Source organism: Mesorhizobium sp. CO1-1-11 (assembly GCF_020164995.1).
GTDB lineage: Bacteria > Pseudomonadota > Alphaproteobacteria > Rhizobiales > Rhizobiaceae > Mesorhizobium > Mesorhizobium australicum.
Genome location: NZ_JAIUHE010000007.1, coordinates 1 through 56,733 on the forward strand (window position 1 = coordinate 1; position 56,733 = coordinate 56,733).

Sequence of the window (56,733 nt, forward strand, 5' to 3'; positions counted from 1 at the left end):
AACGATCGAGCCTGAAGAATGCGGCAACTACTTCGCGAATGCTGGATACGCTGCCATCAAAACATGAAAGACTCTAGGCGGCCTTCTTCTTCGCCAGCCTCGCCTTGATGCTCGCCACGTCGGCGCGCGGTGTCGCGGCGAACAGCGTCCTGGTGTAGCTGTGCTTGGGGTCGGCGAAGACCTCGTCGCGCGGGCCGTATTCGACCGCCTCGCCGAAATACATCACCATCACGTCGTCGGCGATGTAGCGCACCACCGACAAATCGTGGCTGATGAAGACAAAGGTCAGCTGGAATTCGTCCTGCAGGTCGGCGAGCAGGTTGAGCACCTGCGCCTGCACCGAGAGATCGAGCGCCGAAACCGGCTCGTCGAGCACCAGCAGGCTTGGGTTGAGCATCAGCGCACGGGCAATGGCGATGCGCTGGCGCTGGCCGCCCGAGAACATGTGCGGGTAGCGGTTATAGTGCTCGTGACCGAGGCCGACCTTCTTCAGCATCTTCATGGCGAGGTCGCGCCGTTCGGCGGCCGGCTTGTCGGTGTTGATGAGCAGCGGCTCGCCCAGCACATCGCCGATCTTCTGGCGCGGATTGAGCGATCCGTAAGGGTTCTGGAAGACGATCTGCACCTTGCGGCGCATCTCCTTCGTCAATCCGCCTTTGGCGATATCGACCTTGTTGCCGTCGATGAACAGCTCGCCCGACGTCGCGGGATCGATCAAGGTGATGATGCGGGCGAGCGTGGACTTGCCGCAGCCGCTTTCGCCGACGATGGCCAGCGTCTTGCCCTTGTCCACCGTGAAGGAGACGCCCTTGACCGCATGCACGGTGCGCGGCCCAGTGAACAGGCCGCCGCCGATATGGTAGTCGCGAACGATGTTCTTGCCTTCGAGGACCGTGGTGCTCATGCCGAGGCTCCCGCTGCCGAAGGGGCAGGCTCGAACAGCATGTCGGACACAGTCGGCAGCCGGTCGCCGACGGCGTTTTCCGGCAGCGCCGACAGCAGCGCGCGCGTGTAATTGCTTTTCGGCGATTCAAACAGCGACAGCACGTCGGCCTCTTCCATCTTGCGGCCCTTGTACTGGACGATGACGCGATCGGCGGTCTCGGCCACCACGCCCATATTGTGGGTGATCATGATCAGGCCCATGCCGTATTTGGCCTGCAGCGAGACCAGGAGATCGAGGATCTGCTTCTGGATGGTGACGTCGAGCGCGGTGGTCGGCTCGTCGGCGATCAAGAGCTTCGGATTGCAGGCGATGGCGATCGCGATCATGACGCGCTGGCACTGGCCGCCCGACATCTGGTGCGGAAACGAGCTCAAGCGCTCCTCCGGGTCGGCGATGCCGACCAGCTTCATCAGTTCGATAGCGCGCGCGCGGCGCTGGGCGCGATCCATGCCCATGTGGAAGCGCAGCACTTCCTCGATCTGGAAGCCGACGGTGAAGCATGGGTTGAGGCTGGCGATCGGCTCCTGGAAGATCATCGAGATGTCCTTGCCGACGATCTTGCGGCGTTCGGATGGGCTGAGCTTCAACAGGTCGACGCCATCGAAAGCCATGCGGTCGGCCTTGACCGTCGCGGTGTTGGGCAACAGCCCCATCACCGCCAGCATCGAGACCGATTTGCCGGAGCCGGACTCGCCGACGATCGCCAGCACCTCGCGCGGCTCGACCGAAAGGTCGATGCCTTGCACGGCCATGAACGGTCCGGCGGCGGTGTCGAAGGAAACGGTGAGGTTCTTGATCTCGAGCAGGGACATGCTCACGACCTCTTCAACTTGGGGTCAAGCGCGTCGCGCAGGCCGTCGCCGATCAGGTTGATGGCAAAGACGGTAATCAGGATGGCGAGGCCGGGGAAGGTCACCACCCACCAGGCGCGCAGGATGAACTCGCGCGCTTCGGCAAGCATGGTGCCCCATTCCGGCGTCGGCGGCTGCGCCCCCATGCCGAGGAAGCCGAGGGCGGCCGCCTCGAGGATGGCGTTGGAGAAGGACAGCGTCGCCTGCACGATCAGCGGGGCGATGCAGTTGGGCAGGATGGTGACCAGCATCAGCCTGAGATGGCTGGCCCCGGCGACCTTGGCCGAGACTACATATTCGCGGGTCTTCTCCGCCATCACGGCGGCGCGGGTGAGCCGGGCGAAGTGCGGCTGCAGCACGAAGGCGATGGCGATCATGGCATTGACGAGGCCAGGGCCGAGCACCGCGACCAGCACCAAGGCCAGCAGCAGCGACGGGAAAGCCAGGATGATGTCCATGATGCGCATGATCAGCGTGTCGACCCAGCCACGGCAGTAGCCGGCGAGCAGGCCGAGGATGACGCCGGAGATCAGTGCCGTGGTGACGACGACGAAGCCGATGGCGAGCGAGAATCGCGAGCCGTAAATCAGGCGCGAAAGCATATCGCGGCCGACGGCGTCGGTGCCGAGCAGGAACTGTGCGTTGCCGCCCGCCTGCCAGGCCGGCGGCGTCAGGAAGAAGTCACGGAACTGGTCATCAGGCGAATGCGGGGCGAGCAACGGCGCGAAGATGGCGATCAGGATCAGCAGGGCGAAGACGAAGAGGCCGATCACCGCGCCCTTGTTGATCGAGAAATAGTGCCAGAATTCGGCGAACATCTGCAGCCGCGCATCCTGCGGCTTGACGACGGTTGCGGCTTCGATGGTGGCTGGGCCTTCATTGGTCATGTCAATTCGCCCGGATGCGCGGGTTGATGACGGCATAGAGCACGTCGACGATAAGGTTCACCGACATGACGATCAGCGCGATCAAAAGCAACCCGCCCTGCACGGTGAAATAGTCGCGCTTGGAAATGGCATCAATCATCCACTTGCCGATGCCCGGCCACGAAAAGATGCTCTCGGTCAGGATGGCGCCGGTCAACAGCGTGCCGACCTGCAGGCCGATCGTGGTGACGACCGGGATCAGCGCGTTGCGGAAGGCATGCAGGCCGATGACGCGCCGCGGCGCCAGGCCCTTGGCGCGCGCGGTGCGCACATAATCCTCTCCCAGCACTTCGAGCATGGCCGAGCGGGTCTGCCTGGCGATGACCGCCAGCGGAATGGTGCCGAGCACGATGGTGGGCAAGATGAGGTGCGACACCGCCGAGCGGAAGGCGCCCTTCTGGCCCGAGATGAGGGAATCGATGGTCATGAAGCCGGTCACCGGCTTGAAGAAATAGAGAAGGTCGATGCGGCCCGAGACCGGCGTCCAGTGCAGCGTGCCGGAAAACACGATGATCAGCAGCAGCCCCCACCAGAAGATTGGCATGGAATAGCCGGCGAGCGCGGTGCCCATGGTCAGCTGGTCGAACCAGGAGCCGCGGCGGATGGCGGCGAAAATGCCGAAGGCGACACCGAAGATGACGGCGAAGATCATGGCGAAGATGGCGAGTTCGACCGTGGCCGGGAACCGCACCAGGAAATCCTTGAGCACCGGCGTCTTGGTTGAAAACGAGGTGCCGAAATCGCCGCCGAGGATATTGGTCAGATAGGTCAGATACTGTTGCCAGATCGGCAGGTCGAACCCGAACTGGTGCATCAGCGCCGTATGACGTTCGGGCGACAGGCCACGTTCGCCCGCAAGCACCAGCACCGGATCACCGGGCAGGATGCGCACGAAGCCGAAAGCGAGGATGGTTATCCCGATGAAGGTCGGGATGATGAGGGCGAGCTTGCCGAGGATATAACGCAGCATGGCGGGCGAGGTGGGGGGGGGGGGGGGGGGGGGGGGGGGGGGGGGGGGGGGCGGCGCGTGGGGGCGCCGCCCCGTTTCGCGAACCTTATTCGGCGATATCGACGCCGTCAAAGCGATGGATACCGAGCGGATCCATCGCAAAGCCGGAGACGGTCTTCTGCATCGGCATGAACACCTTGGAGTGGGCGAGCGTCGCCCACGGTGCCTGCTCCTTGAAGATGACCTGTGCCTGTTCGTAGAGCTTGGTGCGCTCGGCCTGGTCGGAAACCGTCTTGGCCTTGTTGATGAGCGCATCGAAGTCCTTGTTGCACCATTCCGCGCGGTTGTTCGAACCGACGGAAGCGCAGCTCAGGAGCACGCCGAGGAAGTTGTCCGGATCGCCATTGTCGCCGGTCCAGCCGACGATGACGGCGCCGTCGTGATCGACCGCGGAAGCGCGCTTGAGGTATTCACCCCAATCGTAGCTGACGATGTTGACGGTGACGCCGACCTTTGCGAAGTCCGCCTGGATCAGCTCGGCGGTGCGGCGCGCGTTCGGCATGTACGGACGCGAGACGGGCATCGCCCAGACGTTCATCTTGAGGTCCTTGACGCCGGCCTCTTCAAGCATCTTCTTGGCCGCGTCCGGATCGTACGGATCGTCCTTCACGTCCTTGTTGTAGGACCACATGGTCGGCGGGATCGGGTTGATCGCCACCTGGCCGGCGCCCTGGAACACGGCGTCGATGATGGCCTTCTTGTTGATGGCCATGTTGAGCGCCTTGCGGACACGCACGTCGTCGAACGGCTTCTGCTGGGTGTTGTACATCAGCGCGCCGACGTTGAGGCCTTCCTGCTCCGCGACCGTCAGGTTCGCATCAGCCTGCAGGCCGGCAATGTCGGCCGGTGCCGGATAGGACATAATGTTGCATTCGCCGGCCTTCAGCTTCTGCGCGCGCACCGCCGGATCGGTGGTGATGGCGAAGACCAGATCGTCGATCTTCTGCTTGCCGCCCCAATAGTCCGGGTTGGCCTTGTAGCGGATGGCGGCATCGGTCTGGTAGTCGACGAAGATGAACGGCCCAGTGCCGATCGGCTTCTGGTTGAACAGTTCAGGCGTCTTGTCGGCCTGCAGCTTGTCGGCATATTCCTTCGAGACGATCGAGGCGAAATCCATGCCCAGCGTCGGAATGAAGGTGATCGCCGGTTCCTTGAGGGTGAACTTCACCGTCAGGTCGTCGACCTTCTCGACCTTGGTGATGTTGTCGCCGAACTGGTCATTGTAATACTGGTAGGCAATGCCCGGTATGTACTGGAACCAGGGGCCATTCTTGTCGACCTGGCGCTCGAACGAGAACACCACGTCGTCGGCGTTCAGGTCGCGGGTCGGGGTGAAGTAGTCGGTGGGCGCGAACTTGACGCCCTTGCGCAGCTTGAAAGTATATTCCTTGCCGTCGTCGGAAATGGTCCAGCTGTCCGCCAGGCCGGGCGAAACCGAGGTCTTGCCGTGATCGAATTCGACAAGGCGATTGAAGACGGTACGCGAGGACGCGTCGAATGTCTGGCCCGCGGTATACGGCGCCGGGTCGAAACCCTCCGGCGACGCTTCAGCGCAATAGACCAGAGTTTTCGCGTTGGCCACGCCGCCCAGGACGCTTGCAGCCAGCAACGCGGCTGCAAAAGTCAATTTCTTCTTCATTGAGCACTCCCTGATGTTCTTCCAAGCCCCTCTATCAGGCTCGCGAAGCGCGCATATAAGCACCGTTTTTCCGGGTTTGGAACACCCCGTTTGCTTACCCCGCGGGAAGCAGGAAAAAAATCCGCGATTTTGCTAAATGGCAGAAAAAATTAGCAGTTTTTTCTATTCACGATATTATTAACGACCGCATTTTTTTATTGATCAGGCGTCAGGCGACAAGGGTGCCGCGCCCAGTATTCATCCGCCGCCGGTGCGGAAAGATGCCGGTTCCGGCCGTGGCCGGCGGGAAAGATTTTCGGCGGCAAATCTTTCGGCATCTTGCCGCAAGGGCAAGACTTGCACCGCCGCCGATAGAGGCAATACATAGATAGACAACTGGCGGCAGCGGAGGGACGTCTCCATCAATCCGGAGGCGGCGCGGTATGGGCCAACGAGAACAGGCGACCAGGGTTGTCGAGGAGGAACGGGTGGCAAAAGCATCGAAGGAGCCGGTGAAAGCGTCGGCCAAGGCGGGGCCTAGGCCAGCCGCCGGCGGCGACGGGCAAGGCAAGGCCGCGGGCAAGGCCGCGACCGCGAAGGCGGCGGCCGGCAAGAAAGCACCCGCGGCAAAAACCGTGGCCACCGCCAGGACCGCCGCGAAGCCGGCGTCGAAGGCCGCGCCGACAAAGGCACCCGCGACCAAGCCCGGATCGGGCAAGGCCGGAACGGGCAAAACCGCGACGACGAAGAGTTCGCCACCGGCGAAGACTGCACCGGTCTCCAAGCCAGCGACAGCGGCCAGCCAACGGCTGCCGAAGGCGCTCACCGAACTCGCCGCCGGCCTGCCGCAAAAGCCATGGCTCAACAGCTATCCCAAGAACATGCCGGCCGAGATCGGCGCCCTTCCCTACGGTTCCATCGGCGACTTCCTCGTTGGCGCCTGCAAGCAGTTCGCGGGCCAGCCGGCTTTCACGTGCATGGGCAAGTCCATCACCTACGCGCAGCTCGAACAGTCTTCGGCGGCCTTCGGAGCCTACCTGCAGTCCACAGGATTGCAGAAGGGCGCGCGTGTGGCCCTGATGATGCCGAACGTGCTGCAATATCCCATAGCGATGATGGCGGTCGCCCGCGCCGGCTTCACGGTGGTGAACGTCAATCCGCTCTACACGCCACGCGAACTGGAGCATCAGCTCAAGGATTCCGGGGCGCAGGCCATCGTCATCCTCGAAAACTTCGCCAACACCCTGCAGGCGGTCGTCGCCAGGACCTCGGTCAAGCACGTCGTCGTCGCGGCAATGGGCGACCTGCTCGGCGGCCTGAAGGGCTCGATCGTCAATCTGGTCGTGCGCCGCGTCAAAAAGATGGTGCCGGCCTGGTCATTGCCTGGCCATGTCAAGTTCAATGCGGCCCTCAAGACTGGCCGCGGCATGACGTTTAAGCCGGCCACGGTGGCCGCCAGCGATGTCGCCTTCCTGCAATATACCGGCGGCACCACCGGAATCTCGAAAGGCGCGACCCTCTCGCACAGCAATGTGCTGGCCAATGTCGCGCAGAATGCGCTCTGGCTGCAGGACGCCTATACCGTCAAGCCAAAGCCGGCGCATCTCAACCTAGTCTGCGCACTGCCGCTCTACCATATCTTCGCGCTGACGGTGAATGCACTGATGGGCATGCAGATGGGCGGCCAGAACATACTGATCCCCAATCCGCGCGACATTCCCGGCTTCGTCAAGGAAATGGGCAAGTATCCGATCCATATCTTTCCGGGCCTCAACACGCTGTTCAACGCGCTGCTCAACAATGAGGACTTTCGCAAGCTCGACTTCAAGCCGCTGCTCTTGACGCTTGGCGGCGGCATGGCGGTACAGAAGGGTGTCGCCGAGCGCTGGAAGGCGCTGACCGGTTGCCCCATCAGCGAAGGCTACGGTCTTTCGGAGACCTCGCCGGTGGCGACGGCCAACAAGTTCAGCTCCGGCGAGTTCACCGGCACTATCGGCCTGCCGCTGCCCTCGACCGAAATCGCCATTCGCGACGACGACGGCAACAACGTACCGCTGGGCGAAGTCGGTGAGATCTGCATCAGGGGACCGCAGGTGATGGCCGGTTACTGGAACCGGCCGGACGAGACCGCCAGGGTGATGACCAAGGACGGCTTCTTCAAGTCCGGCGACATGGGCTTCATGGACGATCGCGGCTTCACCAAGATCGTCGACCGCAAGAAGGACATGATCCTCGTCTCCGGCTTCAACGTCTATCCGACCGAACTCGAGGAAGTCGTGGCGGCGCATCCCGGCGTGCTCGAAGTGGCGGCGATCGGCGTGCCGGACGAGCATTCGGGCGAAGTGCCGAAACTGTTCATCGTCAAGAAAGACCCGGCCCTGACCGCCGAGGCCATCACCGCCTTTTGCCGCGAGAACCTGACCGGCTACAAGCGGCCCAGATACATCGAGTTCAGGACCGAATTGCCGAAGACGCCGGTCGGCAAAATCCTGCGGCGGGCGCTGCGCGAATAGTGGGTCTCGCCAAGGACGATACGCCGGACCGGCGCCCGCGCCTCGACCCGGCGGAATTCATCAAGGCGAACATGCGCCTGACATCGGTGCCGGCGCTTCCCGAAATCTGGCTTTATACCGCCCACCCGAGCAGCGGGCTGAGGCGCCTTGTCGAAGGCCATGACGCCGATTCCCAGGAGCCGCAGCCGCCCTATTGGGCCTATGCTTGGGCAGGCGGCGCCGTGCTGGCGCGCTATGTGCTGGACCATCCGGAGATCGTGGCGGGCCGCCGCGTGCTCGACCTTGGAGCAGGCTCCGGCATTGTCGGCATTGCCGCGGGAAAGGCCGGCGCGTGTGAGGTGATAGCCGCCGAGGTCGATCGGAACGGTGTTGCCTCGCTGGCGCTGAATGCAGCGGCCAATGGCGTCACGATCACGATAATGGGGAACGACATCACCACCGGGCCACCGCCCGCCGTGGACCTGGTGCTCGCCGGCGACGTGTTCTACGGACAAGGTGTCGCCTTGGGGATGATGCCTTTCCTCGACCGCTGCCTCGCCGTCGGCATCGAGGTGCTGGTCGGCGATCCGGGCCGGGCCTATCTGCCGCGCTCGCGGCTGCGGCTGCTTGCCGAATACAAGGTGCCGGATTTCGGCGAGGCGGAAGACGCCGCGCTCAAGCCGAGCGCTGTCTTTCGCCTCCAGCCCGAACAGTACGCCGCCCTGCCGATCAGACCGTCTCCTTGACCCGCGTCGAAAGGAAATCCGGCAGATCGGCAACCGAATCCAGGATGACATCGGCGATCTCGGCCAGCGATTCGCGCGTGCCGGTGCCGGAGAGCACGCCCACCGCCAGGCCGCAGCCGCCGGCACGCGCCATTTCGAGATCGTGCCTGTTGTCGCCGACCATGGCGATCTCAGACGGCTTGAGCCCCGTAAGATCGCAAAAGGCCTGGATGGTGTCGGGAGCGGGCTTGGGGTTGGCCACCGCGTCATAGCCATAGGCGGCTTCGAACAGTTGCGCGACACCCAGCGTGACAAGCGTCTTTTCCGCGCCGCTGGTCGAATCGTTGGTGGCGACGCCAAGCCGGTAGGATCGCCTGTGCAGCAGAGCCAGCGTGTCGGCGATGCCTGGCAGCGCCACCGCCATCGTCGAGCCCTGCACCGAGGTGATCTCGTTGAAACGGGCAACGGCCAGCATCTGGTCTTCGTTGGACAGGCGCGGGAACCACAGTTCGACAACGTCGAGATTGGTGCCGGAGGCAAAGATGGAATCGGGCTTGAAGCGCCGGTTGGCGAAATCGAAGCCCGCGGCCGCGAGCAGCCTGTCGGCTTTCCAGCGGTCGCCGTCGGCCGCGTCCATGGCCATGAAGTCGGCGACGCCGAGCCAGGTCGCGTTGAAGTCGACAAGCGTTCCGTCCTTGTCGAACAATATCCCCTTGATGTCAGCCAAGCGCTTCACTCCGAACCACGCAATTGGTGGATGCGTTCCACAAGGCCCCTGGTCGAGGCGTCCCGGTTTGCGGCGCTTTCCTTGCCTTCCACGACAGGCAGGAGGCCGGTGGCCAATTCCTTGCCGAGTTCGACGCCCCACTGGTCGAAGGAGTTGATGTTGAACAGCGTGCCCTCGACGAAGACGCGGTGCTCGTAAAGCGCGATCAGCCGGCCGAAGGTGCGCGGGTCGAGCTTGCGGTAGAGAATGGTCACCGAGGGCCGGTTGCCGGAGAAGACACGATGCGGCGCGATACGGTCGACATCGGCCGGCTTCATGCCCTTGGCCAGCATCTGCGCGCGCGCCTCTTCCAGCGTACGGCCCTTCATCAGCGCTTCCGACTGCGCCAGGCAGTTGGCGAGCAGCAGGTCATGCTGATGCTTGAGATCAGGCTCGTGGCCGACGGCGGCGGCCAGGAACTCGACGGGGATCAAATCGGTGCCCTGGTGCAGCAGCTGGAAGAAGGCGTGCTGGCCGTTGGTGCCTGGCTCGCCCCAGACCAGCGGCCCGGTCGGCGTCGTCACCGGAGTACCGTCAAGGGTAACGCTCTTGCCGTTCGATTCCATGTCGAGTTGCTGCAGATAGGCCGGCAGCCTGGACAGGCGCTGATCGTAGGGGATGACCGCACGGGCCGGATAGCCGCAGACCACGCGGTGCCACCAGCCGACCAGCCCGAGGAGCGCCGGCAGGTTTTTCTGGAGCGGCGCGGTGCGGAAGTGTTCGTCCATTTCGTGCGCGCCGTCGAGGAAAGCGCGAAAGTTCCTTGGGCCGATGGCGATCATGACCGGCAGGCCGATCGCGCCCCACAGCGAATAGCGGCCGCCGACCCAGTCCCAGAAGCCGAAGACGCGATCCGGCTCGATGCCGAACTTGGCCACCAGGTCGAGCGCGGTAGAGACGGCGGCGAAATGCTTGCCCACGGCCTCCTTGCCGAGCGCCTTCTGCACCCAGTCGCGCGCCGTCTGCGCATTGGTCATCGTCTCGACCGTGGTGAAGGTCTTGGAGGCGATGATGAACAGCGTGGTTTCGGCGGACAGCCCCTTCAGCGTGTCGTGGATGTGAGCGCCGTCGATGTTGGAGACATAGTGGGCGCGCGGGCCGTCATGATAGGGGGCGAGCGCCAGTGTCGCCATCGCCGGACCCAGGTCGGAGCCGCCAATGCCGATGTTGACGATATCGGTGATCTTCTTGCCGGTGGCGCCTGTTGCCTTGCCGGAGCGAATGGCATCGGCGAAGGCGCCCATGGCGTCGAGCACGGATATGACATCCGCCTGGACGTCCTGGCCGTCAACCGTGACGCCCTTGCCGCTCAGGTTGCGCAGCGCCGTGTGCAGGACGGCGCGGTCTTCGGTGATGTTGATCTTCTTGCCGGCGAACATGGCGGCGCGACGGCCTTCGAGATCGGCGGCGGCGGCGAGCTTCTCAAGGATATCCATGGTTGCCGCGTCGACGGCGCATTTCGACCAGTCGAGCAGGAAGTCGCCGTCAGCGACGGAGAATGTCTTGAAGCGCTGCGGATCGGCGGCAAAAGCCTGGCGCATGTCGCCCGGGGCCGCGGCGCGATGGTCGCGCAGGGCGGCAAGCTGTTTCTGGAAGGCTGACTGATCCACTGGCGGGGACTCCTGGCTTTTTCGACGCACCATATCAGACCGGATGTTTCCGGCGCGTGTCGTCGCGCCCCAACTATTGAGCCGAAATCCATCCGGTCAATACGCGGCGATGACGCAGCACATCACGATGCGATGACACAATGTATCGAGCAAGGAGGTGGGTATCGAGGAGCGAGGTGGTGTCGAGAGCGAGGGGCCGCACCTTATTTCGAGCTTGAAGGATCACTGGCATAAATCCCAAAGATCAGAAAAATTGATTGGCGCAACCCCTTGTGCCACGGTTACGTTCGGCTGGTCCAGCCAAGCGAAAAAAGCTGGCCATCGAGGAACATCTTCCATGCCACAGAGAAACGACACGGCGATATGGTCCGGCCTGTTCCGGATTTCGGCTGAATCCGGCCAGACCCTGCAGGCGCAGATCCGCCAAGCCATCGTGGCCGCGATTCTCGACCGCCAGATCGCCGCTTCGATGCCGCTGCCTTCCTGCCGTATCCTGGCCGAGAAACTCGGCGTCGCACGCGGAACGGTGGTGCTGGCATTCCAGCAGCTCGTCGACCAGGGTTTCCTGGTGGCGCGCGAGCGGCGCGGCCATTTCGTCAATCCGGACGTGCTGGCGACACCCGCCAAACCGCACCAGAAAGCACCCGACCAGGCCAACGAGATCGACTGGAAGGCGCGCCGGCAGATCGCGGCAAGCGACATGCCGCCGCCCGCCAAGCACGAGAACTGGATCAAGTCCTCCTACCCCTTCGTGTACGGCCAGTTCGACCCGGCGCTGTTCCCGACCGCCGAGTGGCGCGAGTGCAACCGCATGGCGCTGGCCGTGCTGGAGATCCGCAACTGGGCGTCCGACATGGTCGACCGCGACGATCCGCTGCTGATCGAGCAAATCCAGGCACGGCTGCTGCCCCGGCGCGGCATCTTCGCCAATCCCGACGAGATCATCGTCACGCTGGGCGCCCAGAACGCGCTCTATATGCTGGCCTCGCTGCTGATGACCAAGGGCTCGAAAGTGGCGATGGAGGATCCAGGCTATCCCGACGCACGCTCGATCTTCCGGCTCGCGGGCGCCGACATCGAGCCGGTGCCAGTGGACCAGTCCGGTATCGTAACCTCTTCTATTCCCAATGATTCCGGCTTCGTCTTCGTCACCCCCAGTCATCATTGCCCGACCATGGTGCCGTTGTCGGCGGAGCGGCGGCAGGATCTTCTGGCGCGCGCCAACCGGCACAACCAGATCATCATCGAAGACGGCTATGACAGCCAGCTTCTCGACGAGGCGCCGCAGCAGGCATTGAAGAGCCTCGACCGTTCCGGCCGCGTCGTCTATGTCGGCTCGATGTCGAAGACGCTGGCCCCGGGGCTGCGGCTTGGCTACATCGTGGCTTCCGCTGGACTGATCGCCGAACTCAGGGCGCTGCGCCGCTTCATGCTGCGCCATCCGCCGGCCAACAATCAGCGCGCCGTGGCGCTCTTCCTGTCGCTCGGCCATCACGAAGCGCTGGTGCGGCGGCTGTCGAGCGCCTTCGACGAGCGGCGCAAGCGGCTGGTCCATGCGATTTCGGCCTTCCTGCCGGAATGGCGCTCGACCGACTCGGCCGGCGGCACGTCGCTGTGGCTGGAAGGGCCTCGCGGCACCGATTCCCGCGGTTTGGCCGAAGCAGCGGCCTCGCGCAGCGTCATCATCGAGCCCGGCGACCGCTTCTTCGACCGCACCGAGAAGCCTTCGCGTTTCATGCGGTTGGGCATTTCCTCTATCGCTCTGCAGCACATCGAGCCCGGCATCCGCGAGTTGGCCACCGCAGCCGGACGCAGGCCGGCCGCCGCCTGATCCATCAAGCCGATTTCGTGACCGGAGCCGCTTCTCAGCGGCTCCGGTTTGTTTTAGGTCTGGCACATGTAGCTGGGCCAGCTGGCTCATAGGATGGGCCAGTGCCGGCGGCATAGTCGGCGTCAGAGAAGAAGCAGGTTGATGGTGGACCAACCGCCACGAGCTCCTGCCGGTAGAGGTGGAGTGCTTCCATGCCAGTGGCTGTCGAAAAGCAGGACATGCCGGCGAACCGTCGTCCACAACGCTCCGGCGATCGCGAAACGGGACAGGCGGGCAAACCAGCCATTCCACCAAATGGGCCACTACACCAAGCCATGGAAGGTGGCAGTTACGGGCCATTGCGCGGAAACGACTGCGAGCGCATCCATGAGGGCGTGCTGACGCTTCTGGAAACGGTCGGCTTCGCCAACGCCATCCCGTCCTGCATAAAAGTCCTGACCAAGGCTGGCGCCACCCATGGCGACGATGGCCGCATCCGTTTCCCCCGTGCGCTCGTACTCGACACCATCAAGCGAGCCGCGCGGCATTTCACGCTGCATGGCCAGGACCCCAGGCACGACATGGTGATCCAGGGCAAGCGCGTCCATTACGGCACGGCGGGTATCGCCGTGCATCTGGTGGATCTCGAAAAACGCGAGTATCGCGAATCGAAGCTGCAGGACATCTATGACGCCGCCCGCATCGTCGATGGACTGAGCAACATCCATTTTTTCCAGCGGCCGATGGTGGCGCGCGACATCGCCGACCCGCTCGATATGGATTTCAACACGCTCTACGCCTGCGTGATGGGGACGTCGAAGCATGTCGGCACGTCCTTCACCGTGCGCGAGAATGTGAAGCCGGCGCTCGAAATGCTCTATGCCATCGCCGGTGGCGAGGAGAATTTCCGCGCCCGGCCATTCGTTTCCAACTCCAACTCCTTCGTCGTGCCACCGATGAAGTTCGCCGAGGATGCCTGCGGCGTGCTCGAGGCCTGTGTCGAAGGCGGCATCCCCATCCTGCTCCTCTCCACCGGCCAGTCCGGAACAACCGCTCCGGCGGCGATGGCCGGCGCGGTCGCGCAGGCAGTGGCCGAAGTGCTGGCTGGCCTGGTGTATGTCAACGCACTCAAGCCGGGACATCCGGCGATCTTCGGCGCCTGGCCGTTCATGTCGGACCTGCGCACCAACACCATGGCCGGGGGCTCGGCCGAACAGGCGGTGGTAACGGCGGCCTGCGCGCAGATGGCGCAATTCTACGACCTGCCCGGCGGCTCGGCCGCCGGCATGACAGACTCGAAACTGCCCGATATCCAGTCCGGCTACGAGAAAGGCATCACCAACGTGATGGCCGGCCTCTCGGGCCTCAACCTCGTCTACGAATCGGCCGGCATGCATGCCTCGCTGCTCGGCTTCTGCCTGGAAAGCCTGATCATCGACAATGACATGCTTGGCCATTGCTTGCGCTGCGCACGGGGCATCGAAGTGACGGACGAAGCGCTGTCGATCGACACCATCGCCGATGTCTGCCTCAAGGGTCCGGGCCATTATCTTGACAACGAGCAAACGCTCAAGTCGGCCCGGGCAGAGCGTTTTTATCCCGCCTTCGGCGACCGTTCCTCACCGAAGGAATGGAACGAAAAAGGCCGCCCTGATATATTGGCCCGGGCGATCGGCGAAAAGAAGCGCATCCTTGCGGAACGATTTCCGCGGCACGTGCCCAAGCTGGTCGACGACAGATTGCGCGCCCGCTTCGGCAACCTGATCCACCTGCCGCGCGCGAGCATGGGCGGCTAGCCAGAAGACCGACATACAGATAGCCACCGACAGAACCAACCATTGGGCAGAACGACAAATGAGCGTCTATCCTATCCAGCAAGCCGCAAATACCGAAGATGCCATCGATCGGCTGGTGGCCTCGCACCGGCCAGGCTACGGCCTGACGCGCCCATTCTACCACGACCAGGATATTTTCGAGCGGGACATGGAACGTCTGTTCCGCCGCCATTGGCACTGCCTGGCGCATGCCAGCGTCATTCCCAACCCCGGCGACTTCGAACTGTTCAAGCTCGGTGACGAGGCGGTCATCCTGTCGCGTGGCATGGATGGCACCGTGCATGCCATGCTCAATGTCTGCCGCCATCGCGGCGCCGAGGTCTGCACCAAAGAGAAGGGCAACGCGAAAGTGTTCGTCTGCCCGTACCATGCATGGACCTATTCCAATGACGGCTCGCTGCGCGCCGCCAGGCTGATGCCGAAGGATTTCGACCGCACCGCGCACGGGCTGAAGAAGCTCCATGTCCGCGTCGCGACCGGCCTTGTCTTCATCTCCTTCGCCGAGACGCCACTCGATTTCGATCCGATCGAGCAATCTTTGCGCACGAGTTGCGGACAATATGGTTGGGGCGATGCCAAGGTGGCCTATCGCCAAAGCTATCCGCTCGACGCGAACTGGAAGCTCGCCGTCGAAAATTACGTCGAATGCTACCATTGCGGACCGGCGCATCCCGAATATTCGCAGACGCACGCGCTGGAAAAGCCCGCGGAGATGATCGAGCAGCTCAATGCCGCGATGGAACAGCGGACCTGCGCTCTCGGCATCGAGATCGGCAGCGGCGATCGCTGGCAGAATTCGGCCGCCGGCCAGGAGGCGATCCACACCTTCCGCTATGCGCTCTATGACGGCGTTTCGAGCGGCAGCCGGGACGGCTCCCCCGTCGCGCCACTGATGGGCCGCTTCACCGACTATGACGGCGGCGTCACCTCCATCCATCTTGGCGGCACGACTTTCCTTGTCTGCTATCCCGACCACGGGATGATCTACCGATTCATCCCGAAAACGGCTCAGACCTGCGAGATGGAACTGATCTGGCTGGTGCGCGGCGACGCTGTCGAAGGCCAGGACTACGATCTGGAAAAACTGACCTGGCTGTGGAAGGTCACCACGGACGAGGACAAGAAGATCATCGAGCATACGGCGCGCGGCGTACGCTCGCACTATTTCGTGCCCGGACCGATCGCGCCGATGGAGTACAACGAGTTGCGCTATATCGGCTGGTATCTCCAGGAGATAAGCCGGGCTTAGAGCGGTTTCAGCGTTTCACGAAAGCGCTCAGTCGGCGCCCAGCCCGAAGCGCTCAACCACCTCGGCGTTGATCAGCTTGGCGTGCAGTGCCATCAGCACGATCTGCGCATCGAGATCGTCGCCGGTTTCGAGAGCGGCCCCGATCCGGCGCTCCGCGTCGAGCCGCTGCTGCGGACCTTGCGCACGCTCGAAGGTTTCCGGTCCGGCGATGCAGTAGCTGAACAGGTTCGCTACCCGCGGATAGGCCTGCGGCGGCGGCTCCTCGGGCCAGTGGTCCTTCATCAGATTGACGATGGTTAGTTTCACCCCTTCGGGCACAAGGGCGGGATGCAGGTCGGCGCCACGCAAGGCGGCATCGAGCTGCCGCAAATCACCCGAGCGGCCGAACATACCGAGAAAGCCGAGGGAAGAGCGTCGTCCCGCCATTGCTGGTCCAATCCGTTTTCCACCAGTTAGGTGGTTCGGAAGCGGAATACAAAGGCGCCGGATAATCTAAAGCGCGTCGCGTCGAAACGGATTCATGCGACGCGCCTTAGATCTTGTTTCGATGCATGTCGTTTTCCCGAACCGAAGACACTTCCGGGCGACATCCACTAGCCGCCCGCGGCGAGCAGCAACACGCCGGCAAGAGCGCATCCCGCAAGCGTCGGCAGCACACCGGTTTTCAACTTCAGGATGGCGACCATGGCGGCCACTGAAAGCAGCGCGGCTCGCCAGTCGATCGACGAAAGCACCGGCACATTCATGCCAAGGCCCGTCATGCGCACTTCGCGGAAGACGACGTGCAAGGCGAACCACAGAGCAAGGTTCATGACGACGCCGACCACGGCGGCGGTGATCGCGCCCAGCGCGGCCGACAGTGCCTTGTTGCCGCGCAGGGCCTCAATGTAGGGCGCGCCGAGGAATATCCAGAAGAAGCAGGGTGTGAACGTAACCCACAGCGTCAGCAGCGCTCCAAGCGATCCGCCAAGCAGCGGATCCAACGAGCCGGAGTGGCGAAACGCGGCGATGAAGCCGACGAATTGCAACACCAGAATGAGTGGACCCGGCGTGGTCTCGGCAAGGCCGAGGCCATCGACCATTTCACCAGGGGCGAGCCAGCCGAAGGACTGCACGGCTGCCTGCGCGACATAGGCAAGAACCGCGTAGGCGCCGCCAAAGGTGACAACCGCCATGAGGCTGAAGAAGCCGCCAATCTGCGTCCACACGCTGCTCGTCCCGGTGAGCGCCCACAGCAACAGAACTGGCCCGAGCCAAATTGGCAGCCAGATCGCGATGGTGCGCGGCGCGTGCCATCGTGTCGGCCTGGTATGGGCCAGTTCGCCGCGTTCGAACATCAGGTCGACCGCGCCCCTGATGTCGGGAGCGTCGTTCTTGCCGTGCGCCGCGCCGGAAAACAGGGCTGGCGCGACACGGTTTCCCACCCATCCCACCGATCCCGCAATCAGGACGATGAGCGGAAACGGGATGGCGAGCACATAGATGCCGAGAAAAGCGCAGAGCGCGATCGCCACCATCAACCGGTTCTTCAAGGCGCGGCGGCCGATGCGGATCACCGCCTCGACCACGACCGCGAGCACGGCGGCCTTGACCCCGAAAAACAGCGCCGTGACCAGCGGGACATCACCATAGAGCGCATATAGAATGCTCAGGGTGAGCATGACGAGTGCGCCGGGCACCACGAACAGGACACCGGCGACAAGGCCGCCGATCGTCCTGTGCAGCAGCCAGCCGATATAGATGGCGAGTTGCTGGGCCTCGGGACCGGGCAGCAGCATGCAGTAGTTCAGCGCATGCAGGAAACGCTGTTCGCCGATCCAGCGCCGGTCCTCGACTAATTCCTTGTGCATGAGCGCGATCTGCCCCGCCGGCCCGCCGAAGCTCAGCAATCCGATCTTCGCCCAGAGTTTCGTGGCTTCGCGGAAGCTCGGGACCGCCGGCGCCTCGACGAGGTCGGCATCATTGCCCGAAATGAGGCTGCTCATGACGGCTTTGCCCCGCCCGGCCAGTTGTGCGTCTCGTCAGTGGCGTCGCGACACCAGCGGAAGAACGCGTCATAGAGTATCGTGCCGGCCTCCAGCTGCTCCAGATCGTCGCGGAACATGCGTGACAGGCCAAGGGAGGCGGCCAGAAATCCGGCTGCCTGGGGAACGAGATCCAGGCGTGCGGTGTCGGCCGCGCGCACGATCGTGGCAAGCCGATCGAGTGCCTGGGATTCCAGCCCGAACTCCTCGATCATCGTGTCGAAGGTGCAGCGCTCGCCGCGATGACTCCAGAACACATTGTCGATGTCGAAAGGCACGGCCTGAAAGCGGTCTGCGACAGCCGGAACTTCAGCGGGTTCGACGAAGAGAAACGCCGCGTCGGGATCGATGAAACGCCGGATCAGCCATGGGCAAGCGATGCGATCGACCTTGGGGCGAGCCCGCGTCACCCAGACGGTGCGGCCCTTTTCATCGCGGGCCGGTATCTTGTCGGCGCGGACCAGAAGCCCGCCGGCATCGCGCCAGGCTTCGAAGCCGCCTTCGAGGGATTCGGCGGCAATGCCTTCATGCCGCAGCCACGCGGCCACCCCTTGCGAGAGCTTTTGCCCCTTCTGGCAAACGACGGCCACTTGGCTGCCGGCAAGGTCGTTTGCCCAGGCCGAGACCGTTTTGAAATTGCGCCGGTGAGAGGCCGGCAGCAGGCGCGGGTCGGCGTTGTAGTCTTCATCGATACGGACATCGACGATCACAGGTGCACCCGGCAGACCAATCAGACGGGATAGTTGCTGTACGGTGATAGCGGTTGTTGACGGCATGGCGTCCACCTCCTGAAGAAGCCTGGACGCGAACATTGGGCTGACGCCTCACGGGGTCGTCGCGATACACCCCTTGCGATGATGGTGGAATTGTTGGGCTGGCTTGTCAAGGACAGAGCGTTTCCCGGCCCGTGGCTGTGACACGGCGGCCTGATCGGAACGCCGCCGGTCGTCGTCATCCATCATCAGTGACCAGCCAGGAATAATCGATGACTATTCCCGGGAATAATCAATGATTGTCGCGAGGCACCCCCATCGTGTGGGCGACATCCTGATATTTCACCGCCGGTTTCAGCACCATGCCGGTCGAGAACTGGTCGACCATGCCGCGCTGGATCTCCTGCCAGGGCGTCTGGTGCTGGGGATAATGATAGCCGCCATCCTTCTGCAGCTCGGCGCGTCGCCGTGTGATCTCGTCATCGCTGACGAGGATGTTCGCCGTGCCCTTCCGCAGGTCGATGCGGACGCGGTCGCCGGTCTTGAGCAGCGCCAGGCCGCCGCCGACCGCGGCTTCCGGCGAGGCGTTCAGGATCGACGGTGAGCCCGACGTACCGGACTGGCGGCCATCGCCGATGCAGGCCAGCGCGTGGATACCCTTCTTGATCAGGTAGGCCGGCGGCTGCATGTTGACGACCTCGGCGCCGCCGGGATAGCCGACGGGACCGGCGCCGCGCATAAACAGGATGGTATGCTCGTCTATGCCTTGCGCCGGATCGTCAATGCGGGCGTGGTAATCCTCGGGCCCGTCGAAGACCATGGCGTTGCCTTCGAAGGCTTCCGGGTCGTTCGGGTTCGACAGATAGCGCTCGCGGAATTCCGGCGAAATGCCGCTCATCTTCATGATCGCCGAATCGAACAGGTTGCCCTTGAAGTTGATAAAGCCGGCATTGGCCTTCAGCGGCTCGGCCACCGTGCGGATGACGTCGGTATTCTCGTTGGCGACGCCCTCGCAGTTGGCGCCGATCGACTTGCCATTGACGGTCAAGGCATCGGGATGCGGCAGCATTCCGGCCTTCATCAGTTCGGCGACCACGGCAGGCACGCCACCGGCGTGGTGATAGTCTTCGCCCAGATATTCACCTGACGGCTGCAGGTTGACGATGAGCGGCACTTTGAGGCCGATGGTCTGCCAGTCGTCATTGTCGAGCGGCACGCCGAGATGGCGGGCGATGGCGTTGAGATGGATCGGCGCGTTGGTCGAGCCGCCGATCGCCGAATTGACGACGATGGCGTTTTCGAAAGCCGCGCGGGTCATGATATCGGACGGTTTCAGGTCTTCGTGCACCATGTCGACGATGCGCTTGCCGGTTTCGTAGGCGATCTGGCCGCGCTCGCGGTAGGGCGCCGGAATGGCGGCCGAACCCGGCAGTTGCATGCCGAGCGCCTCGGCCAGCGAATTCATCGTGGTGGCCGTGCCCATCGTGTTGCAGTAGCCGGTGGACGGCGCCGAGGACGCGACGATGTCCATGAACTCGTCATAGCCGATCTCGCCGGCCGATAGGCGCTGGCGCGATTCCCAGACGATGGTGCCCGAGCCGGTGCGCTTGCCCTTATGCCAGCCATTGAGCATCGGGCCGACCGACAGCGCGATGGCCGGGATGTTGACGGTCGCCGCCGCCATCAGCAAGGCAGGCGTGGTCTTGTCGCAGCCGATGGTGAGCACGACGCCGTCGAGCGGATAACCGTAGAGCACCTCGACAAGGCTGAGATAGGCGAGGTTGCGGTCGAGGGCCGCGGTCGGCCGCTTGCCGGTCTCCTGGATCGGGTGACAGGGGAATTCGAAAGGAATGCCGCCCATCGAGACGATGCCTTCGCGCACGCGCTTGGCGAGTTCGATATGGTGCCGGTTGCAAGGCGAAAGGTCAGAGCCCGTCTGCGCGATGCCGATCAGCGGTTTGCCCGACATCAGCTCGGCGCGAGTCAGCCCGTAATTCAGGTAGCGCTCGAGATAAAGCGCCGTCATTCCCGGATTGTCGGGATTGTCGAACCACTCCTGCGAGCGGAACTTTTTCTTTTTCGTGGGGGCGCCGGCCATCATGGTCTCCGTATTTGTATGACAAATCGATATGACAACGCGCGGATGCAGGCAAGGGGCACGCGTGATCTGAATCCGGACTTTGGTGCGATAGACAGCTATCGAGCCGCACGCTACGACCAATCCGACATAGGCGATGCGGGAGGTTTAGATGGCTTTGGTGATCGAGGGCGAGGAACGTATCGCCGCACCCGTGCAGAAAGTGTGGGAAGCGCTGAACGACCCAACCGTCCTGAGGGGCGCCATTCCGGGCTGCCAGAGCCTGGAAATGAAATCGGCGACCGAGATGGCGGCAACGGTGGTGCTGAAGATCGGGCCGATCAAGGCCACCTTCAACGGCGAAGTGACGCTCAGGAATCTCAAGCCGCCGCATGCCTACACCATCCAGGGCGAAGGCAAGGGCGGCATCGCCGGCTTCGCCAAGGGCGGCGCCGACGTCACGCTCACCGCCGACGGGCCGGACGCGACGGTCCTCAAATATGCGGCCAAGGCAGAAGTCGGCGGCAAGATCGCGCAACTCGGCAGCCGGCTGATCGAATCGACGTCGAAGAAACTGGCCGGACAGTTCTTTTCGGCTTTCGGCGAGAAAGTGGGCGGCTGACGCACTCCCCGTGAGGGTTCACTCAAAGACGATACTCGGCACGGTCGCTTCGGCCGCGCCGCGTTCCTCGTTGACCCTTTCCCAGACCTTGGAGGCGATATCGCGATAGATTTTCGCCTCGGCGCCATCCGGCTTCGAGACGACCACGGGCGTGCCGGCGTCGGAGCTCTCGCGGATGCCCATTTCAAGCGGCACCTCGCCGAGGAAGGTGACGCCGAGCCTCTCCGCCTCGCGGCGCGCGCCGCCATGGCCGAAGATGTCGTATCGCTTGCCGGTATCCGGGGCGATGAAGTAACTCATGTTCTCGACGATGCCGAGCAGCGGCACATCGACTTTCCTGAACATATTGAGGCCCTTGCGGGCATCGATCAGTGCCAGGTCCTGCGGCGTCGAGACGATGACGGCACCCGCCAACGGCACCTGCTGGGCCATGGTCAGTTGCGCATCGCCCGTGCCGGGCGGCATATCGACGACGAGCACGTCGAGCCGCCCCCATTCAACCTCGCGCAGCATCTGCGTCAGCGCCGACATCACCATCGGCCCGCGCCAGATCATCGGCGTCTCCTCATCGACGAGGAAACCCATCGACATCACCTTGAGGCCGTAATTCTCCATCGGTTTCAGGATCTTGCCGTCGACCGTCTGCGGCCGGCCATGGATGTTAAGCAGTCTGGGCATCGACGGGCCATAGATGTCGGCATCCAGCACACCGACCCGCAAGCCATTGGCGGCCAGGCCAAGCGCCAGGTTGACGGCCGTGGTCGACTTGCCGACGCCACCCTTGCCGGAAGCAACCGCTATGATCGCCTCGATGCCGGGCACGCCGCGCTTGCCCTGGCTCTGCGAAGCGGGAGCATGCGGAGCCGCCCGCGGGGCCGCAGCGACCGGAGCCGTCGGCGCCGGCCTGGGTGCGGGACGCGATGGAACCGACGCCTCCATGCCGCCGCCTTTCTTTTCAGCCGTCAGCGCGACGACCGCACCGGCGACGCCGGGAATGGCCTTCACCACCCGCTCGGCGGCGGCGCGCAACGGCTCCATCTCCTGGGCGCGCGCGGCGGGAACGGTGATCGAGAAGAACACTTTCGAATCGGCGATGAAAATCTCCGAAACCATGCCGAGGTCGACGATGTTGCCGGTAAAGTCCGGCCCGTTGACCGTCTTCAGCCGTTCGGTGACGATTTCCTTGGTGATGGACATGGCTGTTGTTCCCTGGCGTTCGGCTGCAGCTCACATAGTGCAGATCGCGGACCGCTCCAAGCGCCAGGCATGATGGCGGTCGTCAAGCGGCCTGGGCGACCTATTTCCATGACCAGAGGGAATGACAACCAGGGAAGGAGACGATCATGCTTGCAAACAGCAACGCATCGGCAAACCTCGCCGTGAAGGATCTGGCAAAGGCCAAGGCCTTCTATGAGAGAACACTCGGCCTGGAACAGGTGCACGATGAGGGCGGCGAATTGATCGTCTACAAAAGCGGCGATACCACGATCAATGTCTATCGTTCCGAATTCGCAGGGACCAACAAGGCGACGGCGGTAACCTGGAGGGTCGGCGACGCCATCGCCGATGTCGTCGACGCCCTCAAGTCGAAGGGTGTCGCCTTCGAGCATTACGAGATGCCCGGCCTAACGATGGAGGGCGACCTGCATGTCGGCGGCGGCATGAAAGTCGCATGGTTCAAGGATCCGGACGGCAACATCCTCAATCTCGTGGATCGGTAGATCCGGCGATCGAGGCAGCGCGGCGCGATCGCTTTTTTATGCATGTCGTTGTCCCAAAACCGAAGTCACTTTCGGGCGACATGCATTGGAGGTTTGAGCGCGACACCATCTGGCGCGACGCCACCGCGCCGGATAGCTTCCGCCAATGATCGACAAGCTGGAATTCTTCATCGCGCTGGCCAAGGAAGAGCACTTCGGCCGGGCGGCCGAGGCGTGCGGGGTCACGCAGCCGACCCTGTCGGCCGGCATCAAGCAGCTCGAGGGCCAGCTCGGCGTCATGTTGGTCAATCGCGGGTCGCGGTTCCAGGGGCTGACCCCGGAGGGCAAGCAAGTGTTGGTCTGGGCGCGCCGCATCGTCGGCGACTCCAGGACCATGCGCGAGGAGATGCGCGCCGCCCGGTATGGCCTTTCCGGCCGCATCCGGATTGCAGCAATCCCGACGGCATTGGCGATGGTCGCGAGATTAACGACGCCCTTTCGAGACAAGCACCCAGGCGTCACCTTTTCGGTGCTGTCGCGGACCTCGATCGAAGTGCTGTCGCTGCTTGGCAATTTCGATGTCGACGCGGGCATCACCTATCTCGACAACGAACCGCTGGGACGGGTGACCAGCGTGCCCCTCTATGACGAGCGCTACCAATTGATCACCGCAATCGGCAATCCCTATTCCGACCGCGACAAAGTGACATGGTCCGAGATCAGCCAGTTGCCGCTGTGCCTTCTGACGCCGGACATGCAGAACCGCCGCATCATCGACCAGCACCTGGCGGAAGCCGGCGTGCAGGTGCGGCCGACGCTGGAATCGAATTCGATGATCGTGCTCTTCTCGCACATCCGGACCGGCAAATGGTCATCGATCATGCCACTCAACCTTGCGGAAACATTCGGTTTTTCCGAACCGATCCGGGCCATTCCGATCGTCGAGCCCGATGCCAGCCACACAGTCGGGCTGGTCGCCGCGCCGCGCGAGCCGCACACGCCGCTGGTGCAGGCGCTGCTGGACGAGGCGATGGCGCTGGCAGACGATTTCCGCGCCCACCGCTAGGCTAGACAATGCTGAGCGAAGCTCGTCGATAGAAGATTTCTATCGAGCAACGAAACAGCTTTATTGATTTCGCGGGTTTCCTCTGATTTTGTAAAGACTTAGCGATAAAAGCTATCGACCAGGGAGGGCGCTGCATGACGATGCAGCCTGCAAGTACCGAGATCGCATCGCGCACGGCGGCGATTATCCAGGAGTTGAAGGACCTCGAGGGTCCGCTGCTGCCGATCCTCCACGGCATCCAGGAAGAATTCGGCCACGTCCCGCAGGATGCCGTCCCCATCATTGCCGACGGCCTGAACCTGTCCAGGGCCGAGGTGCATGGTGTCGTGACTTTCTATCATGATTTCCGCGCGCGCCCGGCCGGGCGGCACGTGCTCAAGCTCTGCCAGGCGGAAGCCTGCCAGTCGATGGGTTCGGACGCGGTCGCCGCCAAGGTCAAGCAGTTGCTCGGCATCGACTTCCATGAGACCACGCGTGACGGATCGGTTACGCTGGAACCGGTCTATTGCCTCGGGCTGTGCGCCTGCTCGCCGTCTGCGATGCTGGATGGCGAGGTGATCGGTCGGTTGGATGACGACAGGATCGACGAGATCGTCGCCGAGGTGCGCTCATGACCCCCCGCATCTATATTCCCGGCGATTCCGGCGCACTGGCGCTGGGCGCGGAAAAGGTCGCGAAGGCCGTCGCCAAGGAACTCGCGGAGCGCGGCATCGAGGCCAAGATTGTGCGCAACGGCTCGCGCGGCGCCTATTTCCTCGAACCGATGGTCGAAGTGGCGACGGCCAATGGCCGTGTCGCCTACGGGCCGGTGAAACCGTCGGACGTGAAGAGCCTGTTCGACAGCGGTTTTCTCACCGGCGGCCATCACAAGCGCTGGCTCGGCGCACCGGACAAGATTCCGTTCCTGGCCAAACAAACTCGCTTGACGTTTGCACGTTGTGGCATCAACGACCCGCTGTCGCTCGATGCCTACAAATCGCTCGGCGGACTGAGCGGCCTGCGGAACGCGGTGGCCATGGCGCCCGCCGACGTCGTCAAGCAGGTCACCGACTCCGGCCTGCGCGGCCGCGGCGGCGCAGGCTTCCCGACCGGCATCAAATGGAAGACGGTGCTCGATACGACATCGGAGCGCAAATACATCGTCTGCAATGCCGATGAGGGCGACAGCGCCACCTTCGCCGACCGCATGATCATGGAGGGCGACCCCTTCGTGCTCATCGAAGGCATGACCATCGCTGGCATCGCCACCGGCGCGACCAAGGGTTTCGTCTATATCCGCTCGGAATATCCGCACGCGGTGGCTGTCATGAACAAGGCCGTCGAGATCGCCCGCAAGGCCGGTGTGCTCGGCGTCAATGTGCTGGGTTCGCCCAACGCCTTCGACATGGAAATCCGCGTCGGTGCCGGCGCCTATGTCTGCGGCGAGGAAACCTCGCTCTTGAACAGCCTGGAAGGCAAGCGCGGCGTGGTGCGCGCCAAGCCGCCGCTGCCCGCGATACAGGGTTTGTTCGGCAAGCCGACGGTGATCAACAACGTCATTTCGCTGGCTTCCGTACCCATCATCATGGACAAGGGCGCCGCCTTCTACAAGGATTTTGGCATGGGCCGCTCGCGCGGCACGATCCCGATCCAGATCGCCGGCAACGTCAAGCAAGGCGGCCTGTTCGAAACCGCTTTCGGCCTGACGCTGGGCGAGATCGTCGACGAGATCGGCGGCGGCACGTCCACCGGGCGCCCAGTGAAGGCGGTGCAGGTTGGCGGACCGCTCGGCGCCTACTTCCCGCGCGCACTGTTCGACACGCCGTTCGACTACGAGGAATTCGCCAAGCGCGATGGGCTGATCGGCCATGCCGGCATCACGGTTTTCGACGATACCGCCGACATGCTGAAGCAGGCACGCTTCGCCATGGAGTTCTGCGCCATCGAAAGCTGCGGCAAGTGCACTCCTTGCCGCATCGGCTCGACGCGGGGCGTGGAAACCATCGACAGGCTCGCCGCCGGAATCGAGCCGGAAAAGAACCTCGCTCTGGTTACCGACCTCTGCAACACGATGAAGTTCGGTTCGCTCTGCGCGCTGGGCGGCTTCACGCCCTACCCGGTGATGAGCTCGATCACCCATTTCCCCGAGGATTTCAAGCCCGCGCCAGCGCGCGTGGCTGCTGAATAGGAGCTGGCAGATGAACATCAAGGCCGACTTCCCAACGCTGATCGAAGAGATTGACTACGGAACTCCGGAGTCGAAGGCGCAAAAACAGGTCACGCTGACCGTCGATGGCCGCAGCATCAGCGTGCCTGAAGGCACGTCGATCATGCGTGCGGCGATGGAAGGCGGGGTGGAGATCCCCAAGCTCTGCGCCACCGACATGCTGGACTCCTTCGGTTCCTGCCGCGTCTGCCTCGTCGAAATCGACGGGCGCGGCGGTACGCCGGCTTCCTGCACGACGCCTGTCGGCGAAGGCATGGTGGTGCGCACGCAGTCGGACAGGCTCGACGCCATCCGCCGGGGCGTCATGGAACTCTACGTCTCCGACCATCCGACCGGCTGGCACGAGAAGGCCGGAACTGGCGCCAGCGAGTTCGATGTGGTGGCGAAGTCTGTCGGCCTGACCGAAAATCGCTACGGCGTTGAGGGCCGCAACCACGTCAAGGAAGAAAATGGCGTCGCGCCGGGCCATGGCTCGCTCGCGGTCGACTACATCGCCCGTGATGAGTCCAACCCCTATTTCACCTATGATCCGGCGCAGTGCATCGTCTGCTCGCGCTGCGTGCGCGCCTGCGAGGAGGTGCAAGGCACTTTCGCGCTGACCATCGAGGGCCGCGGCTTCGAATCGCGCATGGTCGCCGGCATGCACGAGGACTTCATTGCCTCCGAATGCGTGTCCTGCGGTGCCTGCGTGCAGGCCTGTCCGACCGATGCGCTGCGCGAGAAGACCGTGCTCGAAAAGGGCCTGCCGGAGCGCTCGGCCGTGACCACCTGCGCCTATTGCGGCGTCGGCTGCTCGTTCAAGGCCGAAGTGAAGGGCGACGAAGTCATCCGCATGATGCCCTACAAGGAGGGCATGGCCAACCATGGCCATTCCTGCGTGAAGGGCCGCTTCGCTTACGGTTATGCCACCCACAAGGACCGCATCCTGTCGCCGATGATCCGCGAAAAGGTCAGCGATCCGTGGCGCGAAGTGAGCTGGGAAGAGGCGATCGCCCATACGGCCAAGGAATTCCGCCGCATCCAGTACCAGTACGGCCGCACCGCGATCGGCGGCATCACCTCCTCGCGCTGCACGAATGAGGAGACCTACCTCGTCCAGAAGCTGGTTCGCCAAGGCTTCCGCAACAATAATGTCGACACCTGCGCGCGTGTCTGCCATTCGCCGACCGGCTATGGGCTCGGCCAGACCTACGGCACCTCGGCCGGCACGCAGGACTTCGATTCCGTCGAATTCACCGACGTCGCCGTCATCATCGGCGCCAATCCGGCTTCCGCGCACCCGGTGTTCGCCTCGCGGCTGAAGAAGCGGCTGCGTCAGGGCGCCAAGCTGATCGTGCTCGACCCGCGCCGCACCGAGATGGTCAAGTCGGCCCATGTCGAAGCCGACTACCATTTGCCGCTGAAGCCCGGCACCAATGTCGCCGTGCTGACCTCGCTGGCGCATGTCATCGTCACCGAGGGCCTTTTCGACGAAGCCTTCATCCGCGAGCGCTGCGACTGGGCGGAGTTCCAGGACTGGGCGTCCTTCGTTGCCCTGCCGGAAAACAGCCCCGAAATCGTCGGCAAGCTGTCCGGCGTCGATCCGGAGTTGATCCGCGGTGCCGCCCGTCTCTACGCCAAGGGCGGCAATGGCGCGATCTATTACGGCCTCGGCGTCACCGAGCACAGCCAGGGCTCGACCACGGTGATGGCGATCGCCAACCTCGCAATGGCCACCGGCAATATCGGCCGGCCTGGCGTCGGCGTGAACCCGCTGCGCGGCCAGAACAATGTGCAGGGCTCCTGCGACATGGGCTCGTTCCCGCATGAGTTGCCGGGCTACCGGCACATTTCGGGTGACGCGGTGCGCGACATCTACGAAAGCCTCTGGGGCGTGAAGCTCGACGACGAACCCGGCCTGCGCATTCCCAACATGCTGGATGCCGCCGTCGACGGCTCGTTCAAGGGCATCTACATCCAGGGCGAGGACATCCTGCAGTCCGATCCCGACACCAAGCATGTCGCCGCCGGCTTGGCCGCGATGGAATGCGTGGTCGTGCACGACCTCTTCCTCAACGAGACGGCGAACTACGCGCATGTCTTCCTGCCGGGCTCGACCTTCCTCGAGAAGGACGGCACCTTCACCAATGCCGAACGCCGCATCAATATGGTGCGCAAGGTGCTGGAACCGAAGGCGCGCTACGCGGATTGGGAGGCGACGCAGGAACTCGCCCGTGCGATCGGCCTCGACTGGAACTATACCCATCCGTCCGAAATCATGGACGAAATCGCCAAGACGACGCCAAGCTTCGCCAACGTTTCTTTCGACCTGCTCGACCGGGTCGGCTCCGTGCAATGGCCCTGCAACGACAAGGCGCCGCTTGGCACCCCGATCATGCATGTCGATGGCTTCGTGCGCGGCAAGGGCAAGTTCATCCGCACCGAATATGTGGCGACGGACGAAAGAACCGGACCGCGCTTCCCGCTGCTGCTGACCACCGGCCGTATCCTGTCGCAGTACAATGTCGGCGCGCAGACGCGGCGCACCGAAAATGTCATGTGGCACTCCGAGGACCGGCTGGAAATCCATCCGCACGACGCAGAAAATCGTGGCCTGCGCGATGGCGACTGGGTCCGGCTGACCAGCCGTTCGGGCGAGACGACGCTGCGCGCGCTGATCACCGACCGGGTGTCGCCGGGCGTGGTCTACACCACCTTCCACCATCCCGACACGCAGGCCAACGTCATCACCACCGACTTCTCCGACTGGGCGACCAATTGTCCGGAATACAAGGTGACCGCGGTGCAGGTCGGCGCTTCCAACGGCCCGTCGGAATGGCAGCGCGACTATGACGAGCAGGCCAAGCAGAGCCGTCGCATCGCTCCGCTGCAGGCGGCGGAGTAGTTTTGGCCCCGCGCCGCAAAGCGACGACGCAGATATCGCGACTGGCGCACCGCGCCAGCGGCACGGCTGCGGCCAACCGCATGGTGCCGGAGGAGACGCCAGTGGCGTTCTCCTTCGCCGGCACCACGCATGCGGTGATGATGGCGAGCCCCGCCGATTTCGAGGATTTCGCGCTCGGCTTCTCGCTCACCGAAGGCATCATCGCTGCGCCTGATGAGATCGAAGCCATCGAGGTCGAGGATCATGGCGCCGGCATCGACATCCAGATCCGGCTGAAGGACCAGGCCAATACGCGCTTCGAGGCTCGCCGGCGGCGGCTTGCCGGGCCGGTCGGCTGCGGGCTCTGCGGCATCGAATCCATCGAGGAAGCAATGCGCTCGGTCGATCCGGTCGGTGCGTCGAAGCTTACGCTTGAGGCCGACGATATCACCCGCTCGGTCAAGCTGCTGTCGAAGGTGCAGCCGCTGCACACAGAGACTGGCGCCGTGCACGCCGCCGGCTTCTACGTCCCTGGCAAGGGCGTCGTCATGGCGCGCGAGGATGTCGGCCGCCACAATGCGCTGGACAAGCTGGCCGGCGCGCTGGCCAAGGCCAATATCGATGGCGCATCGGGCGCCGTCGTGGTGACCAGCCGTGTTTCGGTCGAGATGGTGCAGAAGACGGCGGCGATCGGTTCAGCCTTCATCATCGCCGTCTCGGCGCCGACGGCCCTTGCCATCCGCACCGCGGAAGAGGCCGGCATGACGCTGGTGGCGCTGGTGCGTGGCGACGATTTCGATGTTTTTACCCACCCCGACCGGGTGATTTCGGGAGTTGCCCAGCATGTCGCATGACGAAGAGCACATCATGAGCACGGGGGAAAAGCTGGTGCGCATGGCCAACCAGATCGCCGCCTTTTTCCACTCCAGGCCACGCGAGGAAGGCGTTGCCGGCGTCGCCGAGCATATCAACAAGTTCTGGGAGCCGAGAATGCGGCGCCAGTTCTTCGAGATGCTGGACAGCGGCGGTGAAGGCTTCGACGAACTGGTCGTGGTCGCTTCGGCCAGGATCAAACGGCCGATCACGCCGGCGGAGGCCGATCTCAAGCTCGGCCTCGCGGCCTCGCCTGGCGACGTCGCCGCGTCGCAAAAGTAACCGCGTCGGCCGCCGGCTACATTCATTTCCGCTAAAATATAAGCTGCCGCAACCGGCGCGGCTCTGCTATGGTTGGCGATCAGAAATCGTCAGGCCGGGCGGACACCCTCGTGAGGCCGATCGAGACCCGATACGCCCTTAGCGGCGAGGTGCGGATCGCCTATCAGGTGGTCGGCCAGGGGTCGTTCGACCTCGTCTTCGTCCCCGGCTTCATCTCCAACCTCGACCTGCACTGGGAAGACGAGGGCTATACCAGGCTCCTGAGGCGGCTTTCGGCCTTCTCACGGCTGATCCTGTTCGACAAGCGCGGCACGGGTCTTTCCGACCGCGTCGATGTCCATCACCTGCCCAGCCTCGAGACCCGCATGGATGATGTGCGCGCGGTGATGGATGCGGTCGGCAGCGGCCGCGCGTCGATCCTTGGCGCTTCGGAAGGCGCGCCGCTGGCGATGCTGTTCGCCGCCACCTATCCAGAGCGGACGCGGGCACTGGCGCTCTATGGCGGCTACGCGCATTTCCACAAATGGGTGATGCCGCCGGAGCGTCTGGAAGCCTTCATCGCGACGGCCGAGACGGCCTGGGGCACAGGCGCCACCTTGCCCAATTTCGCACCGGGCAGGGTCGACGATACCCGCTTTTCAACCTGGTGGGCGCGCTTCGAGCGGCTGTCGGCAAGCCCTACCGCGGCGGCGACGCTGGCGCGGATGAACGCGGGGATCGATGTACGCGGCGTCCTGGCGGCAATCGGCGCGCCGACGCTGCTGATCCATCGTCGCAACGATGTGCGGGTCGACCCCGACGCCAGCCGCTTTCTGGCCAGGAAGATCCCCAACGCGCGGCTGGTCGAAATCCCGGGGCGCGACCATCCGATCTGGACCGGCGATGTCGACCGGGTCGCCGACCTGATCGAGGAGTTCCTGACCGGCGAGCGCGCCGTGGTGGAAGCCGAACGCGTTCTGGCTGCGCTTCTCGTGACTCGGATCTACGACACGGCCCGCCTCGGAGACCGGATGTGGAGTGAACGCAGCCAGCATTTCCATGAGACATGGCGGACCCTTGTGACGCGCCATGGCGGGCGCTGCGCGGACATGCACTCCGAGATGATGATTTCGCGCTTCGACGGCCCTGGGCGTGCCTTGCGTTGCGCGGCGGCGTTGCGGGACGCGGCGCAGCAAATCGGGGTGGCAAGCGCGCAAGGGGCGCATGTCGGCGAGATCGAGTCGCGGGGGGGTCCTGCAGGATTGACGGGCCGCGTGACGATACAACTCGCCGCTCACGCCGGGCGCGGCGAGATATTGGCGTCGAGGCTGGTCGCCGATCTGGCCGTCGGCTCGGGTCTTCATTTCGTCGATCGCGGGCGTGTGGGCATCGACGAGCTGGACGAGCCGCTGGCGTTTGTGCTTGCGATGTCCGAACAGCACCTGGAGCCGGCCTGCCGGCCCAAGACCAAAGCGGCCGAACCGGCTTGCCTGACCGCGCGCGAGAGCGAAGTCGTGAATTTGATCGCCGACGGCAAGAGCAATGCGGCAATCGCCGCCGAACTCAGGCTGAGCGAGCACACGGTCAAGCGCCACGTCGCCAACATACTGCTGAAGCTCGACCTGCCGTCGCGAGCGGCCGCGGCGGCATTTTCCGCCAGGCAGACTGGCCCGGACGGGCCATGAGAGCCATGGCGCTTTCGGGCGAAGCAGGCACACTGCCATAGGCGCTATCAATTCCCCCATGCAGGCCAAGGCGGATATCGCCGGAAAGGCGCTGCGAACGGAGGATGAAATGCCCAAGTCAAAACTGAATGTCAGGTCACTCGTGATCGCGGCGGGCATTGGCGCGCTGTTCACGATCACTCCGGCGAAAGCCGAGGATGCGTCGGCGGCGACAGCCTACAAGGACATCGAGGCGACGCTCGGCTCGGTGCCGGATATGTTCAAGACACTGCCTGACGTCGCCATCGCCGGCGCCTGGGCCGAGATCAAGGGCGTCCAGCTCAATCCCAAGACCGCGCTCGACGGCAAGACCAAGGAGCTGATGGGGCTGGCGGTCGCGTCGCAGATCCCGTGCCAGTATTGCATCTATTTCCACACCGAGGCGGCCAAGCTCAACGGCGCATCGGACGAAGAGATCAAGGAGACGATCGCGATGGCCGCGATCGTGCGCCACTGGTCGACGATCCTCAACGGCAGCCAGGTCGATCTGGCCACCTTCAAGAAGCAGACCGACGGCGTGTTTGCGGCAGTTAAGGCCAAGTCACAGTGAAAGACACCGCCCGTCGGCGAGCGCCGGGCGACACCTCAAACGTCAAACGCCCGATCTTGAAGACGGGCATAGGGAGGATAAAATGCTGACCAAGACCCAAGCCGTGGATGGCGCGGCGATCAAGAAAGCGATCGAAGGCCGTGACGGCAAGATGCTGTCGAGCTTCTATGCCGATGATGCGCTGGTGCGGGTGATCGACCGCAACAATCCGCCGAGCAAGCCGCGCGAAATCCGCGGGCGCGCGGCGATCACGACGTTCTGGGACGACATCTGCAGCCGGGCGATGACCCACAAGGTCGACACCACCATCGCCCACGGCGACAGCCTGGCATTCACCCAGGCATGCGCCTACCCGGACGGCACCAAGGTGTTCTGCGCGGCAATGCTGGAGCTGAAGAACGGCCTGATCGCGCGCCAAACCGTCGTGCAGGCCTGGGACGAGTAGATCAACCCGCGGCCTGAGCCGCAAGTGATGGAGGAGAACCAACATGTTCAGCGCCAGATGGCAGATCGATGCCAAGTTCGGGCACAAGCAGACGGTGCTCGAGCTGATGCGGAAATGGGAACGCGAGATCGGCTCGCAGGTCGGCCTCACCGAGCTCAAATTCCAGATCATGACCGGATCGATCGGCGCCCGTGAAGCGACGGTCGAGTCGCATCACCAGGTCGAAAGCCTGGCCCAGTTGGAGGCGATGTTCGCCAAGATCGGCAAGATCGACGCGCACGCCAAATGGGGCAAGGAGATGGAGCCCTATGTCGTGTCGGGCACCAGCCTGTGGAACATCTATCGCATCGTGGAGTAGCGGCCGGAGTTCTTCTCCCGTTCACGGGAGGAGATGCCGCAGGCAAATGAGGGCAGCGCCGGCATCGTAGAAGCTTGCGCTGCCCCTGATCCGGCGCCCGGCCCTTCGCTATGGCTCCGGGCGTTCGTCGCTTCGATCGACAAATCGTTGTCGATTGATCGCCAGCGGCGACCGCTCCTCACCCATGCGCAACCATCACATGGCGCACGGCGGTATAATCCTCCAGCGCATAGAGCGACATGTCCTTGCCGTAGCCGGATTGTTTCAGGCCGCCATGCGGCATCTCGTTGGTCAGCATGAAATGGGTGTTGATCCAGGTGCAGCCATATTGCAGCCGCGCGGCGGTCGCCATGGCGCGCGAAACATCCTTGGTCCACACGGATGACGCCAGGCCGTAATCGCTGTCGTTGGCCCAGGCCACCGCCTCGTCCACTTCCGTGAAGCGGGTTATCGAAACGACGGGGCCGAACACTTCGCGGCGCACGATCTCATCCTCCTGCAGCGCGCCGGCGACGACAGTCGGCTGGTAGTAGAAGCCGGTGCCCTCGCCCGGCTTGCCGCCGGTGGTGATCTCGATGTGCTTCAGCTCCGAAGCACGTTCCACGAAGCTCGAGACGCGGTCGCGCTGGCGTCGCGAGATCAGCGGCCCGATCTCGTTCTCGGTGTCGTCTGATAGATTGTATTTGATCGTCGAGACGGCGGTGGAGAGATCGGCGACAAGCTTGTCGTAGATCTTCTTGCCGGCATAGATGCGGCAGGCGGCGGTGCAGTCCTGGCCGGCATTGTAGTAACCGAAGGCGCGCAGGCCTTTGACGACGGCGCCAAGGTCGGCGTCGTCAAAGACGATGACCGGCGCTTTGCCGCCGAGTTCCAGATGCGTGCGCTTGACCGATTTGGCGGCGGCCTGCAGCACCTTCTTGCCGGTGGCGACGTCGCCGGTGATCGAGATCATGTTGACCCTGGGGTGATTGATCAGCGTGTTGCCGACGCTGTCGCCCCGGCCAAGCACGACATTAACGACGCCCTCGGGCAGGACATCGGCCAGGATCGTCGCCAGCTTCAGCGCCGTCAACGGCGTCTGCTCCGACGGCTTGAAAACCACCGTGTTGCCGCCGGCGATTGCCGGCGCCAGCTTCCAGGCCATCATCATCAGCGGATAGTTCCATGGCGCGATCGAGGCGACGATACCGATCGGGTCGCGCCGGACCATCGAAGTGTGGCCGGGCAGATATTCGCCCGCTACCACACCTGGCATAGAGCGCACCGCCCCGGCGAAGAAGCGGTAGCAGTCGACGATGGCCGGGATTTCGTCATTGAGCACCGCATTGATCGGCTTGCCGCAATTCAACGCCTCCAGCGTCGCGAACTCCTGCGCCTCGGTCTCGATGCGGTCGGCGATCTTCAGGAGGTAGCCGGAGCGCTGTGCCGGCGTGGTGCGCGACCACAAGGCGAACGCCTTTTCGGCGGCGCTCACCGCCGCCTCGATCTGTGCCTGGCTGGCCTCGGGCAGATTGAGGATGGTCGCCCCGGTCTTCGGATTGAGGATCGGCTCCTCGGTCTCGGTGCCCTTCTCGAATTTCGAGCCGATCAGCATCTGGGTGTCCATGGTGTCTCCTTGGGGCAGAAGCGAATGGGGTAATTAGTGAGTAGTGAGTAGTTAAAGAGCGGACCAAATCTACTCACTACTCACTACTCACTACTTTCATTTGCCCGAACCGGCGATCTGGTCACCGTCGCGGGTCAGGTAATAGGCAAACAGGATCGGCAGCAGCGTCACCAGCACGACCACCATGGCCACGACATTGGTGACCGGGCGCTGGCGCGGGCGGATCAGTTCCTCCAGCATCCAGATCGGCACGGTCTGCTGCTGGCCGGCGGTGAAGGTGGTGACGATGACCTCATCGAACGAGAGGGCGAAGGCCAGCATGCCGCCTGCGAGCAGTGCGGTGGCGATGTTGGGCAGCAGGACATGGCGAAAGGTCTGGAAGCCATCGGCGCCGAGATCCATCGAGGCCTCGATCATCGAACCGGAGGTGCGGCGGAAACGAGCGACCGCGTTGTTGTAGACGACGACCACGCAGAAAGTGGCGTGGCCGAGCACGATCGTCCAGAACGAGAACGGGATTTCGGCCAGCGAAAAGGCCGAGCGCAGCGCGATGCCGGTGATGATCCCGGGCAGCGCGATGGGCAGGATGACCAGCAGCGAGATGGTCTCGCGGCCGAAGAATTTCGTCCGTGACACAGCTGCGGCGCAGAGCGTGCCGAGCAGCAGCGCGATCGCGGTCGAGATGGCGGCGACGCGCACCGACAGCGACAGCGCTTCCCAGACATCGGGCCGGTTCCAGGTGACGGCGAACCATTGCGTGGTCAGCCCGGGCGGCGGCCAGACGAAGCTCTTCTCCTCGGTGGTGAAGGCATAGACGAAGATCAGCAGGATCGGCAGATGCAGGAAGAGCAGGCCGCTGGCGGCGGCGATCTTCAGGCCGAGGGGAGCGGATTGACCACGGTCAGAGCGCATCGAAAGCCCCCATGCGCTTGGCGCCCCAGAGGTAGAAACCCATGATGACGATGGGCACCACGGTGAAGGCGGCGGCGAGCGGTATGTTGCCGGCGGTGCCTTGCTGCGAATAGACGGCCTGGCCGATGAAGAGGCGCGAGGTGCCGATGATCTGCGGGATGATGTAGTCGCCCAATGTCAGCGAAAAGGTGAAGATCGAACCGGCGACGATGCCGGGCAGCGCCAGCGGGAACAAGACGTTGCGGAATGTCTGCCCCGACGAAGCACCGAGATCGGACGAGGCCTCGACCAGATTGCCAGGCACCCGCTCCAGGGCTGCCTGAACGGGGAGGATCATGAACGGCAGCCAGACATACACGAACACGATGAAAGTGCCGGTGAACGACACCGACAGCGAATTGCCGCCGACCACCGGCAGCGACAGCCAGGCGTCGAGCAGCCACAACAGGTTGAGCTTGGCGAGCAGCCAGGTGAGGATGCCTTCCTTGGCCAGGATCAGCTTCCAGGCATAGATCTTGACCAGATAGCTCGACCACAGCGGCAGCATGACCCCGAGATAGAACAGCGCCTTCCAGCGGCCGCGCGCATAGCGCGCCGCATAGTAGGCGATCGGGAAAGCGATTATGGCGGAGGCAAGCGTGACCAGTGCGGCCATCGTCACCGTACGCAGGATGATGTCGAGATTGGCGGCCTGGAGCAGGTCGCCATAGGTCTTCAGCGTGAATTGGCGATTGATCAGGCCCGAGAACTCATCGATCGAGAAAAAACTCTGGGCCAGCAGCGCGAACAACGAGCCGATATAGACGATGCCGAGCCACAGCACTGGCGGAACTAGCATCAGCAGCAGCAGGACTTTTGGCCGGCGCCAGAAGAGGTCTGAGAGCGCACCGCGCATGCCGCCGCTGCCGGGCAGGATGGCGGGCGCCGTGGCACGCGGCATGGTAGCGTCGAGGCTCATACCGGCTCGTCCATCAGGTGCAGATGCTCGCGGTTGAAGGTGAGCATGACCGCCTCACCTTCGGCCGGCAGGGGCGTTCCCGCAGGCACCACGGCGTGCAGTTTCAACCCGTCGGCATCGAGCGCCAGCCTTGTCGTGGCGCCGAGATAGTTGGTCGAGACGAGGCGCGCGGCGACGCCTTCGCCGCTCGCCGCGCGGCCGACACGAATGGATTCAGGGCGCAGGCTGCCCCAGCGGCGCTGGCCGCAATAGCGCTGCACGAAATCGGGCGGCAGCACGTTGGAGGAGCCGACGAAATCGGCGACGAAACGCGTGCTCGGCCGCTGGTAGATATCCTCGGGCGTGCCGATCTGCATGATCCTGCCATCGTTGAAGACGGCGACGCGATCGGCCATCGACAGCGCCTCGCCCTGGTCGTGAGTGACGAAGACGAAGGTGATGCCGAGCGCCTTCTGCAGCGATTTCAGCTCTTCCTGCATGTTTTCGCGCAGCTTGAGGTCGAGCGCGCCGAGCGGCTCGTCGAGCAGCAGCACCTTGGGCTGGTTGACCAGGGCACGGGCGAGCGCGACACGCTGGCGCTGACCCCCGGAAAGCTGGCCGGGCCGGCGCGCGCCATAGCCGGGCAGCCGCACCAGCGACAGCGCTTCTTCCGCCGCCTTGTGCCGCTCGGCCTTGCCGACACGCTTGACCATCAGCCCGTAGGCGACGTTGTCGAGCAAGTTGAGATGCGGGAACAGCGCGTAGTCCTGGAACACGGTGTTGACGTTGCGGCGGTAGGGCGGCACGCCCTCGGCCCGCTCGCCGAAGATCGAGATCGAACCCGCCGTCGGCTGCTCGAAGCCGGCGATAAGACGCAGGCACGTGGTCTTGCCCGAACCGGACGGCCCGAGCATGGCGAAGAATTCGCCTGGCGCGATGTCGAGATCGACAGCGTCGACAGCGCGAACGCTGCCGAAATGGCGCGAGGCTTTTTGAAAGGAAACGGCTGATATCATGGGGTGTCCTGCAATGTCCCAGGCTCTTCAATTGAAGCGTCTGCGCTGCCCCTCATCCGCCTGCCGGCACCTTCTCCCCGTATAGTGACGGGGAGAAGGAAGCTGGTCGCGATATTGGCGCTTATTCTGCAACGTTGGTAGTTGGCGAAACCATTGATAACAGCGTCTTTCTCCCCGTCTCTATACGGGGAGAAATGTCCGGCAGGACAATGAGGGGCAGCGCCAAGCTCTCAGCAAAGCGCGATTACCGTCCGCCGATGACGCCGATATAGTCCGATACCCAGCGATAATAGGGCACGCACTGGTCGTTCTGCGTGGCGCATTTGGAAACCGGCGTCTTCCAGAACTTGATCTTGTCGAAATTGTCGTAGCCGTTGGTCTTGCAGCCTTCCTCGCCGAGCAGCTCGTTGCCCTTGCAGGCGGCCGGCACGACCGGCAGCGAGCCGAACCAGGCGGAGACATCGCCCTGCACCTTCGGCGCCAGCGAATGCTCGAGCCACATATAGGCGCAGTTCGGGTGAGCGGCGTCGGCTTCCATCATGGTGGTGTCGGCCCAGCCGGTGACGCCTTCTTCCGGCACGGTCGAGGCGACCGGCTTCTTGGCGGCGACCAGCGTGTTGACCTGGTACGGCCACGAGCCTGATGCAACGACGCCTTCGTTCTGGAAATCGTCGACCTGGATGGCGGCGTCGTGCCAGTAGCGGCCAACCAGCGTGCGCTGGACGCGCAGCAATTCGAGCGCCGCCTTGTACTGGTCCTCGTTCAATTCGTAGGGATCCTTGATGCCGAGTTCCGGCTTGTGGAACATCAAATAATTGGCGGCGTCCGCTATATGGATCGGTCCGTCATAGGCCTGGACGCGGCCTTTGTTGGACTTGCCATCCGGCAGCTTCATCTCCTCGAAGACGACGTTCCAGCTCTTCGGTGCTTCCTTGAAGACCTCGGTGTTGTACATCAGGATGTTGGGACCCCACTGATAGGGGACGCCGTAGTGCACCTTGTCGACGGTGAACCAGGGCGCGTCCTTCAGCCGGTCGTCCACCGTCTTCCAACTCGGGATGAGATCGGTGTTGATCGGCTGCACGCGCTTGCCGGCGACGAGCCGCAGCGAGGCATCGCCCGAAGCCGTGACGAGGTCGAAGCCGCCCTCGTTCATCAGCGAGACCATTTCATCCGAAGTGTTGGCGGTCTTGACGTTGACCTTGCAACCGCTCTCCTTCTCGAAGGCGCTCACCCAGTCATAGCCCTTGTCGGTCTCGCCGCGCTCGATGTAGCCCGGCCAGGCGACGATGTTGACCTGACCTTCGCCCTTGCCGAGTTCCTTCACCTGGGCGATGGCCTGACCGGAGAAGGTCAGCGCGACCGTCAAGGCAGTGCACGACTTCAGGAATGAATGCATTATCGATCTCCCATTTTGGCACGTGATCCTGAAACCGCTCCGGTTGTCGCCAGATCACGCGCGGACTGAAAAACTTGTCAGCTCGTCCGTTGGACTTGACGCCACTCTGATGGCAGCTTTGGTCCTTCCAACGGAAGGTGCTTTGAAAATCCCGGTTTCGCAAATTCATTTATCAGAAGGCCGATATCGGTTTTTCCGATATACTCCCTCAGGCCAGCGCCGTCACCAGCCAGCAGGCGGCGTTGAAACGAGCCTGACCATCCTTTACGAAAGGGGCGAAGGCAGCAGGCAACACCGTGATAATTTTTTCGGCCGTCGCCTGGTCGACCTCGCGCAGCGCGGCGGCGAGCGGCCCTAGCCGGGTGGCATACATCATCAGATCCCCTTCGGCGATCTTACATGGTAAGTTCGCCTGTCTGACGTCGATTGACGACCAGCCGCTCGCTTCAAGTATCCGCTTCACCTTGGCGCCGTCGGCAAAGGCAAACTGCCCCGGCGCATCGGGGTCTGGCGCGGGTGCGGTCGGCAGGAAAGGCGCAGCCGCTCGCGCGGCGGTCGTCATGAAATCATTCTCCGCCGGACTGCGCCAGGCAACAAAGGCGAGTTTGCCACCGCGCCTCGCTGCCTGTCTTATGTTGGAGAACGCGGCCACGGGATCATCGAAGAACATGATGCCAAAGCGCGAGACAACAGCGTCGAAGCCACCTGATTCGAACGCATACGTCTGGGCATCGCCCACTTCAAAACTTGCGTTTGCCACCTCTTCCGCCTGCGTGCGTTCTGTCGCCAGAGCGACAAGCGGCTGCGAAATGTCCAGCCCGACACAACGTCCGTTGTTGCCGACGCGGCGCGCCATCGCCAGAGTTGTCGCGCCGGCACCGCAGCCGATGTCCAGGACGTTGCCCCCTTCCCCGGGATAGCCGGCATCGACTACCAGCCGCTCGAACGGCGCCAGAATCTCGTCAAGGATCGGCTGCATTTCGACCCAGGCCTTTCCGCTGGCGTCGTTCCAGAGCGCGGCTTGCCGTGTATTTGGCTGTGCGGATCGCGACATAACGGACCTCACTTTTCTGTTGCTCTCACCAATCGTCGCCATCACTTTACGAGTTCAAGCCGACTTGAGGTCAAGCATGAAAGATATGGACATTGCCGAAGTGTCGCGCCGCACCGGCGTACCCGCATCGACACTTCGTTACTACGAGGAGAAGGGCCTAATCGCTTCGATCGGCCGTCGCGGCCTGCGCCGCTTGTTCGATCCGGCTGTCCTGGAACGGCTCGCCTTGATTGGGCTTGGACGCGCCGGCGGATTCGCACTGGACGAGATTTCCGCGATGCTGACGCCCGGCGGCCTGCCGAAAATGGATCGGGCGCGCCTGGATGCGAAGGCCAACGAACTGGACCACACCATCCAGCGCCTGACCGCGATCCGGGAGGCTTTGCGTCACGCCGCCCGATGCCCCGCCGCTCGGCCGATGGAGTGTCCGACGTTTCGCCGCGCCGTCAGGCTTGCCAGCGCCGGCCGCTTCGAGGTTGCTCCGCTCGGGCCTTTCAAAGCGGAGCCGGTTCCCGCCACAAAGCGCAAGCGCAAGACTGGCGGCGTCGCCGGGAGCAGACCACACTAGCGGCGCACCGTCCGCTGCGACTGGGCAAGACCCACAAAATCGCGCGCCGCGGCGGCCAAGCCAGATCCCCGCCGCCAGACCATGCCAACCTGCACCACCGGCAAGGAACCGGAAATGTCGCGCGATTCGATGCGGTCGCCCTCCAGCGACCAGGGGCGGTAGACGAGGTCAGGCAGCAGCGCCACGCCGGCCCCGGTGGCGACGAGGCTGCGAACGGCCTCCACGGAACGGGTGCGGAAGGCGACATGCGGCCTGGCGCCGATCGCCGTCAGCAGCTTGCCGGTGTTTTCCTCGATCTCGTCAACGGTCAGCATGATCAGCGGTTCGGAGGCGATATCGCCGATGCCGATAATGTCGGCGCCAGCCAGGGGATGGCCGAGCGGCAGCCACAGCCGGTAGGCCGAGACTTCGAGGATTTCCGATTGCAGTGCAGTGCGGTCGCGCAAATTGGAGGTGACCATGACGGCAATGTCCAGCTTGCCGCCGATCAGGAGATGTTCGAGGTAGTCGCCATTGTCCTCGATGGCCGAGACCTCGACGCCGGGATAGGCGCGGCGGTAGCGTGAAAGCAGGTCCGACAGCACATAGCCGGCGACCAGCGAGGTGACGCCCAGTTGCAGCCGCCCGCCCGCCACGGCCTGCTCGCCGGAAAAAGAACGGCGGGCGTCGGACACATCGGCGAGAATCTTTGTCGCGTGGCGCAGGAACTGGTGACCCTTGTGGGTGATGTTGAGGCCGCGCGGATGGCGTTCGAACAGTTCGACGCCAAGATCGCTTTCAAGTTCCTTGATCGCCTCGGTGACCGACGATTGCGAGATGGAGAGGTTTTGCGCCGCGCGCGATACCGTGCCTTGCTCGGCGACGGCGATGAAGAACTGCAACTGCCGGATGGTGAAGGCCATGGCCGGACTAAACACCGCCGCAACCGCGAAGAAAAGCCGATGGCGACTCTTATCCCATGGCTGGATGTCCCATGGCTGGATGTCTGGCCGTGGCTCAGCCGAGCATCGGCCGGATGCGCCGCCAGCATGCCGGGCCGTAGCGCAAGGCAAGCATGAATGCCGTTTCCAGCGCCACGACAATAGCGATGATGCGAAAGCCGACGGCGAGCGGGCTCTGGCCGCTGCCATGCAGCGCATAGCCTGTAAGCAGAAAGCCGGCATTCCAGAGCGTGGCTCCGGCTAGCGTCGCGACCACGAAAGGTAAGGCTGGCAGGCAGAGCGCGCCGGCCGCGATCGGCAAATAGTTGCGCACCGTCGGAATGAACTGCGCCAGCAGGGAAACCCTGACATGGTTGCGGCGATAGGCCTGGCCAAGCTTGCGGTAGGTCTCGGGGCGCAAGAAGACATATCTGCCGAACCGCTCGACCAGCCTGTCGGCGCGATCGATTCCGATCCGGCGGCCGACAGTGTACCAGACGAGACAGCCTGTCGTTGAGGCCAGCGTGGTCACGCCAAGCAGGATTGCCAGCGTCCCATCGTCAGGCGCCGCCGTCATGCCGAGGAACAGCAGCAGCACATGCGAGGGCGGGATCGGCAGAATCTTCTCGGTAAAGGCGAGGCAGAAGACGCCGAACAGGCCGAAGCCGAGAATGGCCGACAATGGTCCCGTCATGCGAAGCGCCAGTCGTAGGTTCCTGACGTGTTGAGCCTGGTGATGCGATAGACCGTCGCCGGCGGGAAGTTGCGAAAGGTATGGCCAACCCGCGTAACCCCGAGATCGAGCCTGTCGAGCAGCGACTGGTCGAATGGGCAGCGCCGTCCGAGCGTGAACTGGTAGAGCGCTGCGCCGGGGCGAAGGTTGGCGAAAACAGCTTCGAGAATGGCAAATGTCCTGCGCGGCGAAATCAGCCGGAAAGGCAAGCCGCTGACGGCGGCGCCAATCGCAGGCCGTTGGAAGAGCGAGAGATGGCGCAGACCGACGGCGTCCATTTCGAAAATCCGGGCAGCAGGAAAACGACGCATGAGCAGTGCGGCGAAATCCGGATCGGATTCGATCAGCGTCAAATCTTCCTCCTTCACCCCGCGCGACAGCAGCGCCCTCGTGAACGGCCCGGTTCCTGGGCCGAGTTCCAGCACGGGCCCGGTCTCGGGTCCAATGTCACAGGTCATCAATGCCGCCAGGCTGGAACTGGACGGCGTGACGGAGCCGACCCTGAACGGCGCGACCGTCCACGCCATGAGAAAGGACAGAGCATCATTTGCGGGCATCGTAACCTCAATCCCGGACAACATCACGCCAACCAGTTTGGTGTGGCCACGTGGTTTCGTTTCAGCGCCATTGGTTTCGAGCGTCAGGCCCGACCTGTTGCATATTCGGGCCTGACGCCTTCACGTCGGCGCGAGCGATTCGTGCCGACCCGGGTTGTTTGCCGCGATTGGGTTGCATAGACATTGCGCAATTTCGCTGAGGCCAAGAAAGTGCCTGTCGACCGCAGTCCTTCGGCTTTGCCATGTTTACGCAATGTTGGCGCGGTAGCGCCCGGCGCAATGTTCTGAGGGATTGTCGATGCGTATCTTGCTGGTCGAAGACGAACCCGAGATGGTCTCGGCCCTTCGTGCCGCGCTGAAGCGCCACGATATGGTGGTCGATCACGCCGGCACGTTGCTGGAGGCGGAGGGGTTCGTTGCCGTCGACAGCTATGACGCCATCCTGCTCGACCGCCAATTGCCGGATGGCGACGGGCTGTCGCTGGTGCCGAGACTGCGTTCGGCCAGGAACACCTCGCCCGTGCTGGTGCTGACGGCGAGAGGCGACACGTCGGACAAGGTCGATGGGCTGGACATGGGCGCGGACGATTATCTGGCAAAGCCATTCGCGTTTGAGGAACTGCTTGCCCGGTTGCGCGCGCTGCTCAGGCGCCCGGCGCCGCTGCAGTCGCAGTTCATCCGCGCCGGCGATCTGGTGCTCGACGTCGGACATCGCGAAGCCTCTATCCGCGCCGAACCGCTCAGCCTGCCGCGCCGCGAACTCCTTGTGCTGGAGGCTCTGATGCGCCGCACCGGCCGCATGGTGCAGCGCGAGGCGCTGATGGAGGCGGTGTTCGGCCTCGACGACGAGATCCAGTCCAACGCGCTCGACACGCACGTCTCGCGCCTGCGCCGCAAGCTCGCCGATGCCAATGCCGGGGTGACGATCAACGGCATTCGCGGCGTCGGCTATCTCCTGCGCGAGACGACATGAGCGCCAAGCGATGAGCCTCAAGCGCCCGCATTCGCTGAAATGGAGCTTGGTGCTGCGCATCGCCTTGCTGCAATGCGCCATGCTGACCCTGATCATCGTCGGCATTCTCGGCGCCATGCTGGCCACCGGCCTTATCCCGCACGATTACGAGGACGGCACGATGGACGTGCTGGCGGATGCGGTGACACGCGATGCCGGCGGCAAGTTGGTTCTGCGCGAGACCTCGGACCTGACGAAGCTGCGGTCGGGTGTTCCCGACCTCTGGTTCATCATTCGAGACAAGCAGGGGCAAAGGCTGCAGGAGGGGACCGTGCCGCCCATCTTCCAGCCTTTCAGCGGACTGCTGGAAACGATCAGCGACGCCCGTATCGGCCATACAATCGGACAAGCCGCGCCGCCGGAGGGAAAGATCCGCTGGACCGACACGATGGCCGGCAACGTCCAGATTTTCAGCGGCACCAAGGGCGGGCTTTCGCTGCTGCGTCTGCTCGGCCAGGCGCCGCAATTCTTCCTGCAGGGCATATTGCCGCTCGCCGGGCTGATGGCGCTGGCCACGCTGTTCGCGACGCCATGGGTGGTGCGTGGCGCTCTGTCGGGCCTTGGCCATGCGGCGGCCGAGGCTGAGCGCATCGACATCGACCAGCGCGGCGTGCAGCTGCCGCTCAAGGACGTGCCGGCGGAAGTGACGCCGCTGGTCAAGGCCGTGAATGCCGCCCTTGCGCGCCTGGACAAGGGCTATGAGCGCCACAAGCGCTTCCTCACCGACGCCGCCCATGAGCTCAGGACACCGGTCGCCATCCTCAACACGCGCCTCGCCTCGCTGCCGGCGACACCGGAGCGGGCACGGCTGCTGCAGGACGCGGCCAGGCTTTCGACGCTGACCGACCAGTTGCTCGACCTGCAGCGCCTCGACCGGCAGACGTCGCCGTTCGAAGCGGTCGATCTCGTGGCGACCGCGCGCGGCGTTATCGTCGACCTCGCGCCGATGGCGTTTTCTGCCGGTTACGAAATGTCGTTCGAGCCGGAACGGGACACGATTTTCGCCACCGGAGACCGCACCGCCATCGAGCGCGCGGTGACCAACATCGTCCAGAACGCCATCGAGCATGGCGGCCGCGCTGGCAAGATCACCGTCGGCGTCACAACGCCCGCCATCATCGAGGTCCGGGACGAAGGCGACGGCGTCCCGCCGGGCGAGCGGGAGCGCATCTTCGAGCCCTTCTATCGGCTGCGCCCGCAGGATCATGGCGCCGGCCTCGGCCTCAATCTCGTGCAGGAAATCATGTATCTCCATGGCGGCCGCATCGATATCCTCGATGGCAAGCCCAGCGGCGCCTGCTTCAGGATGAGTTTTCGCGCTTTACCCGTTTAGCCTTGCCGCCAACCTCGCAAGGCCGCTGGCGCATTTGACATTGCGATAAATCGTAACTAACTAAGTTACATGAAACGCAATAGCCGACTGTCCTCCACTCTGCACATCCTCGTTCACATGGCCGAGAAGCCCGAGCAGGCTCTGACCTCCGAGCAGCTTGCCACCTTCATCCATACCAATCCGGTGGTGGTGCGCCGGACCATCGCAGGCTTGCGTGACGCCGGCATCGTCACCTCGTCACGCGGACATGGCGGCGGCTGGCTGCTCGGGCGCGCGCCCGAGAACATTTCACTTTCCGAGATCAGCCTTGCCCTTGGCGAGACGCTGCTGCCGTTCAGCACCGAACCGGAAAGCCCGGGCTGTCTCGTCGAGCAAGCGGTGATCGCCGTGCTCGACGATTTTCGTATCGCGGCCGAGAAGCTGCTGGCGGAGAAGCTCAGCCGCATCACGCTGGCCGACCTGACAGCCGATTTTCGCCGTCGTTTCGACCTCGTTGGAGTATCCAGCCATGCAGTATGATCTTGCCGTTATCGGCGGCAGCTTCGCCGGCCTGTCCGCCGCCATGCAGGCGGCGCGGGCGCGGCGCACCGTGCTGGTGATCGACGCCGGCCAGCCGCGCAACCGCTTTGCCGCGCATTCGCACGGCTTTCTCGGCCAGGACGGGCGCACGCCTGGAGCGATCCTAGACGATGCAAGGCGGCAATTGCTTGCCTACCCGACGGCCAGGCTTGTGACCGCACGGGCGGACAAAGCCTTTGCCAACAGCAGCAGCGATTTCGAAATCACCACCGATGGCGGCGAGACATTCGGCGCCGCACGACTGGTGCTGGCAACCGGCGTGCGCGACATCCTGCCGGAGGTTCCCGGGCTTGCCGAGCAATGGGGCAGAACCGTGCTGCATTGCCCCTATTGCCACGGCTACGAGGTTTCCACCGGGCCGCTCGGCGTGCTCGCGACCGGCCCGATGTCCATGCATCAGGCGCAACTGATTTCCGATTGGGGCGACGTCACGCTGTTCGGCAACGGACTGATCAAGCCCGATGCCGACGAGATGCATGCGCTTGAGAGCAGGAATGTAAGGTTCGAGCCCGCGACGGTCAACGAACTGAGCGATGATGGCTCCGGCGGCTTGGTTGTCCATCTCGTCGATGGCCGGCAGGCTGGCGTCAAGGCGATATTCACCGCGCCACGCAACACGATGGCGAGCCCGCTGGCCGAACAGCTCGGCTGCGGCCTCAAGGACGGCCTGCTCGGCCCGATGATATCAGTCGATGACCGGCAGCAAACGACGGTTCCCGGCGTCTATGCCGCCGGTGACGCGGCACGCGCGATGCACAACATCGCCTTCGCCGTGTCGGGCGGCACCTTCGCGGGCGTGTGCGCCCACCAGTCGCTGGTCTTCGGCTAAATTCCGCCGGCGACGCTGAGGCGCGCCCCGGCCTGCGCCAGTGCCGCGGCAATGTCGTGCGGCGGCGCGCGGTCGGTGGCGAGTTCGGAAAAGCCGTCAAAGCCGCAGACCTGGACCAGGCCCTGGCGGCCGAACTTCGTGTGGTCAGTGACGACCAGCGAGCGCTGGCCCCGCGACAGCACCATGCGGGCGAATTCCGCCTCGTCCAGATCAAAGTCCATGACACCGGTCAGCGCATCCACGGCGCCGGTGGAGATGATGGCGTGGCTGACCGAGAAGCGGCTGACGAACTCGATGGCCGACGTCCCGAACGCGGCGCCTGAATCGCTGCGCAGCTCGCCGCCGGCCATATAGACCTTGTTGCCGTTGATGGTGGCCAGGGTGCGGGCGATGTCGGACGAGTTGGTGACGACCGTCAGGCGCCGGTGGCCGAGCAGTTCGCGCGCCAGGAACGAGGTCGTGGTGCCGGTGTCGAGCATGATCGATTCGCCGTCGCGAATGGTGGCCGCGACCGCGCGGGCAATGCTTCGCTTGGCGTCGGCATGCTCGCGCATGCGCCGTTCGAACGGCGCTTCGCCGACCATCGACGGCAGGCCGATGGCGCCATGCATCTTCAGAACCGAGCCGTCGCCGGTGAGCGGCTTGACGTCGCGGCGCACGGTCTCGAGCGAAACGCCCAACCGGTCGGCCAGGCTGGCGATAGTGACGGTTCCCTCTTCCTGCAGCAGCCGCAGGATCTCGCCATGCCGTTTCGAGTGGTTCATATGGGCATCCCAAAAATGACCGATTCTAAGGCATTCCTAGCGCTTTTAAGGAAATTGCGCATGCTTTCGGACAAAACACCCAAAAAAAGTCACATCTTTTTATTGACAGAAGAGCAACCCCGGCGTGAAATCCATCTTCAACAGGGTTCGGAACTGCAGCGGGATGTAATTGGCAGAGCTGCAATTCACTGACCCCAGGCAGCCTGTAACGTGTCTGGCGCAAGGAATTTTCAGATCCGCGGGGGCGGATGCCGGGCTCATAAACCTGGCCAAGGGGCTCGTCGGTGCGGTGCGGGATACCGATCCTGGCATCCCGCACCGACGAGATTGTTTGCGTTTCACCCCGCCGTCGTTGCGCCGCCCATGGCGCCATATCGAAGCCCAGCAAACCAGGCCTGCGAACCAGGGATGAACCCGTGATTGCCGAAGACCGCATCCACGCCCTGCCGTGCTGGACGGGCGCCATCGAGATCGCGCCGCTGCCCGGCGGCCTGAGCAACGCCAATTATGTGGTCACCGATGCGGCCGGCAAACATGTGGTGCGTTTCGGCCAGGATTATCCGTTCCACCATGTCTTCCGCGAACGGGAGGTGATGACCGCGCGGGCGGCTCACGCGGCGGGCTTCGCACCGGCGGTCCGTTACGCCGAACCGGGGATCATGGTGACGGCGTTTCTTGGCGCCAGAACCTATCTGGCCGAGGACGTGCGCGCCAATCTCGGCCGCGTCGCGACGCTGATGCGCGGCTTTCACCGCGAGATGCCCAACCATATCTCCGGCGCCGGCTTCATGTTCTGGGTGTTCCACGTCATCCGCGACTATGCACGCACGCTGGACGAGGGCAACAGCCGCAAGCGCGGTGACCTGCCGCGCTTTCTGGTGTTGGCCGACGAACTGGAGCGCGCCCAGAAATTGCTGCCGATCGTCTTTGGCCACAATGATCTTTTGCCGGCCAACATTCTGGACGACGGCGGCAGGCTTTGGCTGATCGATTTCGAATATGCCGGCTTCAATACGGCGATGTTCGACCTTGCCGGCGTCGCCTCGAACGCGGGCATGAGCGATGAGGAATCCTTCGCCTTCCTGACCGCCTATTTCATGAAGGAACCGGACGAGGCGATCCGCCGCTCGCACGCCGCCATGCAATGTGCCTCGCTGCTGCGCGAGGCGATGTGGAGCATGGTGTCGGAGCTCTATCTCGACGCCCCCGGGATCGATTACGTCGCCTACACCGAGGAAAACCTGGCGCGGCTCGACGCGGCGCTGGAAAACTACCGGATAAAATACGGGATCCTGAAATCATGACCTTGCCTAGCCAGGCCGAGATCGTCGTCATCGGCGGCGGCATCATCGGCTGTTCGACGGCCTATCATCTGGCGCGTGACCACAAGGCCGACGTGGTGCTGCTCGAACAGGGCAAGCTGACCTCGGGCTCGACCTGGCATGCCGCCGGCCTGGTCGGCCAATTGCGCTCGTCGGCCTCGATCACGCGGGTACTGAAATACTCGGTCGACCTCTACAAGGGACTGGAAGCCGAAACCGGTCTTGCCACCGGCTGGAAGATGACGGGGTGCCTCAGGCTCGCCACCAATGCCGACCGCTGGACCGAGTACAAACGGCTGGCGACGACGGCGAAAAGCTTCGGCATGGACATGCAGCTGCTGTCTCCGGCGGAAGTCAAGGCGATGTGGCCCTTGATGGAGACCGGCGATCTCGTCGGCGCCTCCTGGCTGCCGACCGACGGCCAGGCGAGCCCTTCCGACATCACGCAGTCGCTGGCCAAGGGCGCGCGCATGCACGGCGCCAATCTCTACGAAGACGTGCGCGTCACGGGTTTCGAGATGAAGGGCGACCGCATCACGGCGGTGAAGACCAATCAAGGCGACATCGCTTGCGACAAGGTGGTGAACTGCGCCGGGCAATGGGCGCGGCAGGTCGGCGCGATGGCCGGCATCAACGTGCCGCTGCAGCCGGTCAAGCACCAGTATATCATCACCGAGAAAATCGCGGGGCTGGCAACCGACGCGCCGACGCTGCGCGACCCCGATCGGCGCACCTATTTCAAGGAGGAGGTCGGCGGGCTGGTGATGGGCGGCTATGAGCCGAACCCGCAAGCCTGGACGACCAATCTTCCCGGGGGCGACGTGCCCAATGATTGGGAGTTCCGGCTGTTCGACGACGACTACGATCATTTCGAGCAGCACATGGCGCAGGCGATCGCGCGGGTGCCGGCGCTGGAGACGGTCGGTGTCAAGCAGATGATCAACGGATCGGAAAGCTTCACGCCGGACGGCAATTTCATCCTCGGTGTGGCGCCCGAATGCCCCAACATGTTCGTCGGCGCTGGCTTCAACGCCTTCGGCATCGCCTCGGGCGGCGGGGCCGGCTGGGTGCTGGCGCAATGGGTGGTCGACGGCGAGGCGCCGCTCGACCTTTGGGTGGTCGACATCAGGCGTTTTTCCAACTTGCACCGCGACCGGCAATGGGTAAGCGAACGTACGCTGGAAGCCTATGGCAAGCATTACGCGATCGGCTTCCCGCACGAGGAATACACCAGCGGCCGGCCGCGCATCGTCTCCCCGCTCTACGACAGACTGAAAGACCATCGCGCCGTGTTCGGCTCCAAGCTCGGCTGGGAACGGCCGAACTGGTTCGCGCCGGAGGGCGTCGAGCCGAAGGACATCTATTCGATGGGCCGGCAGAACTGGTTCGCCGCCGTCGGCGACGAACATCGGCACGTGCGCAAGCGTGTCGGTATCTTCGACCAGTCGTCCTTCGCCAAGTACGAGCTGAGCGGGCCCGACGCGGCGAGGGCCTTGGACTGGATCTGTGCCAACGATGTCGGCAAGCCGGTCGGCCGGCTGACCTACACGCAACTCCTCAACTCGCGCGGCGGCATCGAGGCCGACCTGACCGTGTCGCGGCTGGCCGAGGAAAAATTCTACATCGTCACTGGCACGGGTTTCCGCACCCATGATGCCTCGTGGATCAGCGACCATATTGGCCACGGCCTCGATGCCCAGCTCGCCGATGTCACCGAGGATTTCGGCACGCTGTCGCTGATGGGACCGCGCGCCCGCGACGTGCTTTCAGCGGTCACCGATGCGGATGTGTCGAATGCCGGCTTCCCGTTCGGCCATGTGCGCGAGATCACAATAGCCGGTCACACAGTCCGGGCGCTGCGCGTCACCTATGTCGGCGAACTGGGCTGGGAACTGCATGTGCCGATCGCCGCTACCGGCGAAGTCTTCGACGCGCTGATGGCGGCCGGCGGGAAGCACGAGATCCGGCCGGTCGGCTACCGCGCGCTGGAATCGCTGCGGCTGGAAAAGGGCTATCGCGCCTGGGGCTCCGACATCACGCCCAACGACACACCGCTGGAAGCTGGGCTCGGCTGGGCGGTCAAGCTGCGCAACAACACCGACTTCGTCGGACGGCGCGCACTCGAGAAGATTGGCGGCGCCTCGCTGAAGAAGCGCTTTGCCGGCTTCACGGTCGACGATCCGGAGATCGTGCTCGTCGGACGCGAGACCATCCTGCGCGATAGCCAGCCGGTCGGCTATCTCACCAGCGGCGGCTATGGCTACACGGTGGGAAAGAACATCGGCTACGGTTATGTGCGCAACGCTGACGGAGCAAGCGATGATTTTCTCGCCTCGGGCAGCTATGAACTTGTGGTGGCGATGGAGCGGACGCCGGCTCAAATCCATCTTGAGCCGCTATACGACCCGGCAATGGAGCGCGTGAAGGCTTAACTCACGCGCAAGGCGAGGCCACGGCTGGGGACGGTATCGGCCTCGCCTGGCATTGAGACATATGGTCGTGTTTCCTCGACCCGCGTGACCAGGCCTTGTGCCTCAAGTTCGGCGATGCGCGCGGCAAAACCGTGATCCCACAACGTGTTCTTGATCGTCAGCACGATCACCCCACCCGGCCGGCAGATGCGGATCAGTTCGTCCAGTCCCTCGGCGCCGACATGGCCGGAGGTAAAGACGCCGGCCGAGATGATGCCGGCATAGGTGCTGTCGGCAAATGGCAAGGCGCCGCCGAGCGCCAGACAATGCAGCGCCGAATAGACGCCCTTGCGCGCGGCTTGATCCAGCATGCCTTGCGAGATATCCAGCGCCTCGACCTGGGGATAGCCGCCAATATCGAGCCACTCGCCGATCAGCCCGGTACCGGCCCCGGCGTCGAGCAGCGGGGCTGACCCGCGCGGCAGATGGCGGGCGAGCAAAGCAAGGCAGATGGTCGGGTGGCGGTAGCCGGCTGCCGACATGTCGGCGTCGTAGGTTTGCGACCAGCGGTCGTACAGTGCGGCCACCTCTTCCGGGCGCTTGGCCGCGTAGACCTCGCCGAGCGCGCCTTGATGTTTGCTGTCCGCCACTGTCCACCATCCCTCGTCTCGCCGCGATGATAGCCAAACGGCGAAAATTGTGGAACCGTGCAGCCGAGAAATAACGCGTGGGGACGCAGGCATGGGGACAGACGAGGCGCGGGCAAAACTTGCCGTCATTCCGGTACTGGCCGGCTATACTGGCCCGCTGGAACGGCTCGGCGGCTTGACCAACCTCGTCTTCAAGGCCGGCGATTACTGCCTGCGTATTCCAGGCAAAGGCACCGAGGAATACATCAACCGCGCCAACGAGGCGATTGCCGCGCGTGAGGCGGCAATCGCGGGGGTAAGTCCTGAAGTGCTGCATGCCGACGCCGCCAGCGGCCTGATGGTGACGCGCTACATTGCCGGTGCGGAGACGATGTCGCCGGAGAAGTTCAAGGAGCGGCAGGGCAGCCCGGCCCGAGCGGCCGAGGCCTTCCGCAAGCTGCACGCGTCCGGCGCGGTGTTCCCCTTCCGCTTCGAACTGTTTTCGATGATCGACGACTATCTCAAGGTGCTGTCGACCAGGGATGTCGCCCTGCCCGCCGGCTATCATGACGTGGTGCGCGAGGCCGGCAGCGTACGCTCGGCCTTGGCCGTCCGCCCCTTGCCTCTCGTCGCCTGCCATTGCGACCCGCTGTGCGAGAATTTCCTCGACACGGGCGAGCGGATGTGGATCGTCGACTGGGAATATTCGGGGATGAACGACCCGCTCTGGGACCTCGGCGACCTCAGCGTGGAAGGCAAGTTCGACGCCGCCCAGGACGAGGAGCTGATGCGCGCCTATTTCGGCGGCGAGGCGAGGCCGGCGGAGCGCGGCCGCATCGTCATCTACAAGGCGATGTGCGACCTGTTGTGGACGCTGTGGGGGCTGATTCAGCTTGCCAACGAAAATCCCGTCGACGATTTCCGCGCCTATGCCGACGGCCGCTTCGCCCGCTGCAAGGCGCTGATGGAGACAGAGGAATTTTCGCGGCACCTGGCGGCGGTACGCAAGGGCTAGGCACCAGAAATCTGGCCCCTAGTTCACACCTTTCGGCACGTTCTCCGGCGGCACCGTGGTGTCTACCACCTTCTGGCGGTGGAAGATGAACAGGCCGGCCAGGACGATGATGCCCGAGCCGATCAGGATGCGCGGACCGGGAACGTCGCCGAAGAACACCAGCCCGAACACCACCGCCCACAAGAGCAGCGTGTAGTGCAGCGGCGCCAGCGTCGAGGCCGGCGCCAGTTTCAGCGCCCTGGTGATCATCAGATGCGCCCCGCAGGAAACGATGCCGAGCAGCAGCATGGCGCCGAAATCAAGCGCAGACGGCGTCTTCCAGGCCCCGATGGTGAGGGCGCCGCCGACCGCCAGCGTGCCGATCGTCTGCCATGTCACCAGATTGGTGTCGCTGGTGCCGCGCAGGCGCCGGTTGAGGATGATGGCGAAGGCGAAGGCAAGGCTGCCGACAAGTGCGAAACTCGATGACAGCGAAAACGCGGCAGAGGACGGTTTCAGCATGATCACCACACCGCAGAAGCCGAGCAGGATCGCCACCCAGCGGCGCCAGCCGACCTTTTCGCCAAGCAGGAAATGTGACAGCGCCGCCACATAGATCGGCCCGGCCATGTAGAAGCTCATCACATCGGCAAGCGGCAGGTAGACGACGGCGGCGTAGAACAAGGCGGTGTCCAGTGTCGTCGCCACCACGCGCAGGATCTGCAACCCTGGCCGCTCCAGCTGGAACAGTCTGCCGGCGCCCTGGTTGGCAATCATCGGACCCAGCACGAAGAAAGCGCCGATCGAGCGGATCAGCACCACCTGGCCGACGGAGAAACTGGCGACCAGCCACTTGCCCATCGCATCGTTGAGCGCAAACAGGAAGTCGCCAGCCAGCATCAGCAGGATGCCGGCCAGGAGGACATTCTTGATTGTGGAATTCCGCGCCACGGGTTGCGTCATGCCTGCCCCGATTCCTCCCTCGCCCGAGCCGCGTCGTAGACGGAAGCGCCGGCTTTGACGAGGAGAAATCGGGAAATAGGTAAGACCAGCGTCGGGAATCGGCTGTATCTAGGTGGATATATGCCTGCGATTCACCTGCGACGGCCTGCCGGAGATCGAAAGCCTGGTATCCTGCCTCGTCCGCTCCGCCACCACCTTGCCCCTGGCGATGACGCAGATGCGCTCGGCGCGCAGGCGCAGAGCCTCGATCGGATTGCCGGCATCGAGGATCACCAGGCTGGCGCGCTTGCCGACGCCGAGGCCGAGATGGTCGAGGCCCATGATCGCGGCGTTGACGTTGGTGACCATATCGAAGCAGCGCGCCATGTCGGCGGGGCTCGACATCTGGGCTACATGCAGGCCCATGAAGGCGACGTCGAGCATGTCGGCGGTGCCCAGCGAATACCAGGGATCGAGCACGCAATCCTGACCCCAGCCGACACGGATGCCCAGCGCCAGCATCTCCTTGACCCGCGTCATGCCACGCCGCTTCGGGAATGTGTCGTGGCGGCCCTGCAGCATGATGTTGATCAGCGGATTGGGGATCGCGGAAACGCCGGCTTCGGCGATCAGCGGCAGAAGCTTCGAGACGTAGTAATTGTCCATCGAATGCATCGAGGTGAGGTGCGAACCGGCCACCCTGCCCTGCAGGCCGAGGCGCTGCGCTTCATAGGCGAGCTGTTCGATGTGGCGCGACAGCGGGTCGTCGGTCTCGTCGCAATGCAGGTCGACCATGAGCCCGCGTTTTGCCGCGATCTCGCACAGTTCGGTAACCGAGCGTGTGCCGTCGGCCATGGTGCGCTCGAAATGCGGAATGCCGCCGACGATGTCGACGCCAATGTCCAGCGCGCGAATGGTGTTTTTTCGCGCGGTCGGCGAGCGATAGAAGCCGTCCTGCGGGAAGGCAACCAATTGCAGATCGATATAGGGGGCGACGATTTTCTTGACCTCCAGCAGCGCCTCGACGGCCAGCAGCCGGTCGTCGCAGACGTCGACATGGGTGCGGATGGCGAGCAGCCCCATCGACACCGCCCAGTCGCAATAGGCGAGCGCCCGGTCACGCACGGCCTCGTGCGTCAGGAGCGGCTTCAGTTCGCCCCATAGCGCTATGCCTTCGAGCAGCGTGCCCGACGCGTTGATACGCGGAAGGCCGTAGGAGAGCGTCGCGTCCATGTGGAAATGCGGATCGACGAAGGGCGGCGCCACCAGATTGCCATGGGCGTCGACCTCGGTCCGCGCGGAACCGTCGAGCTTCGGCTCGATCGCGGCGATCGTCTCGCCGCTGATGCCGACGTCGGCGATGCCGCCATCCGGAAGCGTGCCGCCGCGCACAATAAGATCGAAATCCATCTGTCATCATCCTGCTTGAAGAATCACTGCCGCATCGTGTCTCAAAAGACACCCCGCCGCAGCGGTTTCTTTCCATGGCGGCGAAAGGTTCCCTCCGGCGGCATCTCCCTCTATAAGCCGCCTTCGTCATCCCGGCATCAAGGATCAGCCGTTGTTTCGCTTCTTCCGCTCGACGGAGAACCAGCGCCTCGTCGCAAGGCTGCTCCGGGAATCGTTCCGGCAACACAGGGCCGGCTACGCCGCCGCCATCCTGTCGATGCTCGTGGTGGCCGGCATGACGGCCGCCAGTGCCTGGATCCTGCGTGAAATCACCAATGAATTCGTCATCGATAAACGGGTCGACCGCGTCAATATGATCGCCGTGGCGGTCGCCGGGATCTTCATCGTCAAGGGCATCGCCAATTTCGTCCAGGCCTACTTCATGAGCCGCGTCGGCAACGCCATCATCGCCGAACGGCAGCGCAAGATCTATGACCGCATCCTGGCGCAAGGCATCGAATTCTACCATTCGACCTCGTCGTCCGACCTGATCACCCGCATGACCAACAATGCCCAGGCGGCGCGCAACGTGCTCGACCTCATCGTCACTTCCTACGTGCGCGATCTGGTGACGCTGGCTGCTCTGATTGGGGTCATGGTCTGGCAGCAGCCGGCGCTGTCGCTGATCTGCTTCGTCGTCGGTCCGTTGGCCATCTATGGCGTCAACCGCATCCTGAAGCGCGTGCGCAAGTTCGCCGCCATGGAGTTCCGGTCGGTCGGCCAGATCGTGCAGGTGATGCAGGAAACCGCGATCGGCGTGCGCGTGGTCAAATCCTTCAACCTCGAAGGCCTGATGCGCAAACGCATGTACAGGGCGGTGGCGGACGTCGAGGATCGGGCCAACAACATCGCCGCGCTGGAAGCGGTGACCAATCCGGTGATGGAAACGCTGGCCGGCCTGGCGATCGCCGGCGCCGTCATGGTCAGCGGCTTGCTGGTCCTGCAGGGCGGCCAGATGCCTGGCAACATCATGGCCTTCATCGCCGCGCTGCTGCTTGCCTATGAGCCGGCAAAGCGCCTCGCGCGGGTGCGCATATCGCTGGAAAGCGGCATTGTCGGCGTGCGCATGATGTTCGAGCTCGCCGACCAGCCGCTGACACTAGCCGAGAAGCCGGATGCAAAGCCGATTCGGGCCGGACCGGGCGAGATCCGATTCGACGCCGTCAGCTTCGCGTATCAGAACGGTCCGCCGGTGCTGGACCGGTTCGACCTGACCCTGGCGCCCGGCAAGATGACGGCGCTGGTCGGCCCCTCCGGCGGCGGCAAGTCGACGATCCTGAACCTGATCATGCGCATGTATGACCCGAAGAGCGGCAGGGTGCTGCTTGACGGCCAGGACATTTCCCATGCCACGCTCGCCTCACTGCGGGAAAAGATCGCCTATGTCAGCCAGGATACGTTCCTGTTTGCCGGCACGATCATGCACAACATCCGGCTTGGGCGCGAGG

At 63.8% G+C, this 56,733-nt stretch carries 51 protein-coding genes (1 of these 51 only partly in view); 26 read left to right on the forward strand and 25 right to left on the reverse strand.

Annotated elements, in window-relative coordinates:
* Positions 1–73 precede the first annotated feature (73 nt).
* From LB554_RS09490 to LB554_RS09510, 5 genes are all read right to left on the reverse strand, one after another.
* A complete protein-coding gene (locus LB554_RS09490; RefSeq protein WP_224584238.1) occupies positions 74–904 on the reverse strand; it encodes a dipeptide ABC transporter ATP-binding protein in 831 nt (276 codons plus the stop codon).
* Positions 901–1,758 (reverse strand): ABC transporter ATP-binding protein, encoded by an 858-nt coding sequence (locus LB554_RS09495; RefSeq protein ID WP_015314099.1) that lies wholly within the window; start codon positions 1,756–1,758, stop codon positions 901–903. Before LB554_RS09495 ends, LB554_RS09490 begins: the two co-directional genes overlap by 4 nt.
* Before the next feature lie 2 nt (positions 1,759–1,760).
* Positions 1,761–2,615 (reverse strand): ABC transporter permease subunit, encoded by an 855-nt coding sequence (locus LB554_RS09500; protein WP_174361976.1) that lies wholly within the window; start codon positions 2,613–2,615, stop codon positions 1,761–1,763.
* Between the two features lie 70 nt (positions 2,616–2,685).
* Positions 2,686–3,693 carry an ABC transporter permease subunit gene (locus tag LB554_RS09505; protein WP_015314101.1) on the reverse strand — a complete coding sequence of 336 codons (1,008 nt, stop codon included), beginning with the start codon at positions 3,691–3,693 and terminating at the stop codon, positions 2,686–2,688.
* An 85-nt stretch (positions 3,694–3,778) separates the two neighbouring features.
* Positions 3,779–5,371 carry an ABC transporter substrate-binding protein gene (locus LB554_RS09510; protein WP_224584240.1) on the reverse strand — a complete coding sequence of 531 codons (1,593 nt, stop codon included), beginning with the start codon at positions 5,369–5,371 and terminating at the stop codon, positions 3,779–3,781.
* Positions 5,372–5,838: 467 nt separating this feature from the next.
* Between LB554_RS09510 and LB554_RS09515 the strand changes: the two genes are divergently transcribed.
* Positions 5,839–7,863, forward strand: a complete 2,025-nt coding sequence (locus tag LB554_RS09515; protein ID WP_224584241.1) for a long-chain fatty acid--CoA ligase — start codon at positions 5,839–5,841, stop codon at positions 7,861–7,863.
* Positions 7,863–8,588, forward strand: coding sequence for a class I SAM-dependent methyltransferase (locus tag LB554_RS09520; protein WP_224584243.1), 726 nt, complete (start codon positions 7,863–7,865; stop codon positions 8,586–8,588). The genes LB554_RS09515 and LB554_RS09520 overlap by 1 nt, the downstream gene beginning before the upstream one ends.
* Here LB554_RS09520 and LB554_RS09525 read toward each other — a convergent pair.
* The gene (locus LB554_RS09525) at positions 8,572–9,294 is read right to left on the reverse strand and encodes an HAD family hydrolase (RefSeq protein WP_015314105.1); all 723 of its coding nucleotides are present in this window, start codon (positions 9,292–9,294) and stop codon (positions 8,572–8,574) included. The genes LB554_RS09520 and LB554_RS09525 overlap by 17 nt on opposite strands.
* A 5-nt stretch (positions 9,295–9,299) precedes the next feature.
* Entirely contained in the window at positions 9,300–10,943 is a 1,644-nt protein-coding gene (gene pgi / locus LB554_RS09530) for a glucose-6-phosphate isomerase (RefSeq protein ID WP_411962623.1), read from the reverse strand.
* Between the two features lie 337 nt (positions 10,944–11,280).
* Here pgi and LB554_RS09535 point away from each other — a divergent pair, with 337 nt between their 5' ends.
* The 3 genes from LB554_RS09535 to LB554_RS09545 all read left to right on the forward strand — a co-directional run bounded on the left by LB554_RS09535 (position 11,281) and on the right by LB554_RS09545 (position 15,837).
* On the forward strand, positions 11,281–12,774 hold the full coding sequence (locus LB554_RS09535) for a PLP-dependent aminotransferase family protein (protein ID WP_015314107.1): 1,494 nt from the start codon (positions 11,281–11,283) through the stop codon (positions 12,772–12,774).
* Positions 12,775–12,965: 191 nt separating this feature from the next.
* A complete protein-coding gene (locus LB554_RS09540) occupies positions 12,966–14,549 on the forward strand; it encodes a trimethylamine methyltransferase family protein (RefSeq protein ID WP_224584247.1) in 1,584 nt (527 codons plus the stop codon).
* 58 nt (positions 14,550–14,607) lie between these two features.
* Positions 14,608–15,837, forward strand: coding sequence for an aromatic ring-hydroxylating oxygenase subunit alpha (locus tag LB554_RS09545; protein ID WP_140614851.1), 1,230 nt, complete (start codon positions 14,608–14,610; stop codon positions 15,835–15,837).
* Positions 15,838–15,864: 27 nt separating this feature from the next.
* On the opposite strand, the gene LB554_RS09550 is transcribed toward LB554_RS09545, so the two are convergent.
* The 4 genes from LB554_RS09550 to LB554_RS09565 form a co-directional block, all read right to left on the reverse strand.
* Complete coding sequence (locus tag LB554_RS09550; RefSeq protein ID WP_140614852.1) at positions 15,865–16,263, reverse strand: hypothetical protein; 399 nt, start codon at positions 16,261–16,263, stop codon at positions 15,865–15,867.
* A 167-nt stretch (positions 16,264–16,430) separates the two neighbouring features.
* Positions 16,431–17,822, reverse strand: coding sequence for a chromate efflux transporter (chrA, locus tag LB554_RS09555; protein ID WP_224584250.1), 1,392 nt, complete (start codon positions 17,820–17,822; stop codon positions 16,431–16,433).
* Positions 17,819–18,637 carry a chromate resistance protein ChrB domain-containing protein gene (locus tag LB554_RS09560; RefSeq protein WP_224584428.1) on the reverse strand — a complete coding sequence of 273 codons (819 nt, stop codon included), beginning with the start codon at positions 18,635–18,637 and terminating at the stop codon, positions 17,819–17,821. Before LB554_RS09560 ends, chrA begins: the two co-directional genes overlap by 4 nt.
* Positions 18,638–18,866: 229 nt before the next feature.
* Complete coding sequence (locus LB554_RS09565) at positions 18,867–20,672, reverse strand: IlvD/Edd family dehydratase (RefSeq protein ID WP_015314113.1); 1,806 nt, start codon at positions 20,670–20,672, stop codon at positions 18,867–18,869.
* A gap of 151 nt (positions 20,673–20,823) precedes the next feature.
* Between LB554_RS09565 and LB554_RS09570 the strand changes: the two genes are divergently transcribed.
* Positions 20,824–21,273 (forward strand): SRPBCC family protein, encoded by a 450-nt coding sequence (locus LB554_RS09570; protein WP_015314114.1) that lies wholly within the window; start codon positions 20,824–20,826, stop codon positions 21,271–21,273.
* Between the two features lie 18 nt (positions 21,274–21,291).
* On the opposite strand, the gene LB554_RS09575 is transcribed toward LB554_RS09570, so the two are convergent.
* Positions 21,292–22,470 (reverse strand): Mrp/NBP35 family ATP-binding protein, encoded by a 1,179-nt coding sequence (locus LB554_RS09575; protein ID WP_224584252.1) that lies wholly within the window; start codon positions 22,468–22,470, stop codon positions 21,292–21,294.
* 146 nt (positions 22,471–22,616) lie between these two features.
* Between LB554_RS09575 and LB554_RS09580 the strand changes: the two genes are divergently transcribed.
* From LB554_RS09580 to LB554_RS09630, 11 genes are all read left to right on the forward strand, one after another.
* Positions 22,617–22,994: a VOC family protein gene (locus LB554_RS09580; protein ID WP_140614858.1), complete on the forward strand. Its 378-nt coding sequence runs from the start codon at positions 22,617–22,619 to the stop codon at positions 22,992–22,994.
* Between the two features lie 145 nt (positions 22,995–23,139).
* Positions 23,140–24,039 (forward strand): LysR family transcriptional regulator, encoded by a 900-nt coding sequence (locus LB554_RS09585; RefSeq protein ID WP_015314117.1) that lies wholly within the window; start codon positions 23,140–23,142, stop codon positions 24,037–24,039.
* Between the two features lie 134 nt (positions 24,040–24,173).
* Positions 24,174–24,653 (forward strand): formate dehydrogenase subunit gamma, encoded by a 480-nt coding sequence (locus LB554_RS09590; RefSeq protein WP_140614859.1) that lies wholly within the window; start codon positions 24,174–24,176, stop codon positions 24,651–24,653.
* Positions 24,650–26,206, forward strand: a complete 1,557-nt coding sequence (locus tag LB554_RS09595) for a formate dehydrogenase beta subunit (RefSeq protein WP_140614860.1) — start codon at positions 24,650–24,652, stop codon at positions 26,204–26,206. The genes LB554_RS09590 and LB554_RS09595 overlap by 4 nt, the downstream gene beginning before the upstream one ends.
* Before the next feature lie 10 nt (positions 26,207–26,216).
* Complete coding sequence (fdhF, locus tag LB554_RS09600) at positions 26,217–29,129, forward strand: formate dehydrogenase subunit alpha (protein WP_140614861.1); 2,913 nt, start codon at positions 26,217–26,219, stop codon at positions 29,127–29,129.
* 2 nt (positions 29,130–29,131) lie between these two features.
* Positions 29,132–29,962, forward strand: a complete 831-nt coding sequence (gene fdhD / locus LB554_RS09605) for a formate dehydrogenase accessory sulfurtransferase FdhD (protein ID WP_140614862.1) — start codon at positions 29,132–29,134, stop codon at positions 29,960–29,962.
* Positions 29,952–30,263: a formate dehydrogenase subunit delta gene (locus tag LB554_RS09610; protein ID WP_015314122.1), complete on the forward strand. Its 312-nt coding sequence runs from the start codon at positions 29,952–29,954 to the stop codon at positions 30,261–30,263. The genes fdhD and LB554_RS09610 overlap by 11 nt, the downstream gene beginning before the upstream one ends.
* A gap of 110 nt (positions 30,264–30,373) precedes the next feature.
* Entirely contained in the window at positions 30,374–31,927 is a 1,554-nt protein-coding gene (locus tag LB554_RS09615; protein WP_224584254.1) for an alpha/beta fold hydrolase, read from the forward strand.
* Between the two features lie 109 nt (positions 31,928–32,036).
* Complete coding sequence (locus LB554_RS09620; RefSeq protein WP_140660571.1) at positions 32,037–32,516, forward strand: carboxymuconolactone decarboxylase family protein; 480 nt, start codon at positions 32,037–32,039, stop codon at positions 32,514–32,516.
* Positions 32,517–32,598: 82 nt separating this feature from the next.
* The gene (locus LB554_RS09625; RefSeq protein WP_015314125.1) at positions 32,599–32,961 is read left to right on the forward strand and encodes a nuclear transport factor 2 family protein; all 363 of its coding nucleotides are present in this window, start codon (positions 32,599–32,601) and stop codon (positions 32,959–32,961) included.
* Positions 32,962–33,004: 43 nt separating this feature from the next.
* Positions 33,005–33,319: a hypothetical protein gene (locus LB554_RS09630; protein WP_015314126.1), complete on the forward strand. Its 315-nt coding sequence runs from the start codon at positions 33,005–33,007 to the stop codon at positions 33,317–33,319.
* A gap of 178 nt (positions 33,320–33,497) precedes the next feature.
* On the opposite strand, the gene LB554_RS09635 is transcribed toward LB554_RS09630, so the two are convergent.
* The 6 genes from LB554_RS09635 to LB554_RS09660 form a co-directional block, all read right to left on the reverse strand.
* Positions 33,498–34,925 (reverse strand): gamma-aminobutyraldehyde dehydrogenase, encoded by a 1,428-nt coding sequence (locus LB554_RS09635; RefSeq protein WP_140714175.1) that lies wholly within the window; start codon positions 34,923–34,925, stop codon positions 33,498–33,500.
* A 96-nt stretch (positions 34,926–35,021) separates the two neighbouring features.
* On the reverse strand, positions 35,022–35,837 hold the full coding sequence (locus LB554_RS09640; protein WP_140614865.1) for an ABC transporter permease: 816 nt from the start codon (positions 35,835–35,837) through the stop codon (positions 35,022–35,024).
* A complete protein-coding gene (locus LB554_RS09645) occupies positions 35,827–36,777 on the reverse strand; it encodes an ABC transporter permease (RefSeq protein WP_224584439.1) in 951 nt (316 codons plus the stop codon). The genes LB554_RS09640 and LB554_RS09645 overlap by 11 nt, the downstream gene beginning before the upstream one ends.
* Positions 36,778–36,791: 14 nt before the next feature.
* Entirely contained in the window at positions 36,792–37,790 is a 999-nt protein-coding gene (locus LB554_RS09650; protein ID WP_224584256.1) for an ABC transporter ATP-binding protein, read from the reverse strand.
* Positions 37,791–38,034: 244 nt separating this feature from the next.
* Positions 38,035–39,189, reverse strand: coding sequence for an ABC transporter substrate-binding protein (locus LB554_RS09655; RefSeq protein WP_015314131.1), 1,155 nt, complete (start codon positions 39,187–39,189; stop codon positions 38,035–38,037).
* 208 nt (positions 39,190–39,397) lie between these two features.
* On the reverse strand, positions 39,398–40,168 hold the full coding sequence (locus LB554_RS09660) for a class I SAM-dependent methyltransferase (protein WP_224584257.1): 771 nt from the start codon (positions 40,166–40,168) through the stop codon (positions 39,398–39,400).
* A 151-nt stretch (positions 40,169–40,319) separates the two neighbouring features.
* Between LB554_RS09660 and LB554_RS09665 the strand changes: the two genes are divergently transcribed.
* Entirely contained in the window at positions 40,320–40,811 is a 492-nt protein-coding gene (locus LB554_RS09665) for a helix-turn-helix domain-containing protein (RefSeq protein WP_224584260.1), read from the forward strand.
* Here LB554_RS09665 and LB554_RS09670 read toward each other — a convergent pair.
* The 3 genes from LB554_RS09670 to LB554_RS09680 form a co-directional block, all read right to left on the reverse strand.
* Positions 40,808–41,713 (reverse strand): LysR substrate-binding domain-containing protein, encoded by a 906-nt coding sequence (locus tag LB554_RS09670; RefSeq protein ID WP_015314134.1) that lies wholly within the window; start codon positions 41,711–41,713, stop codon positions 40,808–40,810. The genes LB554_RS09665 and LB554_RS09670 overlap by 4 nt on opposite strands.
* Positions 41,714–41,807: 94 nt before the next feature.
* On the reverse strand, positions 41,808–42,425 hold the full coding sequence (locus LB554_RS09675; RefSeq protein ID WP_224584262.1) for a DedA family protein: 618 nt from the start codon (positions 42,423–42,425) through the stop codon (positions 41,808–41,810).
* Positions 42,422–43,021, reverse strand: coding sequence for a class I SAM-dependent methyltransferase (locus tag LB554_RS09680; protein ID WP_224584264.1), 600 nt, complete (start codon positions 43,019–43,021; stop codon positions 42,422–42,424). The genes LB554_RS09675 and LB554_RS09680 overlap by 4 nt, the downstream gene beginning before the upstream one ends.
* A 298-nt stretch (positions 43,022–43,319) precedes the next feature.
* Between LB554_RS09680 and LB554_RS09685 the strand changes: the two genes are divergently transcribed.
* The 4 genes from LB554_RS09685 (at position 43,320) to LB554_RS09700 (ending at position 46,774) form a co-directional block, all read left to right on the forward strand.
* Positions 43,320–43,994, forward strand: coding sequence for a response regulator transcription factor (locus tag LB554_RS09685; protein ID WP_140660565.1), 675 nt, complete (start codon positions 43,320–43,322; stop codon positions 43,992–43,994).
* Positions 43,995–44,004: 10 nt separating this feature from the next.
* A complete protein-coding gene (locus LB554_RS09690) occupies positions 44,005–45,366 on the forward strand; it encodes a sensor histidine kinase (protein WP_224584266.1) in 1,362 nt (453 codons plus the stop codon).
* Positions 45,367–45,435: 69 nt separating this feature from the next.
* On the forward strand, positions 45,436–45,885 hold the full coding sequence (locus tag LB554_RS09695) for an RrF2 family transcriptional regulator (RefSeq protein WP_140786980.1): 450 nt from the start codon (positions 45,436–45,438) through the stop codon (positions 45,883–45,885).
* Positions 45,875–46,774, forward strand: a complete 900-nt coding sequence (locus tag LB554_RS09700; RefSeq protein WP_224584268.1) for an NAD(P)/FAD-dependent oxidoreductase — start codon at positions 45,875–45,877, stop codon at positions 46,772–46,774. The genes LB554_RS09695 and LB554_RS09700 overlap by 11 nt, the downstream gene beginning before the upstream one ends.
* On the opposite strand, the gene LB554_RS09705 is transcribed toward LB554_RS09700, so the two are convergent.
* Positions 46,771–47,538, reverse strand: coding sequence for a DeoR/GlpR family DNA-binding transcription regulator (locus LB554_RS09705; RefSeq protein WP_140614877.1), 768 nt, complete (start codon positions 47,536–47,538; stop codon positions 46,771–46,773). The genes LB554_RS09700 and LB554_RS09705 overlap by 4 nt on opposite strands.
* Before the next feature lie 416 nt (positions 47,539–47,954).
* Here LB554_RS09705 and LB554_RS09710 point away from each other — a divergent pair, with 416 nt between their 5' ends.
* Together LB554_RS09710 and LB554_RS09715 are read left to right on the forward strand one after the other, a co-directional pair.
* A complete protein-coding gene (locus LB554_RS09710) occupies positions 47,955–48,842 on the forward strand; it encodes a phosphotransferase family protein (RefSeq protein WP_015314142.1) in 888 nt (295 codons plus the stop codon).
* Positions 48,839–51,292, forward strand: coding sequence for an FAD-dependent oxidoreductase (locus LB554_RS09715; protein WP_224584269.1), 2,454 nt, complete (start codon positions 48,839–48,841; stop codon positions 51,290–51,292). The genes LB554_RS09710 and LB554_RS09715 overlap by 4 nt, the downstream gene beginning before the upstream one ends.
* Here the strand turns inward: LB554_RS09715 and LB554_RS09720 are convergent.
* Positions 51,289–51,921: a class I SAM-dependent DNA methyltransferase gene (locus LB554_RS09720; protein ID WP_224584271.1), complete on the reverse strand. Its 633-nt coding sequence runs from the start codon at positions 51,919–51,921 to the stop codon at positions 51,289–51,291. The genes LB554_RS09715 and LB554_RS09720 overlap by 4 nt on opposite strands.
* A 91-nt stretch (positions 51,922–52,012) precedes the next feature.
* Here LB554_RS09720 and LB554_RS09725 point away from each other — a divergent pair, with 91 nt between their 5' ends.
* On the forward strand, positions 52,013–52,915 hold the full coding sequence (locus tag LB554_RS09725; RefSeq protein WP_224584274.1) for a phosphotransferase family protein: 903 nt from the start codon (positions 52,013–52,015) through the stop codon (positions 52,913–52,915).
* Positions 52,916–52,933: 18 nt separating this feature from the next.
* On the opposite strand, the gene LB554_RS09730 is transcribed toward LB554_RS09725, so the two are convergent.
* Positions 52,934–53,857: a DMT family transporter gene (locus LB554_RS09730; RefSeq protein WP_140714204.1), complete on the reverse strand. Its 924-nt coding sequence runs from the start codon at positions 53,855–53,857 to the stop codon at positions 52,934–52,936.
* A 108-nt stretch (positions 53,858–53,965) separates the two neighbouring features.
* Entirely contained in the window at positions 53,966–55,246 is a 1,281-nt protein-coding gene (locus LB554_RS09735) for an amidohydrolase family protein (protein ID WP_224584276.1), read from the reverse strand.
* Between the two features lie 151 nt (positions 55,247–55,397).
* Here LB554_RS09735 and LB554_RS09740 point away from each other — a divergent pair, with 151 nt between their 5' ends.
* Positions 55,398–56,733: the 5' portion of an ABC transporter ATP-binding protein gene (locus tag LB554_RS09740; protein WP_224584278.1), read on the forward strand. Its footprint extends 419 nt past the window's final position; the window shows 1,336 of its 1,755 coding nt (coding positions 1–1,336); its start codon is at positions 55,398–55,400; the stop codon falls past the right edge of the window.

What these genes read in the sequence shown, in the direction of transcription:
- LB554_RS09490 (WP_224584238.1), bottom strand. Translation starts at nt 904, where the DNA reads ATGAGCACCACGGTCCTCGAAGGCAAGAACATCGTTCGCGACTACCAT.
- LB554_RS09495 (WP_015314099.1), bottom strand. Translation starts at nt 1,758, where the DNA reads ATGTCCCTGCTCGAGATCAAGAACCTCACCGTTTCCTTCGACACCGCC.
- LB554_RS09500 (WP_174361976.1), bottom strand. Translation starts at nt 2,615, where the DNA reads ATGTTCGCCGAATTCTGGCACTATTTCTCGATCAACAAGGGCGCGGTG.
- LB554_RS09505 (WP_015314101.1), bottom strand. Translation starts at nt 3,693, where the DNA reads ATGCTGCGTTATATCCTCGGCAAGCTCGCCCTCATCATCCCGACCTTC.
- LB554_RS09510 (WP_224584240.1), bottom strand. Translation starts at nt 5,371, where the DNA reads ATGAAGAAGAAATTGACTTTTGCAGCCGCGTTGCTGGCTGCAAGCGTC.
- LB554_RS09535 (WP_015314107.1), top strand. Translation starts at nt 11,281, where the DNA reads ATGCCACAGAGAAACGACACGGCGATATGGTCCGGCCTGTTCCGGATT.
- LB554_RS09540 (WP_224584247.1), top strand. Translation starts at nt 12,966, where the DNA reads ATGCCAGTGGCTGTCGAAAAGCAGGACATGCCGGCGAACCGTCGTCCA.
- LB554_RS09545 (WP_140614851.1), top strand. Translation starts at nt 14,608, where the DNA reads ATGAGCGTCTATCCTATCCAGCAAGCCGCAAATACCGAAGATGCCATC.
- LB554_RS09550 (WP_140614852.1), bottom strand. Translation starts at nt 16,263, where the DNA reads ATGGCGGGACGACGCTCTTCCCTCGGCTTTCTCGGTATGTTCGGCCGC.
- chrA (WP_224584250.1), bottom strand. Translation starts at nt 17,822, where the DNA reads ATGAGCAGCCTCATTTCGGGCAATGATGCCGACCTCGTCGAGGCGCCG.
- LB554_RS09560 (WP_224584428.1), bottom strand. Translation starts at nt 18,637, where the DNA reads ATGCCGTCAACAACCGCTATCACCGTACAGCAACTATCCCGTCTGATT.
- LB554_RS09565 (WP_015314113.1), bottom strand. Translation starts at nt 20,672, where the DNA reads ATGGCCGGCGCCCCCACGAAAAAGAAAAAGTTCCGCTCGCAGGAGTGG.
- LB554_RS09570 (WP_015314114.1), top strand. Translation starts at nt 20,824, where the DNA reads ATGGCTTTGGTGATCGAGGGCGAGGAACGTATCGCCGCACCCGTGCAG.
- LB554_RS09575 (WP_224584252.1), bottom strand. Translation starts at nt 22,470, where the DNA reads ATGTCCATCACCAAGGAAATCGTCACCGAACGGCTGAAGACGGTCAAC.
- LB554_RS09580 (WP_140614858.1), top strand. Translation starts at nt 22,617, where the DNA reads ATGCTTGCAAACAGCAACGCATCGGCAAACCTCGCCGTGAAGGATCTG.
- LB554_RS09585 (WP_015314117.1), top strand. Translation starts at nt 23,140, where the DNA reads ATGATCGACAAGCTGGAATTCTTCATCGCGCTGGCCAAGGAAGAGCAC.
- LB554_RS09590 (WP_140614859.1), top strand. Translation starts at nt 24,174, where the DNA reads ATGACGATGCAGCCTGCAAGTACCGAGATCGCATCGCGCACGGCGGCG.
- LB554_RS09595 (WP_140614860.1), top strand. Translation starts at nt 24,650, where the DNA reads ATGACCCCCCGCATCTATATTCCCGGCGATTCCGGCGCACTGGCGCTG.
- fdhF (WP_140614861.1), top strand. Translation starts at nt 26,217, where the DNA reads ATGAACATCAAGGCCGACTTCCCAACGCTGATCGAAGAGATTGACTAC.
- LB554_RS09610 (WP_015314122.1), top strand. Translation starts at nt 29,952, where the DNA reads ATGTCGCATGACGAAGAGCACATCATGAGCACGGGGGAAAAGCTGGTG.
- LB554_RS09620 (WP_140660571.1), top strand. Translation starts at nt 32,037, where the DNA reads ATGCCCAAGTCAAAACTGAATGTCAGGTCACTCGTGATCGCGGCGGGC.
- LB554_RS09625 (WP_015314125.1), top strand. Translation starts at nt 32,599, where the DNA reads ATGCTGACCAAGACCCAAGCCGTGGATGGCGCGGCGATCAAGAAAGCG.
- LB554_RS09630 (WP_015314126.1), top strand. Translation starts at nt 33,005, where the DNA reads ATGTTCAGCGCCAGATGGCAGATCGATGCCAAGTTCGGGCACAAGCAG.
- LB554_RS09635 (WP_140714175.1), bottom strand. Translation starts at nt 34,925, where the DNA reads ATGGACACCCAGATGCTGATCGGCTCGAAATTCGAGAAGGGCACCGAG.
- LB554_RS09640 (WP_140614865.1), bottom strand. Translation starts at nt 35,837, where the DNA reads ATGCGCTCTGACCGTGGTCAATCCGCTCCCCTCGGCCTGAAGATCGCC.
- LB554_RS09645 (WP_224584439.1), bottom strand. Translation starts at nt 36,777, where the DNA reads ATGCCGCGTGCCACGGCGCCCGCCATCCTGCCCGGCAGCGGCGGCATG.
- LB554_RS09650 (WP_224584256.1), bottom strand. Translation starts at nt 37,790, where the DNA reads ATGATATCAGCCGTTTCCTTTCAAAAAGCCTCGCGCCATTTCGGCAGC.
- LB554_RS09655 (WP_015314131.1), bottom strand. Translation starts at nt 39,189, where the DNA reads ATGCATTCATTCCTGAAGTCGTGCACTGCCTTGACGGTCGCGCTGACC.
- LB554_RS09660 (WP_224584257.1), bottom strand. Translation starts at nt 40,168, where the DNA reads ATGCAGCCGATCCTTGACGAGATTCTGGCGCCGTTCGAGCGGCTGGTA.
- LB554_RS09665 (WP_224584260.1), top strand. Translation starts at nt 40,320, where the DNA reads ATGAAAGATATGGACATTGCCGAAGTGTCGCGCCGCACCGGCGTACCC.
- LB554_RS09670 (WP_015314134.1), bottom strand. Translation starts at nt 41,713, where the DNA reads ATGGCCTTCACCATCCGGCAGTTGCAGTTCTTCATCGCCGTCGCCGAG.
- LB554_RS09675 (WP_224584262.1), bottom strand. Translation starts at nt 42,425, where the DNA reads ATGACGGGACCATTGTCGGCCATTCTCGGCTTCGGCCTGTTCGGCGTC.
- LB554_RS09680 (WP_224584264.1), bottom strand. Translation starts at nt 43,021, where the DNA reads ATGCCCGCAAATGATGCTCTGTCCTTTCTCATGGCGTGGACGGTCGCG.
- LB554_RS09685 (WP_140660565.1), top strand. Translation starts at nt 43,320, where the DNA reads ATGCGTATCTTGCTGGTCGAAGACGAACCCGAGATGGTCTCGGCCCTT.
- LB554_RS09690 (WP_224584266.1), top strand. Translation starts at nt 44,005, where the DNA reads ATGAGCCTCAAGCGCCCGCATTCGCTGAAATGGAGCTTGGTGCTGCGC.
- LB554_RS09695 (WP_140786980.1), top strand. Translation starts at nt 45,436, where the DNA reads ATGAAACGCAATAGCCGACTGTCCTCCACTCTGCACATCCTCGTTCAC.
- LB554_RS09700 (WP_224584268.1), top strand. Translation starts at nt 45,875, where the DNA reads ATGCAGTATGATCTTGCCGTTATCGGCGGCAGCTTCGCCGGCCTGTCC.
- LB554_RS09705 (WP_140614877.1), bottom strand. Translation starts at nt 47,538, where the DNA reads ATGAACCACTCGAAACGGCATGGCGAGATCCTGCGGCTGCTGCAGGAA.
- LB554_RS09715 (WP_224584269.1), top strand. Translation starts at nt 48,839, where the DNA reads ATGACCTTGCCTAGCCAGGCCGAGATCGTCGTCATCGGCGGCGGCATC.
- LB554_RS09725 (WP_224584274.1), top strand. Translation starts at nt 52,013, where the DNA reads ATGGGGACAGACGAGGCGCGGGCAAAACTTGCCGTCATTCCGGTACTG.
- LB554_RS09730 (WP_140714204.1), bottom strand. Translation starts at nt 53,857, where the DNA reads ATGACGCAACCCGTGGCGCGGAATTCCACAATCAAGAATGTCCTCCTG.
- LB554_RS09735 (WP_224584276.1), bottom strand. Translation starts at nt 55,246, where the DNA reads ATGGATTTCGATCTTATTGTGCGCGGCGGCACGCTTCCGGATGGCGGC.